We start from the raw sequence: 57671 nt of genomic DNA on the forward strand, positions 1-57671 counted from the left end.
TGCTAGTTATATTGAAATGATTTTCTATAAGGTTTTTCTGAAATTAGGGTTGATTTTTATTAGCAGGATTATTCTTAAACCCATTAGTATAAATGCCGTCCCCTCAATTAAGTGGTTGGACGGCATTCGTAGGATAATGGAATCTTATTTGAAAGTCAGCTGTTAAGGGTATTCATTAGGCGAAGAATTTAATAAATGAACGTTACATACCCATAAACCTTGCATAAAGGCTCTCCCTCGTGATTTTACGTTGGAGGGCCTTTGTAATAGTTATATGATAAAACTGCATACTATAGCATAAACGTGCATTTATAACTGTGAAAACAGCATATTGCGTGATATAATCAGTTAGAGGAGATGTCAAGTATGTTTGCTGAAGAACGTCAAGAGCTAATCCTTTTAAAGTTGAAGTCTCTCGGAAGGGTATTTGCAAAAGAGCTTGCGGAAGAATTTCAGGTTTCCGTTGATACCATCCGCAGAGACCTCACATCAATGGAAGAGAACCGTCTTTTGAAGAGAACACATGGAGGGGCAGTTCCTTTATCCAAGGTTAGAAGATTTCCAATGGATGATTGTATTAGGTATAGTGAGGGAACAGAACACCAAAACGCAGTAGCTAAGCTTGCTATATCTTTTATAGAGCATGGTGACACTATATTTATCGGTGGGGCCAGTATCCACTATGTTTTGTTGAAATATCTCCCAGCCGATCGCAATTATACTGTAATAACGAATTCACTCATTATTGCTGGAAAACTCCAAAATCACAGTAATATCGAAACATATATAGTATGTGGAAAGGTCAAAGGTGAAGAAGGAATCGTCGATCCTTTGGCTACTGAATTTGTGAGAACCTTACGATTAGATACGGCTTTCTTAACTGGTGGAGGAATTTCTGCAATACATGGACTGAGTAGTTCAACTCCCGAAGGAGCTATTTTTCAAAGAACTGTAGCTGAAGTTTCACGTCGAACGGTATGCCTCGCTAATTTTGACAAGGTAGGAACAGAATTCTTTTCAAAGACCATTGATTTGAAGGATTTGGATATTCTTATTACTGACTGGGAATCACCAGATGAGGAAATTGAGAGAATCAAACGGTTAGGTGTTAAGGTCTTAATTGCAAAAGAGAATTAAATTTCAGCAAGTAGTTGAAATATCAACGGTAGTTTTTCTGGCTAACTGCCTATTAAAAACTACTTAAAGTTTCTAAAAGAGGAGTTTAATATGTATAAAATACCTTTTTCACCACCTGATATAAGCGAGGAAGAAATTGCTGCTGTTTCAGAAGTTCTCAGGTCTGGATGGATTACAACAGGACCAAATACTGTTTTATTTGAGCAAGAATTAGCTGATTATTGTGGTACCCAGTACGCCGTTGCCTTAAATAGCGCTACAGCAGGTATGGAACTGATTTTAAAGGTTTTAGATATAGGTGGAGAAGATGAGGTAATAACAACGCCTTACACCTATACTGCAACTTCAAATGTACTGGTTCATCGAGGTGTAAAGCCAACGTTTGTAGATGTTAAGAAAGATAGTTTTCTAATTGACGAAGAAAATATTTATGAGGCCATTACGCCGAAAACGAAAGCTATTATGACGGTTGACATAGCAGGAGTGCCTGTTAACTACGATGCTATAAGAAAAGTCTTACACATTAAAAAACGTGAAGATATTACTTTGATTTCCGATTCCGCACATTCTTTTGGAGCGTCATATAGGGGGCAGAAGGTTGGAGGTCAAATGGATTTCCATGTTTTTTCCTTTCATGCAGTAAAGAACTTTACAACGGCAGAAGGAGGAGCAATTACTTATAATGACAATAGTTTTTGTGGGAAAGATGATTTGTATAAAGAATTTAAGTATACTTCCTTACATGGACAAAATAAGGATGCCCTATCAAAAACGCAAGCAGGAGCATGGAAATACGACATTTTAACTGATGGATTCAAATGTAATATGACCGATATCATGGCAGTAATAGGGCGTGTTCAACTTCGACGATATGAAGAAATGTTGAGAAAAAGAGCAGAACTCCATGAAATATATAGCCAAATACTAGGTGCCAAGGAATGGGCGATCCTACCATTTGAAAAAAACGGTGAATTAGAGACAAACTATCATTTATATACTTTAAGATTGAAGGATTTTAGTGAAGAACAAAGGGATCGTGTAATACAACTGTTGGGTGAAAAAAACATTGCAACAAATGTTCATTTTATGCCGTTACCAATGTTTACGCTATATAGGAACCTCGGTTATAGACTTGAAGATTATCCAAATGCACATGCGCAGTATGTGAATGAAATAACACTGCCTCTTTACTCGAAGTTGTCCGTGGATGAAGCGGAATATGTTGCAAAGGAGCTTATTCATTGTGTTGAAATTCTAGTGGATCAAAAAAATACGCATCGTTCATAATGATAAAAAGTCGCTGTATTATGCAGGGATTAAACTGAAGTCGATCAAGACATGGTTTTGATAGAATTGATTTTGAGCCAGTTACGATTTTATATGGAGGAAATGGTTCAGGAAAATCAACAGCCTTAAATGTGATTGCAGAAAAAATAGGAATCAATCGTTTTTATCCTCCTGAGAGGGTTTTATTATGATGAAATTATTAAAATTGCATATTTTATAACATAGAAAACCACGGCTTTCGCCGTGGTTTTAAACTAAATATACATTTTTAATAGGTCGAGACATTCTAGGATTTGTCGCTTATGCTTTATTCATCTATAATTCCAAAGCCTCTCATGGCGTGGATGATATGCAGCTTCATAGCAGTTTTGGCCCCTTCAGCATCTCGTTTTGATAGAAACTCCATAATCATTCGGTGATCATTCAAAGTATTCTGGACCATTTCTTCATTTGTGTCAGATAAAAGAACTCCCTTGTCAATGGCTTGATACAATATTGGCATCAAGCGATTCATAAATTCATTATGTGTAGCCTTGGCGATAGATTTATGAAATGCTTGTTCAACCTCAGTTCTATCTTCCTTTTTTAGTATTAGTTCTTCCTCAAGTTTACCATAGTACAGAATACGCTCTAGCTCCTTATCCGTTGCCCGTTTTGCAGCATAATAGGCTGATTGAGGCTCAAAGATCAAACGCATTTCATATAAATCCTTCATATTAAGTTGAAAGGTTGAAAGCTCTTTCAAGCCAAGCACTTCGTTTAACTCACGGTTATTCTTGATATAAGTTCCTTTTCCACGTTGAATTTCTAAAACATTATAAGCGACTAAAATACGAATTGCTTCGCGTAATGTAGTACGGCTGACTTGTAATTCCTCAGAAAGTTCGTTTTCGTTAGGGAGCTTATCTCCCAGGGCGTACTTTTTATCTATGGTAATCATTGCAAGGATATTGTCGGCAACATTTTCAGCCAGACTTCTTTTGTCCCTTGTCATGTGCGTCCTCCCTCAAAACAGATTACCCTTATTATACTGTATTGAGGCATCTTTATAAAAGTAAGATGTCAAAACTAGCAAAGCAATTCAAGATCAGATTAACAGGGTGGAGAATGTTGGATGGTTGCATCACTCTGTTCTTGGGGGAATAAGGGGAAAGCGAAATGGGAAAGAAATGGTACAGCATATATCTGACTAAAGGATATTTAGAAATGGAATTAACATCTGGACTGATAATCAACATAGTTTAGCAAATTACGGTTTTGAAAAAGATAGCTTTCCAAGGGGAATGGGACGATGAGTTTTCAGTAATAGACTGGGTCAGAGTGTAGGGTTTAGCGACGCGCTGGGTGTATGGATGGCGTCGAATGGTTATGAAATGAATGGATCTATGAGGGCGATCTATCATAAAGGTCCTTGGTGTGAATCAAACACAGAGAACTATCTTACAGAATTACAGGCTCCAGTAAGTAAGAAAAAATAAGATGACAACTCTTTTCTTACGGAAAAGGAACAGGCAGGTTGTTTTGAAACAACCTGCCTGTTCCTCTGTTTTCATACTAGAATTTTAGGCCATGTTTATTCATGCGATAGAGAAGTGTTGGACGAGAAATACCTAGATATTTAGCAGTCTTTGTCTGGTTATAATTATTCTTTTCTAATGCTTTAATGAAAAGACGTTTCTCTAGCTCTTCTAAAGAGAAACCAGCCTCAGGAAGATTTATAATCGGCTCAGAAGTTTCTTTTAGGTTATCTAATAATTCGCTGGGCAGGTGAACGGGTAGAATTTCATTGTTTTGGCAAACAATCAGCGGTCTTTCAATGGCGTTTTGCAACTCTCTTATGTTGCCTGGCCAGTCGTAACGTGTCAAAATCTTCATAGCGTCGGGGGAGATTTTTTTAGTATGGGAAGGATCAAATTTCTCAAGGAAATGATTAACCAGCAGAGGAATATCTTCTTTCCGTAATCTTAGTGGAGGCATTTTAATTTGCATAACATTTAATCGATAATATAGATCCTCTCTAAAGGTTCCCTTAGAAATGGATGCGGAAAGTTCAGAATTAGTGGTAGCAATGACCCGTACGTCAATCTGGATGGTTTCAGTTCCCCCGACTCTTTCAAAACATCTTTCCTGCAAAACACGCAGTAGCTTTACCTGCATACTTATTGGCATATCACCGATTTCATCTAATAAAATAGTGCCTTTATCAGCCATTTCAAAACGACCCTTTTTTCTATTGGTTGCACCAGTAAAGGCCCCCTTTTCGTGACCAAATAGTTCGCTTTCCAACAGTTGTTCGGGTAGGGCAGCACAGTTCACAGCTACAAAGGGCATATTAGCACGGTTACTGGCCTTATGTATTTCAACAGCGGCAACTTCTTTGCCTGTTCCACTTTCCCCTGTAATCAAAACTGTTGCATTTGTTTTGGCAACCTGTTGAATTAGAAGGATAACCTCTTTAATGGCATCGCTTTGACCAATCATTTTCCCGTATTTCTTGCCTAACTCCTGACGCAAAAAATTTACTTCATTTTCTAAATTGGATAAATGAAGAGCTTGTTTCACTTGCACTTTTAATTCATCAAGTTTAAAGGGCTTAGTAATATAATCGGTCGCTCCAATTTTCATGGCTTCAATCGCAGTTTCAATAGTGCCGTGAGCGGTGATCATAATGACAGGAATCTTGGGATTGATACTTTTTAGCTTCTTTAACACTTCAATGCCATCGATATCAGGCATCTTTAAATCTAATATCACCGTCGAGGGTTCAGTCTCGAGAGCCATTTCAATACCTTGCAGACCTCTCGTTGCAGTAACTACTTGATATCCTTCATGACTTAAAGCCCTCTCTAAGGCCCAACACATTCTCTCTTCATCGTCAATTACCAGTATTCGTGGTATCAAGAGTATCACTCTCCTAGGAAGATTGTGGTGCGACAGGAAGCTCAATTATAAAGGTAGTGCCTTTATTAGGGACACTATTCACTTCGATCATTCCGCCATGCAATTTAATACTTTGATAAGAAATTGATAGCCCAAGACCCGTACCAGCTTCTTTGGTTGTGTAGAAGGGGTCAAATATTCGTATCATTTCATCTTCAGAGATACCTTCTCCGGTATCAGACAAACTGATGATAGCCATTTCCTCAGTTTGCTTTGTGACGATATTTAAATCACCGCCGGTTGGCATTGCTTCAGCAGCGTTTACAATAATATTTACAAATACCTGCTTAAGCTTTTCAGTATCGGCTAGGATCCTAGGAAGTGAATTATCTAGGTGCAGTTGAACTTTTACCTTTTGTTTTCGCAACATCGCAGCTGAAAATGATAGGACTCCCATAATTAGATCATTGATTGAACACTCTTTAATTGATACTTTGGTAGGACGGCCAAAGTCAAGCAGTTCTTGAATCACCATATCCTGTCTGTCCACCTGCTCATCTATGGCCTTCGTATATTCCTCGATACCACTCATTTGAGAGTATTCCTGCTTCATAAGTTCGACTAAGGTTTTAATAATCCCAATCGGGTTACGCAGTTCGTGTGCTACCCCAGTAGCCAAACGACCTAGTGCAATAAGATGTTCAGATTGCCTCAGTTGATCTTCTAAGCGTTCCTTTTCAGTTAGGCTTTTGGCCATTCGGTTAACTGCTTGGGCCACTTGACCCAGCTCACCAGTCATTTCTGGCAATAGGTGGTGGATATCATATTCCATGCGATGTAAGCCTTGCTTCAAGCGGTCCACGCCGGTGGTGATATTTCGAATCGTCCTAAGAGTAGCAAACATAACCAATGCGAGTACGCCCAGGGTGAAATAACGAAGCAATTTTCGATAGAAACTGCTTTGATAAAAGAACGGGTTAAGTCGTTCTCCGGCCCACATTACGGCAACCACTTTCCCTTTTAGTACAACAGGTGCAATGTACTCAACTACTTGGTCATCAAAAGAACCGGATATTCGAAAGAGGGGTTCATTACCCATCTCGGCAGCTACCAGGCCGGACTTAGTATTAGCGAATATCTCTCTCTCCCTCTGGGTTTCTTCTTCCTGCGAGAGATTACGATAGTTATGCAGGAACCCTAGTACAGTAATTTTCTCTGTTTGGGGAACATATAAACCGAAACGAATCCCCGAATTTGATGGTATATAGGGCTCGACAACCCGAGTAAATTCGCTGTGCAGAAGGAGCGATGAGATATCTGGTTCAATCTCTAAAAATTCTAGATTCTTGGAGAGTTCCTGATTGGTGCTTTTAACAAGGGCAGCCAGTCTCTGCTCTTTATCAAAAAAGATAACTTGATCCGTCTGTGAAGCGAAAAAAATATCGTACATTAATGCTAATAATGGTACAAGCATAATAACAGCGAAAATAATAACTAATTGATTCGTTAGACTTTTTCCTTTGGAAGACGATAGTAAATTTTTATGGATCCTCAAATTCACTCTACCTCCAACTATCAGGGGGATCTATGAATTGACTTATATAATACATATGACTGTAGCAAAAGATACATACCACAGTATTCGTGAGAAAACAGCTAAAAAATCTAAGAAATAGGATGATGAAGTAACTAAATAGAGATATCTTGCTTGGACTTAAAGCAGTAAAGTACAGCATTTGCTACACTACTTTTTTTAATGGTCATTATAAATGCTTAAAATAAAGGCTTATGCCTATTGGCACAGTATTTGCTATATAGAGAATTATATCACAAATTAAGGAGGGGAGATATCTTTTAAATACCTTTTTGAGCTAACAAATTAAAGGAGAGATTGGATATGAGTAAAGCATCCAAATCGAGCTTTTTAGAAACTATTATTTTCTTGGGTTTATCCTTTTGCGCTTATTTTGTAATTTTCTTTAATATCGATCAACTAAACCAATTCTACCTGAGTAAAGGAATTATTCCTGCTTTTAGTCTTTTAGGCACAGTAATTTGTATCGCTTTTTTGTATGGGACAGCGGTATCACACGTCTTAAGTATCCTCGGCTTAGATAGCAATCATTAGAAAGGGGGCTTTTAGCGATGGCAGGCGAAGCAATAAGTTTAGTTGGAGAAGTTATGAGATTTATAGATATCACCCCGAAAGTGGGTTTATCTATGGTAGGACTTGGATTTTTGGGGGGTGCATTAAGTGGCTTTCTGGGTAGTGGGGGGGCTTTTGTTATGACTCCGGGCATGATGGCCCTCGGAGTTCCTGGCATCGCAGCAGTGAGCTCAAACCTTGCTCACAAATTTGGTAAGGCAATGGTTGGAGCAAGGAAGCACTCTAAGATGGGAAATGTAGATGTTAAGTTAGGGATCTTTATGGTGGCCTTCCTTTTACTGGGTGTCAGGTTAGCGGTTATTCTGAATGAGTTGATATTTGCCAGTATGGGTAAGGAAGGTTCAAACCTGTATATTAGTGTAGTATTTGTGGTTCTTTTATCCGGACTTTCGATCTTTATTTTAAAGGATATTTCTAAACCGAGCGCTAAGAATGGATTGGGTGAGCCTTCGGGTTTTGCTGCTAAACTTTCGAAAATTAACCTCCCACCCATGATTTACTTTAAAGTTGCAAATGTTCGCGTATCCCTGTGGTTTGTTGCTCTTATCGGTGTGGCAACTGGGTGGCTGGCAGGAACTGTTGGTGTGGGTGGATTTATAGGAGTTCCCGCCATGATATATATCCTGGGTATACCTACGATGGTAGCTGCAGGTACAGAATTATTCTTAGCAATTTTCTCCGGTGCCTCTGGTTCCTTTCAGTATGCCATGAATGGTTTTGTGGATATTCGTTTGGTTTTGCTGCTATACCTTGGTTCACTGTTGGGTCTCCATATTGGGGCTAACGCAACCAAGATGGTTTCTGAATTGCAAATTAAACTAGTAATGGCCGTAGTTATTGGTATGTCAGCATTAAGTAGAGCCTTTGCCATTCCAAAATATTTAGTGGACCTTGAAATGGCTAACCTTTCTCAAGGCGTTGCCAGCATTCTTGATTTGTTAGCTTCAGTTACATTGTTCGGTGGTGCAATAACTGGAGTATTAATGATCATTCGTTATATCATTCGTTTTAAACAGGTCCAAAAGGTCGATTCACAATATGCTCAGCCGAGAGTACATCCAAAACGTGATTCTGCCTGAGGATAGATACCCATAAACTATGGTGAGGTGATAATTATAGTATGAATGGTAATCCATTAAAGGTGCTTCTTTATTTTGATGGTTCTGAGCATTCTTTATCTGCAGCTGTTTATACTGCCAACCTATTTAATAGAATACCTAACATGCATTTAACCATCGTACATGCTCAGGAAAATATCCAAGGCTCTAAACTAGAGAACTCCAATCTGAGGGAAATTTGGTCGACTGATCTTATCTTAGACTGGGAAAAAACCTTATTGGATAAAGTAGAATTTAAGCACAAAAGTCAGTATTCTAAAATAATCGCCAAAACTCATGAGATATTTTTTGAGGCAGGTCAAAACGTTAATCAACAGGTTATTTTTGCCAATTCAAATATTCCCGATACTGTAGAAGCGATTATCAATTTTGCGACTAAAAAGGAATTTGAATTAATCATTATGGGTACGCGAGGGCCAAGTAGTTTGAAAGGTTTAGTATATGGCAGTTTGGCGCATAGTGTGTTAAACAAATCCGATATACCAGTGTTGCTGATCAAGAAACTGCCTCAAGAATTTGTCGATCGGTTTTGCTCATCACCTTCAGGAAAAAATCGTGGTAAAGGACGAAGAAATCATTTGTATTGGGTAAAAACTATATAAGTGAAAGTTGTAAGCTAAAAGTCTAGGAGATAAAAAAACTCCTAGACTTTTAGTTTGACAGTAATAAAAAAGTCTCGGAAAAAAATAAAGGCTTTAGTTTAAAAATCAGCACGTAATTTGTAAGATTAATTTCCGCGCATGATATGTCTAGAGGTAGAGATAAGTTCTTCAATTATGGTAAAGTGATTAAGCTGATAAAGACTTATTAATATATGTGACTCAGGCAGGAAATAGTTGTATAATACCCACTGTAGATAATGTGAAATCATTCTTTGCTTAGATGTTAAAATATGGAGGTAGTACCATATATGACAAATCCTTTGTTCATTCTGGTGGGTACAGTTATTTTTTTAGTTTACGGCGGGCTTAATTTCTATATCGGCCTGCGAGGATGGCAGGCCTTGTTTAGTTATGTGCCATTCTTAAGTTCTAAAGTATATTGGCCTGTCTTTTTACTTCTAGCCTTCTCCTACTTGCTCAGTCGGTTTAGCGAGAAATTCCTTCCGACAATGCTATATGAAGGAATGACCATTGCAGGAGCTTATTGGATAGCCTTTATGTTCTATTTTTTATTAATTATCACATCAATTGACCTTTTGAGATTGTTTGACAGATGGTTGCGTCTAGTACCGCCGGAAATAAAGCGGAGCTTAAACCCTGCTTTGGGATTGAGTGTTTTTATATTAGTCGTTGGTATTGTAAGCTTCGGAGTTTGGAATGCCAGCCATCCCAAGATCAATCATTATGATTTGTCAATTGCTAAACAAGCTGGGTCCTTAGAACAGTTGCGCGTTGTCATGGTTTCAGATATCCATCTAGGAACGATTGTTCATAACGATCAGCTGACAAAACTAGTCAATCAGGTAAATGGGCTAAAACCTGACCTGATTCTGTTTGCAGGGGATGTGTTTGATGAAGATATAGAATCAAAGAATAAACAGCAAATATCAGACACCTTTCGTATGCTAAGAGCATCTTACGGTGCCTTTGCGGTGCTTGGTAACCATGAATATATTGGTGGAAATGCCGACGAAGCTATCAAATATCTAGGTGAAGCAGGGGTTAAGGTATTACGGGATACTTCCCAGGAGATCGCAGGAAGTTTCTATCTTATTGGGCGAGATGATTTATCAGGGGCGCGGTTTAATGGTACTAAAAGGCAAGACTTAGCAACAATAATGCAAGGAGTAAACCATTCGCTTCCCATATTATTAATGGATCACCAACCCTCGCATTTGGAGGAGCCCGTTGAACAAGGAGTGGATCTACAAGTATCTGGGCATACACACAATGGACAAATGTTTCCCATTCAGTTTATTACACAGCGAATTTTTGAACAGGACTGGGGATTACTGCGCAAAGGGGATTTTCAACTCATTGTATCATCAGGTTACGGAACATGGGGTCCGCCGATTCGGATAGGTAATAATCCTGAGATCGTCGATATTACCATTACATTTAACCCATAAATAGGGCAGAACTAATATTCTCTCCTTGCTATATTGGAGTTGGAGCGTTATGTTTCAACTTAGATCTTGAATTAACGAAAGACGAAATCAGGAAAATCACGCATAAGAGCTTTAAATCTCAAACGAGTTGAGAAGTTCTATCAGATCAGTTAAGGAGAAAGGTTTTATTATACAATACTTGACTAAGCCGATCTTTTGTGATATTTTTACGTCTGTTTCGTCTATATATGCTAACAAAACAACTGGCAGGTTTGGGTATGAATTAGAGATTTTTGTTAGAACCTCTATTCCTCCCATATCAGGCAATTCTGAATCCAATAAAACAACTGATGGTATACATTTTTGGATTCTTTCAAGAGCTTCCAAACCGTTGGTAACTGCGTCGACTGAATATCCTTCTTCAGCTAGAACCTCTATTAATAGACGACGGATTCCTTCATTGCCTTCAACAACTAATGCCTTTTTCAAATGCTGTTTCACCCCCCGAAATATGATGATACCAATTTGCGAGACTTGTTAATCTATACAATTGTGGTGCAAATCTTTAGTTATTAAAAGTTACAAAAATCGATTTATGCTTGTACATGCTAATTTACGATGCTGACATGACATACAGTACTTTAATGTAGAATTAATTCTAACACTTTACAGTACCAATGGTCAATGTTAATAATACCGATAGGCGCTTCAAGCCCCGTTCTATATACCCTATAGTGGAATCGAAAGGGGCTATGAAAAATGGCATTTAAATATTTGGGTCATCGAATCAGAGAAGAGAGAACGAAGTATAGACTTACGCAGGAACAACTTGCAGAGATCGCGGAAGTTAATGAGTCATATATAGGTCAAGTAGAGCGGGGAGAGAAGAACCCTAGCCTAGAGACAGTAGTAAGTTTAGCAAAGTCTTTAGGGGTCACGGTTGATTACCTCCTTCAGGAAGAAGTTAACGTTAAACCCAACAGTTTAATAAATGAGCTAATATCCATAACTAAGGATAAAGATTCTGATGAGATTAGGCTGATGGTAAACATCTGTAGAATGATCAGCGAGTACACAAACAAAATTACGAATAATACACGTATATAAATACTCAACGGAATGCTGGTGAGTCAAGTGAGATAATGGAAGCTCTGGGAGAAATATTATTCTTCTAGAGCTTTTATGTATGCAAAGTGCTCATTAAATACTCAAATTTAGCGTTGACGGAAGGGGAGATTAATGATAATATAAATCACACAAGCTAATGATACTGATTATCAATTGCAAATATCTGCAGTTCGGAGTGAGAAAGATGCCTTTAACAATGCTATCCCCAGGTAAAGAGGCTGTAGTTGAAGCATGTAGAGCTAAAGAAACAACGAAAAAGTTTCTGGAGGGTCTAGGGATCATTCCTGGAGTTTCGATATCGGTTATTTCCGAATTTAGTGGGAATTTAATTGTAGCAATTAAAGGGTCGAGATTGGCCTTGAATCGGGGAGTTGCGCAGCAAGTAATGGTACAAGCATGATATTATGGGAGGTGAGTGATTTGGAAAGGACTCTTAAAGAACTAAAGACGGGGGAAAAAGGGGTAATTATTAAAGTTTTAGGTGAAAAAGGTGCAGTCAAAAAAAGATTAATGGATATGGGTATGACCAGTGGGGCAGAGGTGTTGGTCAGAAAGGCAGCTCCGTTAGGAGACCCTATAGAAATAAACATTCGCGGGTATGAGCTAACACTCAGGAAGGCTGAAGCGCAAAACATTATTATAAAATAAAGGTTGCTCCGAGGTGGAAGGAGCTTTTTTTAGAACATATATTGAGAATGGTTATCAATTTCGGGGGTGAGAGTTTGTGCCTTTGAAGTTTGCCTTGGTGGGAAATCCAAACTGCGGGAAAACCACCCTGTTTAACGAAATCACAGGCAGTACGCAGTATGTTGGAAACTGGCCGGGAGTAACTATAGAGAAAAGAGAGGGGAAAGCTAAGAAGATACAGGAAGATGTACTTATCATCGATCTTCCGGGAATCTATTCTTTATCCCCTTATTCGATGGAAGAAATTATTGCCAGAGACTACATCATCAATGAAATGCCGGATGTAGTGATTAATATTGTTGATGGTACTAACATAGAAAGAAATTTCTACTTGACAATCCAATTAATTGAGTTGGGAGTTAACGTTGTTGTTGCCCTGAACATGATGGATGCAGTGGAAGCAAAGGGAGATAAAATTGATCTAAAAATCCTTGAAGGATCTCTCAAAGTCCCAGTCGTACCGATTACTGCCAGTAAAGGCAAGGGCGTTACAGAACTCTTGGAAAAAGCTCTAAATGTAGCGCAAACAGCCGCTGCGGCTGGCGGCTCGCCACTGCTTCAGGAAATACATAATGAAAGCATAGTGGCAAGTATCGAAGAAATTGAAAACCGCATTATTCCCACGCTAGAGAGCAAGGTCCAAAATCCGCGCTGGACGTCGTTAAAGTTATTAGAGGGCGATGAAAAGGTTCAGGAAGCTTTAAAGGTGTCTGTTGAATCGTTGAATCAGATAAAGGTATATCAGGAAGATCTGGAAAAGAAGTTTGACATGGATATCGAGACGATTGTTGCTGATAGCAGGTATCGCTTTACAACTGATGTGACACGTAAAGCTGTAAAGAAGAAAGCTCAAGCCTCCGACTTAACGATTTCCGATAAAATTGACAAAGTGGTAACTAATAGGGTTTTGGCAATCCCGTTGTTCTTAGCTATGATGTTTGGGATTTTTTCAGTAACCTTTGGTACAGTCGGTTCTTCCACCATCGACTTTGTAGACGGATTAGTGAACGATACAATTGCGACGTTTGTCTTAAGCTTGCTTGAGGGAGCAGGAGCAGCAGTTTGGTTGCAGGATCTTATTGTAGGCGGGATTATTGGTGGTTTGGGCAGTATGCTGGTATTTGTTCCTCAAATCATGATCTTGTTCTTCTTTCTAGCCATTCTTGAAGATACTGGGTATATGGCAAGAGCTGCGTTTGTTATGGATCGACTCCTTCGAAAACTAGGCTTGAGCGGGAAATCATTTATTCCTATGCTGATTGGTTTTGGGTGTACTGTTCCAGCGGTAATGAGTACGAGAACCTTGGAAAATGAGAAGGATCGTCGATTAACGATAATGCTTGTTCCGTTTATGTCTTGTGGCGCCAGGCTTCCCGTTTATGCTCTGTATACAGCAGCTTTCTTTGCAAACAATCAAACTATGGTAGTCTTCTCACTTTATTTGTTGGGTATAGCAGTTGCAGTCTTATCAGGAGTTTTTCTCAAAAAAACCATTCTAAAAGGTGAAGTAGCCCCTTTTGTGATGGAATTGCCTCCATACAGAATTCCTACATTCAAAGGCTTGATGATTCATATGTGGGATCGTGGTAAAGGTTTTGTCAAAAAAGCAGGGACGATAATTTTTGCAGCAGCAGTGGTAATCTGGTTTTTACAATACTTTAACTTTTCGTTCCAAGCAGTTTCTGAACCAGCTGACAGTATTCTTGGTGCTATAGGAAACGCTATTGCTCCTGTCTTTGCCCCGCTAGGTTTTGGAGACTGGCAATCTGCGGTAGCCTTACTTACAGGTTTTATTGCCAAAGAAGCGGTTGTATCCACTATGGGTATCTTGCATGGTGTAGCAGAAGCAACTGAAAGCTCCACAGACTTAATAACTGCTCTCCGGACAGTATTTACTCCCTTAACAGCCTATGCCTTTATGGCGTTCTCACTGCTTTACCTTCCGTGCATGGCAGCTTTTGCAACGATTAAACGTGAGATGAATTCCTGGAAATGGACGTTGATCACTGTAGGATATTCAACAGGTATAGCTTGGGTAGTGGCATTTCTTATCTTCCAGGGCGGAAAAATGATGGGTTTTAATTAAGGGTTTTAATTAATCAAAAGTGAAATGGGTGGTTTAGATGATCAATTGGATTATTGGCGGGATCATTTTTGGAGCGACTGTATTAATCATTGTTCGGTCAATTAGTCGCATGAAAAAAGGAGAAAGCGGCTGTTGTGGTTGTACTCAAAGCAAGTGTAATTGTGCTGTGAAATAGAACAACAGAAAACAATGCCGGCGTGAGTAATAAATATAATTCGTAGGAGGCGGTAAGATAATGAGTATCGTGCTAGTTGGTGGTCATGACAGAATGCATAGTGAATATATGGGCATATGCTCCAAGCGTGGACATGATGTAAAAGTCTATACCCAGATGCCTACTAAGTTTGATAAGGTGATCGGATCGCCTGACGGAATTGTTTTATTCACATCGACAGTCTCTCATAAAATGATTCACACTGCAGTAAAAGAAGCAAAAAGAAAGAAAATACCGGTATTCAGAAGCCATAGCAGCAGTGGCGCTTCATTAGACAGACTGCTGGATGAACTTGAAGAAAAGATCATTTAAAGAATTCGGGACATAAGTTGATATAGACGATCTCAGGTGGAGGAAACGTCAATGTTTCAATACATTCAAAGACTCTTACGACCTCAACACTTCCACGATATTATTGAGTGTCTGGCAGCTGCTCTGGAAGCTAAAGATTTGTACACTAGCGGTCATTCTTCCAGGGTGGGGGATATGTCTTATGATTTGGGGCGAGCTCTGGGTCTGAAAGGCTCAGAATTAGAAAATATTCATATTGCAGCACACCTTCATGACATAGGTAAGATGGGTATTTCTGAGAACATTTTAAACAAAAGAGGCAAACTTCTTCCTCATGAATGGGCTCAAATACAAACACATCCAGAGATAGGTTATAAAATTTTAGCCAAATCGAAAGGGCTTAAGCAAATTGCTGAAATTGTTCTGCACCACCATGAACGATGGGATGGGAAAGGCTATCCTGGTGGTTTACGTGAGAACAGAATCCCTTTGGGCTCAAGAATAATAGGAGTGGCAGATGCTATCGATGCCATCACCTCGATACGGCCTTATCGGAAGGCCTTGTCTTGGGAAGAATGCTGGGAGGAGGTACTCTTAAACAAAGGCATACAATTTGACCCAGTGGCGGTTGAAGCTTCGGAAAGACTGTGGAAAAAATGGAGAGACAGATGCCTTGAGTTACATAAGGATGATGTAGAGGTTAAGATTAACGTCGTTTAGTTTTAAGCCCTGGAGATATTTAAATCAGAGAGCATTTGGATGTGCGTTACTCAGATATGTAACTCAAGTTGTGTAAATATATAGTTTGAAGACTTTTTTAGCTGATACTTGAACTATAAACATATAATGAGGGAAGGGGCCGTTTAATAACGTTCCCCTTCCCTCATTAATTTTGCGCTTTGTTTATTTGAGTGCTTCCCCGATGGTCCGACCAAATTCCTGACACTTAATGAGAGCATCATCATCTGGGCTCCAGGTTACTCTCAGCCCTTCGTTAAGCAGCTCAAATTTGGCGTGTTCTAATTCAGTATAAATAAGCTTAGTATTTTCACCGCTCCAACCATAACTGCCAAAAGCAGCACCTTTTTTATTTTTGAACGCTAATCCTTTGATCATTTCCAGGATTCCAGCGACGGCAAATGATATTCCTTTATTAATGGTTGGTGAACCGATAAGGATCGCCTTGGATTTAAAGACTTCTGTAATAATATCATTTTTATCGGCATGAGTGGAATTACAATTAAACAATTTAACCGTAACATCTTTATCACTGAGTTTGATTCCAGCTGCTATTTCTTCGGCCATCTTTCGGGTACTGTTCCACATGGTATCGTAGATGATAGATATTTGATTTTCTTGGTAATCCTTAGCCCATCCCATATATTTATCGACAATTTGCAAGGGATTATCACGCCAAATGAGGCCATGACTTGGGCAGATCATATCAACAGGCAGGTTAAAGCTTAAGATTTCAGTAATTTTATTTTCAACGAATTTACTGAACGGAGTTAAAATATTGGCATAATATTTTAGGGCTTCGTAATATAATTCTGCCTGATCGACTAAGTCATTGAACATATGCTCAGACGCTAAATGCTGACCAAAACCGTCATTGCTGAAAAGAATATTATCTCCGGTCAAGTAGGTAAACATAGTATCAGGCCAATGGAGCATTCTTGCCTCAATGAAAATAAACTCTTTTGAGCCAAGGCTTAGTTTATCACCAGTTTTAACGGGTACGAAATTCCAATCTTGATGATACTGACCTTTTAAGGATTTGATGGCATTGGCGGTACAGTAAATGGGGGTATCAGGGATTTCCCTCATTAATTCTGGTAAAGCCCCACTGTGATCGGGTTCCCCGTGATTGGCAATGATAAAATCGATCTTATTTAAATCAACTTCTTTCTTTAAATTAGCAACAAACTCTTTAGCAAAGGGTGTCCAAACACAGTCAATCAAGGCTATCTTTTCGTCTTGGATAAGGTAAGAATTATAGCTGGAACCACGGTTTGTAGAGAGTTCATCACCATGAAACTTTTTTAATTCCCAATCAATTTTACCTACCCATTTTACACTCTTGTTAATTTCAAAACTCATAACATACCTCCTGAATTTTATTTAGTATAAGTTTATACATGTTTTAGGTTAACGTTGGTGTTAGCTAATTTGAAACGGTTACGACCATCCTGTTTTACTTGATAGAGAACGGTATCCGAGGCCTTAATTAATGTTTTCGGTAGATTTGTAGGATTAGCATGTCCAATAGATACCCCTAGACTAATCGTGACTTTTGGAATGATTAAGGAAAGACAATGTGGTATTTCTATTGAGGGAGTCCTTTAAGGATGTCGCTACTTCCTTAAGGCATTTTATCCCTTGTAAGTAACCGTAAGTATTATTATACGCCATATAGAAGTCGCTGTCACACAATATGAGTACTATAGCTTCACGATCGCGTCCCGCAAGTAACCATAGCTGTTCGAGAAACTGATCAAAATAACCGCGATTAGCTATACCTATTAATCACCGACGGAGTAGAGAAAACTAAGTTCTTGATTCGTTTTCTAATTGAGACCTCTCTTTGAGTAGAGTCTTTGCTAACGGGCAGAAAATATACAAGCATAGAAAAGTGAGGGTAAGACCATCGTTGACTTCCACTTACATTTACAAGTAGAGCACTATCCTTATGAGTCAAGTTAATAGGTGCATTGTAATGAAAGTAGCAGGGTCAATAAGTCAATCTAACCTAAGGAAACATACAATGCGTGTAGCTTAGATAGCGTTCATAGATAAATAAATATAGGGTGTATAAATATAGTTGTCATATACTTATTATCTTCTACGTTCTTCACGATAATCCTGTATAAATAAAGTAATTAATTTGCAAAGACTATAAAGTGAAAAACAGTCTAAGAAAGGCTGAATTCACGACTGACCGTAGTTGTTAACAACTAGAGAAAAGCCTTTACTTGATGTTAAACCAAGCAAAGGCTTTAAAACTTAGGACAATTTTACTGTTTAAAGGCTAGTTTGTGTACGATATTTTCATAGCCATGACCGATTTGGGAATTATCAAAGGCAGCAATTGCAAAGGAGTAGGTTTTAGCGAGATCATCGAACTGAATATCTTTATCAGACGTAGTTTTTAATTTGCGGGAAATCTCTAGGGTCCATACACCGTTTTCCCATTTGCCTTTAGCTTTGATGTCAGCAGGATCTCCGGTAATTTGTTTAGCGATCGGACCAGGTATGAAGTCTCCCTCTTTCATTGTCTTTATATAGTCTGCTGTGAAGGGCTTAGTCTTATCGAGACCGTCAACAATTACATAGGGATTTCCGTTTACTGGTGCTCCATCAAAAACTAATTTGGGTGCTGATTTGTCAGCAGTCACATTATCTTCATACTCTTTTGCACCGGGGTCAGCGTGGCGACCTGCACCACTCTTTGTGGCATCGTTAGGATCGTATTTAACGCTATCCATGAACTGGTCATGCATCAGACCTGGTTTGTCGGGACCAAACAAGGAGTTCTGGCGAACATATTTCCAGTGCCACATATCCAATAATTCATTCTCAGCGTTTGTCCAGTGTTTTGTTACCGATTTTCCTTCTTTATCAGTAGCAACGTGACAGGTTACGGCGCAACCGGCCGTATTAAAATCTTTTGTAGAGTCATTGATGTTCCAGTTAATGGCGAGTTTATCCTCGTAGAATTCATTGTAAGGTTTTTTAACCAATTTGCCACCTTCAAGAATCCAGGGGCCACGTGCTTTGGAATCAGTAGGATCTTTGTATTGAAGCAAGAAGTAAACATTCTCAGCATCATAAGCTGATTTCATGGAGACTTCGGTGTTGCCATTGTCGAACTTTCCTCCTGTACCCCCTTGCAGAGCACCGGCGTTCGATAGAGTCAATTTCATCTCTGGTGCATTAGTCCAGAAATCTTCTGAGGATTTGCCATCTACTGTTGGGGCAGCTGTTGTTTTTACGGCTGTTAAAGTATTTGCGTCAGTCACGGGAGCGGGAGCGGGAGTTGGTGTTGTATCGGGTTTAGTACCAGCACCAGCACACCCTGTTACCACCGCCATCGAGAGGACCATTAGTCCAATGATTTTTACTAGATGCTTTTTCATAGTTTTCCCCTTCCTTATTGTTGTGTTGTTTTACTATGACCCACATTCTGATGACAAGTCAGACACGAAGTATTATTCTGCAAAATCTCTGTATGCGGAAACATTGGCGCAAATTCTCCAGAAGGCAGTAGAAGATTCTTCGCTTTCGGGAACTCACTACTGCCAGTATGGCAGGAAATACAAGCTGCAGGGTTGATCTTCGCCTCTATTTTGTCAGGAATCTGGTTAGTAACTTGTAGATATACTTCATTTAATCCAGCAACTTTGCGCTTAACATACCCAGTTGTACCAGGATCAGCATGGCATTTTAAGCAAGTGACATCTTTGTGTGGTCCTGCTGACCAAGCGACTACAGACGGCTTAATTTGATGACAACTTGCACAAAAATTTGGTTGAGAGGTGTAATGCATACCAATCACTATAGAAATCCCTAGAAGTACGATAGCGAGCGATGCAATAATAATAATTTTTTTGGTCTTATTGCTCGGGCCGCTCAACTCTCGATCAAGCATGTTTCCAGTTTCATTGTCGGTGGCCAAATTTGTTTCAGCTCCTACTTAACAGCAACAACCTAAATAGAGTAGAGATTGTCGCATGATTTATGGTTCCCATATTGATTGGATTATATAATGAGAATGAAAAAAAAATTAGGGTCAAATGTACTGGTGTTCACTAGTACATTTGACCCCCTCATTTTGAAAAAGGACTTAATGATTTAGTCCTTTTTCAAAGACATAATTGGCGAGTTGGACACGACTTGTCAAGTCCAACTTATTCAAGATACTGCTTACATAATTACGAACGGTGTATTCACTAAGGAAAAGATCTTCAGCAATTTTCTTGTTGCTTTTACCTTTAGATACCTCAATGAGTATCTCGCGTTCTTTATTGGTTAAGTTTATTAATTTATTAGCATCAGTTGAATGTGTCAGTGCGCGATTCATTAGCCTCAAGGTTTGCTTGGGATCAAAAAGGATTTCGCCCTCGACAACTTTGCGAATAGCATCTCGTAAAGCCTGACGACCAATCTCTTTGAGGACATACCCGGAAGCGCCAGCTTTGATTGATTGTAAGACGGCCTCTTCATCCCTATAAGATGTGAGCATTAGAACGCGAACCGTGGGTTGACGTAAAAGAATTTGACGACAAGCCTCTACTCCACTGCCATCGGGTAAACGAACATCCATTAGAATGACATCTGGGCTCGTTTGCAGAGACTTCTCTACGGCCTCTGCTACACTACCTGACTCGGATATAACCTCGAACTCTGAATCCTCAAGTAAGGCCGTCAAACCCATTCTAACCACATCGTGGTCATCAACAATCATTACTTTATGCTTTTTCAGCATTATGACCACTCCTCTCTAATTGAACCATGACTTGAGTACCTTGGTCATTAGTAGTAATTTCGAGTTTGGAATTTAGCAGCTTTGATCGCTGGTGCATACTATCAATTCCATAGCCATGTAACCCAGAGATCGAAGATAGTTGGTTAGCATTTTTTTTCTCGAATCCTATTCCTCTGCCATTATCCTTAATGGTCAACCTGTAGAGCTGTTCATCTCCACATATCTCAACAGAGATAATAGATCCTCCTGAATGTCGAGCTGCGTTGGCTAATGCTTCTTGCATTATAAAAAAAGTATGATCTACTGCATTTGGAATAAAGATAAACCAGATTGGGATATTGATGGAAACCTCAAGCGTTATGTTTGGAAATCCTTCACGATATTCATTTAACATCTGATGAAATCGGTGTTCAACGGCTGCTTGTCCATAATCATCTGATTTAAGTCCATGGATGTATCGTCTTAACGATTTAATTGTTTCGTTATAACGGTCAATAACTTTGGTTATTAACTCTTTGCTCCGGACGGGATCATGATCAATGAGTTCAGAGGCTCGATCTAAGAGCATCCCTGATCCATAAAGAGCTTGAATCGCCCCATCGTGGATATCATTAGCAATTCTTTGACGTTCTGTGCAAAGAGTTTCTAGTTTTTCAATTTTTTCAATATTTTTTTCATACTCCAAACGGAAAACAGAGAGAATTCGCAGAACATACCAACTTAAAAACATACTCGATACTGCGCGAACGACCTGAACTGGGATATGGAACAGCTGAAAGAAGGTCTCGTTATTTAAGATTCGACTGGGAAAGACATCTCCTGCTGGAACGATTAATCCTCCTAAGACACTGTATATTAGCAGTGTGATTGAAGCATTTCGAAGATTGTGACTGATTTTATTTCCCCAAACCTTGAGTTCTTGCCTGCGACGCCAAAGTCCTAGTCCGGACAAGATGGCCCCTGGAAAGCCTAGTAAATATCGTGCCCAAATCTCACTCTTAACGTACCAAAGAGTTAAAGCGTGTTTATCAAAGAAAAAAATAAAGTTTACGTACCACACAAAGAAGATTGCAGCAGGTATAAATAAATAAATCTTTTTATCAAAATACTGCGCCAGTCCAAATGCAAGAAGAAAAGCAAACGAAAGGGCCATGAAAGCAAGATGAACCATCATTAAGATTAAGAGATACTCTTCTTGACCCGCTGTTTGAATTGGCACAAAAAGATAACCCCATTCTGACACCGCATGGGTAAAACCAAAAACAGCCAACAACCATAGTGTTTTGGCCAACTTTAACTGGCTTGGCTGAATAATTTGCATGGATATGGCTAGTCCCATTGTGAAAAAGGCTAAACCATAAACGAAATAGAGAACTTCATGTTGAATAACGACGTTCAGCCACCTTCCCCAAAATTGCAATATGATTTATTTTAACGAGCTTGAAAATAGTTTTTTAAATCATTAGTAGTATAAATCTATAGTAAATAAAGTACAACTCAAGCTTATGCTAAGACTTGGGGCAAGCCTTAGTTGTATTATCAATGGATAATTGTCGTTAAGGTAAGTTTGGACGTTTTAAATAGAATTCTTTTAAGCTTGTGAAACAAGGAATGGCTAAGGGCGGATTACGGGTAACCAATATTGACTAACCCAAAAAAGAATGATAAATTGATATCAAGTATTGATATCGATATTTGATATTGAAATTAGGTATAAGTGGTGATGAAAGTGGAAAAGCAAATCTATCGAAAACTGTTTTTGGGGTTTATTCAAATTCACATCTTGCATCATGCTCAAAAAGAGGCTATTTTTGGTTCTTGGATGTTAGAAGAACTTCAAGAGCATGGATATCATTTGAGCGCTGGGACTCTGTATCCTCTTCTTCACGCCATGGAATCTGCTGATTTGCTAGAAAAAGAAGATAAGAACATAGCGGGGAAAATTCGAAAGTACTACAAAAGTACAGAGAAAGGAAGCATGGTATTACAGGAAGCAAAAAAGAAAGCTTATGAACTTTTTAAAGAAATAAAAGACGAATAATAACAACAGGGAAGTGGTAGTAAATGTTTACACTGCGAAGTGTTAAATATAAAGATATTTTAGATATAGACGAACTGGATATTCCTGAGCAGAGGATTACCTGCATCGTGGGGGAAAGCGGAAGCGGAAAAACTACGCTCTTAAGGCTATTAAACCATATAATCAGTCCTGATGAAGGAGAAATCTGGTTTCAGAACACACCTTTATCCCAGTGGAATCCAGTTGAATTAAGACGGAAAGTCATGATGCTTTCGCAGTCTCCGGCAATATTTGAAGGAACGGTAAGAGATAACTTACTGATTGGATTTAAATTTGGCGAAAAGCCTCCAGTAGATGAAAATCAACTGCAGGATACTTTGAAAATCGTTCGATTAAATAAAGATCTGTTACTTGACGCCAATTCCTTATCTGGCGGGGAGAAACAACGTTTAGCTATGGCAAGAATACTATTGCTGAAACCAGAAGTTTTTCTTCTGGATGAACCCTCTTCTGCTCTAGATGAAGAGACGACTCAATTTATAATGGAACAATTGGTCCACCATGTCAATCAGTTAAAGAAAACTATGATTATGATCACCCACTCTAAAGCTGTGGTTGAAGCCTTTGCCGAGAAGGTTGTTGAAATCAAAAAAGGCAAAGTTCTTATAACAAAGGAGGTCGGGCCATGCAAGGGAGCATCGACTTGTCGATTTGGCAATTAACTGCGGCCTATATTTTCATTCTTATACTCATTCTTATTGTTAGAATCAAAGGGATTCCGAGAGAGAAAGAAATCCTGATTTCTTCCCTGCGGATGACGATTCAATTGGTACTCGTCGGTTATATACTTGCTTATGTATTCGAACACAGCCATCCCTTTTATGCCCTAGTGATTGTCGCCATCATGCTCATCTTCGCCATCCATAACATCTTTAACCGGACAAAATCGCAGTTGTCACCTGAGATAAAAAAGATCGTTGCTCTTTCTATGACCTTAGGCATCCTTGCAAGTCTAATTTATTTCGTTCTTGTCGTGTTGCAGGTGTCCCTGGTATGAACCTAGATATGTCATTCCGATTGCAGGCATGATTATAGGCAATTCGATGACGGGGATCTCCCTGGGCGTTAAAACCCTTGTGGAAGGAATGACGACAAATAAACAACTAGTGGAAGCTGCCCTGATTCTTGGCGCGACACCAAAAATGGCCTCTAAACAGATTGTAAACAATGCGTTTGACGCCGCTATGCTACCAACGATTAATTCTATGGTCGGAATGGGTATTGTCTTTTTACCGGGCATGATGACCGGTCAAATTCTTGGCGGGGCTTCGCCTGTCGTAGCAATTGAGTATCAAATCGCGGTAATGCTCGGTATTGTTGGCAGTGTTGCGTTAACTGTACTTCTATTTGTACAGTTTGGCTATAAAACATTTTTCAACTCCCGCAGTCAAATGAAAGTTTAAGGAGAAGATACTTTACCAATTGTCTAATTCGCGGAAGATAATTACAAAAATGTATAGTCCATTATACAAAGTTAAAAAACGGGTAGGCAATTCATAAAACTATGATTACCTACCCGTTTTTTTAGTATCGCCATATACCAAAATTAAAGCTATTTTGCTAGGTCTGGTAAGAGTTTCTTGATTAATTCGATAACGGTCGGATTTTTAATTTCAATAGGTTTCGTTGCTGCGTCATCTTGAAGATCTTCATATTTTATTGCCCCAAAGCTGTGATCCTTAGTGAAGTGTTCATTGGGATCGGTTGGGTTCTTCCACATGAGTTTTTCAAGATCAAAGGTTTTTCCAGCGTGACATTTAACGCAGATATCAGTTGGTTTGTCAGCAACTAGGAGGGCTCCACTAGCATTGGCTTTATGGGCGCTATGACAAGTAAGACATTGATTTAATTGTGAACTCTGAGCGTGTTTGCTGGCAAAGAAGTTGCGGGTGCCATAGTGGTTGGTTGCTGTGAAGTTACCCTGAGCGTCTTTAGTCGGATCGCTCTTATGACAATCTAAGCATGAGTTTTTGGCGGTTTCGAGGCTCATAGTTCCCTTCTTGTCAGTGGCGCTCGCATGGTTTCCGGCAGGACCATGACACGATTCGCAGGATATACCAACAGTAGGTGAAGCCTTTTCGATTCCTGGAGCATGGCATTTGCCACAAGTGAATTTTTCTGCGGTCCAGTCAGGCTTACCATCTTTATCGATATCATTTTGTTTGGGAGCCTCTACTGTCCATTTGTCGTCTGCTTTTTTAAGCGCACCGACACGATAAATTTTTTCTTTAAAACCTGCCGCAGCAGGAATCTCAGCAATAATATAATCGTCCATCATGACCCCGTAGACCTTGGCTTGCGATAAATCGAGTGTTGTGGACGTTGGTTTTTCAGTGTTGGCCGCATCAAAAATAGTAACTGAAGTTAAAGGCTTGTCCAAAGGATAATCGGAAAGTGGCTTAAACGCAGAAAAATGTTTTGTATGAGTTACATTATTAAATGTATCCGTGTGGCAGGCTTGGCATGCTTCGTTACCGATATAAGCTATCTGGGCTGTTTCGGTTAGTTGAGGTCCTGTTGGCTGAGGAGTAGGGGTTTCCTGTACCTTGTTGCATCCCATGGCTAATGCTGTTAAGAATGTAAAAGAAATAATCGAGACTAAGAAAGATTTTTTCCAGTTCATTGGGTCGTTCCTCCTTTAAAACTATTAAAATCTTGTTTTATTGTGTTGACCAAAATAGGTCTGGATAACTTTCATGGCTTCTTGTAAAAGTTTAGATTAAGCCTTAAAAATTGTGTTCTTAGTTTGCTTATAAATTAATGGGAAAATGCTTAAATTTTAAAAATATATAATTGAAATTTATGGAAATAGACTTTTTATTAAAGGATTTTGTAGAATGGGTAAGTGGAAGTCTATTTGGAAGAGGCCCTGCGTGTGCTTGGGGAGGCGATTGCCCCATGTCATCAGGCTGCTTTAAAGGCAACCCAAGCAATGAATGCTGGTCGATAAAGTGAGCGGGTCTTTGTAATTTTTATATAAGACCAGTCTCTTTTCTAACCCTAATTCCATTAATTTATTAGGTTCTTTCACTAAGAAGCTCAAAGATTCATTTTTTTCAATCAAAATACTTTAAATTAAAGGTTTTTCAATTTTATACGCGAATTAACTTTGGATAATTACAATTTGATCTAACAAGCAAGGTATTGAAGTCGGAAAGAGGTGATTTGCGTGCGTTCGCTCAAACAGCAGATCCTAATATTGTTGTTGGGTTCGCTCGTTTTGCTGGCGGCTAGCTTCCTCGTGGTCCTGGGTTTATACATGAAAGATCGGGCCGTGGCCGCAGCTATTATCAAAGTGAAAGCAGATTTAGCAACATGTGAGGAAATTATTGATAAGACATATCCCGGCGCGTGGTCAGAACAAGAAGGAAATCTATATAAAGGGCAGACCAAAATTAGTCTTAATAATGACTTAGTTGATTATTTGTCCAGTCTAACGGGGGATACTGTGACTGTATTTCTTGGAGACACCCGGGTCGCTACCACGATACGCGGTTCAAACGGCGAACGGGCGATTGGTACCAAGGTTTCTGATAATATAATTCAGACAGTACTGAAAGATGGTCAGACTTATGTAGGAGAAGCCAATGTAGTTGGACAGTGGCATCAAACAGGTTATGTTCCATTGCGTGCCGAAAACGGTAAGATTATTGGGATTTTTTACGTCGGAATTTCCCATGCCTATGAACAGGAAATAATTACTCGATCTTTGATCACTATGGCCGAACTGGGATTAGTCCTAACGGTCTTGATAGCTCTTCTGACATGGTTTTTCCTTAAGAAAGTTATCATTTCTCCTTTGCACAATATCATGTTAGAAACACGGGACGTAGCAACCGGACACCTCACCGAAAAGGTGAAAATTTCTGGAGCAAAGGAAATCGGAGAGCTGGAGGATGCTTTTAACCAAATGGTAGAGCAGATCCAATCGCTAACAGAGGAAATTAATCGAGTGACCAGCAACAATCCATTGCATGGAACTGAAGTCAAACAGACGTTTACACCTGGGTATATGCCAATGCCAAGCTTAAATCTCGTAGGGAATATTGGAGAAGCAGAGTTGCCTAAGGGTTTACATCAAGCTACTCTTGGTCAAATAGTTCAATTTTTACAGGTAAATCGCCGTCCTCTCTCTGCAGAAGAAGTTGCGGAAGGGGTGAAATTAACTAGGGTCACTGTACGCCGCTACCTTGAATTTTTAGAACATAGCGGGGCATTAAAATCAGAACAGAAATATGGCACAGTTGGTCGTCCCGTCAAGCTATTTATACCGCTGTAAAACAAACGTCTCCTAATGGGGCCGTTTTTTATCGCAATACTCTTTTGCTTTTTTCAAAGACTCTACTTTTTATAAGGTAGAGTTTTTTTGTACTAGTCTTAAAGTATAACTTTACGTTTCATACTTACTGGAAGGTCCCTTTCGCCATCACGACATCTTGCCATCTATGGCGGTGTAACTAACCTCGAACATCCATGTTCGAGTCATGGCTACACTTGGCCATCCATGGCCAGCGCATAAGTGTAACTATGGCGACCGCTGTCTGACGGCTTAGCGCTAGCCCGGTTTTCTGTTATTACTTCAGTGGTTTGGTTTATTCGCAGTGAAGTTTCCTTTCGGAATAAAATGACTTTTAACGAAATTAGTCCTTTGGCAGAAGAGTAGAATTAAGGGCCGGAAGGCCTTAATCTGAGTAGTCCCGGTGTTCAGATTTAGAAGAACCTTCACTGTTTTCCTAATTAACTAAATCTTCTTTATAAACAAAACCTTTATTTAATGTCCATAAACACGACAGGCAGTGAGAATAAGGCTAAACTAATCATATAAACATAATCTTGATTCAGGCGTGGGGTTTTCCTTACCAGGAATACACCGGATACTTCTAGCTGTGTTAAAGCGGTGACTAAACCATCCATGGCTGAGGGAAATGTTATCCAGGAGCTTAGTGCCATTTATTTCACCGCTCATTCTAGCGGAGGTATCAGTGGCAGTTAGCTATCGGATAAACCATTGCCAACCATCAAATCATTGGCTGAATATGCAGAATAAAGAATTAAAGAGAGGTGAAAAACGGAAGCAACAAATGTTTTAATAAAGGAGGATTTTCATGTGTGATTCTGCTTCGCCCAATCAGTTTGCCCAAAAGCTTGATAGCTATATTGACAGTCTGACCCACAAGAAGGAAAACCTAATTGGGGTCTTGCATTATGCTCAAGAAATATATGGATATCTACCCGATAATGTACAGTGGCATATCGCTCAGAGACTGGATATACCTTCCGCTACAGTCTACGGTGTAGTAAGCTTTTACTCATTTTTCACTATGATACCCAGGGGAGAACACGTTGTTAATGTTTGTACTGGTACCGCCTGTTTCGTTCGAGGGGCTGAAAAATTAAAAGAAGAACTTGAAAATCAGCTCAAAATTAAAGCAGGTGAAACTACTCCGGATAATCTCTTTACCTTAGAAACACTGCGTTGCGTCGGAGCCTGCGGCCTCGCCCCCGTCATGATTGTCGATGGCGAAGTGCATGGACGCATGCACGAAGCACAAGACATTAATGAGGTTTTGGCAAAGTACCGCCCGGAGAGTTAAGCGCACTTTCGATTTATTAGTTGGAAAGACCAAAGTATTTGAAAATGTGTCAGAAGGAACGTTTTGTCCACACAAGTGTATACAATATCCAGAATTTTGAATTACGAACATGGAGTCTCTACCAAAGAAGCGTCACCGAAGGAAGGGAAATGCCATATGAAACTCAAAAATACCGATGCCTTGAATGAATTACAAGCTCAAAGTCTCAAACTCCTTGAATCACGGCAAGTTATCGACTCTGTTGGCACTAAAAACGCCCAAGGATTAGTAAGGCACGTTATGGTCTGTGGAGGACCCGGTTGCCACTCCTCAGGCAGTCCTAGAATTGCCGAACGTCTCGAAGAGGAACTAAACAAACGGGGATTGACTGAACAGATAAAAGTCTTCCAACCAGGTTGTTTTGGTTTTTGTGAAAAGGGTCCCATGATTGAAATCTTCCCTGATAATGTAACTTATTGTGAAGTTTCGGAAGAAGACGTTACAACCATCGTCGAAGAACACTTCATACAAGGTAACCTGGTGGAACACCTTGTTTTTATGGATCCGAATACCAAAGAACGTTTTGCTACGAACATTCCTTTTTACGATGGACAACTTCGCATTGCCCTGCGTAACGTGGGTTATATCGCACCAGAAAACATTCTTGAGTATATTGCTGCAGACGGCTATCAAGCCTTAGCAAAAGTTCTTTTCACAATGAAGCCTTTTGAAGTTATTGATGTACTTAAACAAAGCGGACTGCGGGGACGTGGCGGCGCAGGTTTTCCAACGGGTACTAAATGGGAATTCACGCGTAAGAGCGAAGCTGATCAACGATATATCATTTGCAATGCCGACGAAGGGGATCCGGGTGCTTTTATGGACCGCTCTGTCTTGGAAGGGGATCCTCATAGCGTTTTGGAGGCTATGCTTATCGCGGGCTCCGCGATTGGAGCTTCCGAAGGATTCATATATGTCCGGGCAGAATACCCTGCTGCGATTCATCGTTTAAAAATTGCCATTGCACAAGCGCGAGAATACGGCTTACTTGGGAAGGGAATTTTGGGCAGCGATTTTTGCTTTGACATTGAACTAAAACTCGGAGCTGGAGCCTTTGTCTGTGGTGAAGAAACGGCATTGATCCATTCCATCGAAGGGGCCCGAGGGGAACCTTCTGTCAAACCTCCGTTCCCGGCCCAGAAGGGTTTGTGGGGTAAACCAACCTGTGTTAACAATGTGGAAACCTTAGCCAATATTCCCCCAATTATTTTAAAGGGAGCCGAGTGGTTTTCAGCAATAGGCACAGAAAAAAGCAAAGGTACGAAAGTATTTGCGTTAGCGGGCAAAGTGAATAATGTAGGACTTGTGGAAGTCCCCATGGGGACCACACTCCGTCAAATTATTTTTGACATCGGCGGAGGCATTAAGCAACGTAAAACGTTTAAAGCCGCCCAAACGGGAGGCCCTTCCGGAGGGTGTATTCCGACCAAGTATTTGGATTCGCCCATTGATTATGAATCTTTAACCGCTATCGGCTCTATGATGGGCTCTGGAGGGCTCATCGTTTTAGATGAAGATGATTGCATGGTCAATATCGCTAAGTTCTTCCAGGAATTTACGATGGATGAATCCTGTGGTCGCTGTACCGCCTGCAGGGTGGGGACCAAACGCCTTTATGAAATATTGACCAAAATCACGGAAGGCAAAGCGTCATTAGAAGATTTAGATAATTTGGAGAGACTGTGTCATATTATTAAAGACACCGCACTTTGCGGATTAGGGCAAAGCGCACCCAACCCTATTCTTTCAACCTTAAAGTATTTCCGAGAAGAATATATTGCCCATGTTGTTGACAAGACCTGTCCAGCGGGCGTTTGTAAGCACTTATTGAAATATGAAATCACAGATAAGTGCGTAGGGTGTACCCTTTGCGTCAAGAAATGTCCTATGCATTGCATTACTGGGACAGTTAAGAAGCGCCATATTATCGACCAAGAACGTTGCCTAAAATGTGGGGCATGCATGGATCAATGCCGCGTCGTCGGCGCTATTATTTGCCATTAAGTTATCCCTGAAGGAGGACTCCATATGGATATACAGCTAACCATTAACGACATATCGCTAAAAGTACCGGAAGGAATGTCTATCTTAGATGCTGCACGAACCATAAACATAGATATTCCAACCTTATGTTACTTGAAACTAAACGAAATGCATTACAATAACAACATTGCTTCCTGTCGAGTGTGTGTGGTTGAAATCGAAGGTCGACGTAATTTGGCTTCCTCCTGTTCAACCCCAGTATCAAGCGGCATGGTTGTTAGAACTGATTCGCTGCGTGCTATCCAGGCTAGACGTGCCATGGTTGAACTGCTCCTTTCTGACCACCCTAAATCATGCCTAACCTGTGCAAAGAACCAAGACTGTGATCTCCAATCCTTAGCCTCGGAATTAGGAGTACGCCATATCTCCTATGAAGGGGAAGAATCTGAGTTTGAAATTGATAAGTCCAGTTCTTCTATTGTTCGAGATCCTAACAAATGTATTCGTTGCCGCCGTTGCGAAACAATGTGCAACGAGGTGCAGACGGTGGGCGTTTACTCTGCGGTGGGACGCGGTTTTGAAACGGTTGTTAAAACAGCCTTTGATTTACCTCTTAGCCAAACCGCCTGTACGTTCTGCGGACAATGTATCGCGGTATGTCCAACTGGCGCATTAACAGAGTTAGATCAGGTCGACAAAGTATGGAAAGCGCTAAACGATCCCGATCAATTTGTTGTAGTACAAACAGCTCCCGCCGTACGTGTCGCACTTGGAGAGGGATTCGGTTTAGAACCTGGGACGATTGTGACAGGCAAAATGGTTGCTGCTCTTCGCAGGCTTGGTTTTGACCGCGTCTTTGATACAGATTTTGCTGCTGACTTGACGATTATGGAGGAGGCAACAGAGCTTGTTCACCGTATACAACATGGTGGACGTCTGCCCCTGCTCACAAGTTGTTGTCCTGCCTGGGTCAAATTCTTTGAACATCAATTCCCAGATCTCTTGGACATTCCTTCAACTTGCAAATCTCCCCATGAAATGTTAGGGGTCCTGATTAAAAGCTATTATGCGAGAACCTTAGGGATTGACCCTAAATCCATAACCGTTGTATCCGTCATGCCTTGCGTTGCTAAAAAATACGAAGCGGCCCGTCCTGAACTCTCACAAGGGGCAGAAACTGCAGATGTGGACATTGTCATCACAACACGTGAACTTATACGCATGATTCGGGAAGCCAGCATTCATTTTGATCACCTTAAAGAGCAAGAGTTTGATCATCCTTTAGGGGAATCAACCGGTGCTTCCGTGATTTTCGGAGCAACAGGCGGAGTACTTGAAGCTGCCCTGAGAACAGCTTATGAGGTACTTACTGGTGAAACTCTGGAGAAAGTGGAGTTTGAGGTTCTCCGAGGAATGGATGGACTTAAGGAAGCGGTTATCCCCATCTCTGGAAGGGATTATCGAGCCGCGGTTATTCACGGTTTAGGTAATGCTCGTACTGTCCTTGAGAAAATACGTGCAGGGGAAAGCAATTATGACGTCATTGAAATCATGGCTTGCCCTGGAGGATGTATCGGGGGAGGCGGACAACCTTATCATCATGGAAATCTAGAAATTCTTTCGGAAAGAGCTCAAGGTTTGTACCGTGAAGACCGCGCTAAGCCCCTGCGCAAATCTCACGAGAATCCGGCCATCATAGGTCTGTATAAGGATTACTTGGGTGAACCATACGGAGAAAGAGCGCATAAATTGCTGCATACCAGCTATGTGGCACGTAAGAAGATTTAGAGACCAGATGGATGCCTTCACTTCTAGTGTATTTTAGGTGAACTATCAGAGTTATAATACTTGCTGCCACTGATAACTTAATATAGAATTGACTTATCCGTTGTGTTGGAGGTTTCCGGCAGAGTGGATCTATTGGACTATTACCTGATTGCAAGGACTTATTCTGAGCAAAAGGAGAAGGGTTAAAACGCTAATTAGCCTTCTTACGTTTGTAGGAGGCTTTTTTTTATACTAGTCGGAAAGTAAAGCTAAGCTCGAAGGTCTTTGTTCGAGTCGTTGCCAGCGTATAAATGCAATAGGCCCGCCGCGCGCCAGCGGCTTAACGACAGTTGAGTTTTTTTATTTGGAGGAATGAAAGATGGATAAGAGAATAGGGGTTATTGGCATAGTTATTGAAGAATTTGAAAGTGCCAATAAAGTTAATGATACTTTGCACGATTTAGCGAGCATTATTATCGGAAGAATGGGAATCCCTCGACCAGAAAAGGGCATATCTATTATCTCCTTGATCGTGGAGGGAACTTCTGACGAAATTAGTGCAATGACGGGGAAATTAGGAAAAATTCAAGGGGTTAATGTTAAATCTGCTTTAACGAAGAAATTGGAGGAATAAAATCTATGTACAATTGTAAGTCGAAAAATGCAACGGAGTTTATTGATGATGGTGAAATTCTGGCCACTCTTTCCTATGCCCAGGAAAACAAAAGAAATCGTGAACTGATTGACAGCCTGATAGAACGTGCTAAAGACTGTAAGGGCTTAACCCATCGAGAGGCTGCTGTTCTACTGGAATGTGATCTGGAAGATGAAAATGAAAAAATGTTCAAACTGGCAAAGGAGATCAAGCAAAAGCTTTATGGCAACCGTATTGTCATGTTTGCGCCACTATATCTTTCAAACTACTGCGTAAACGGCTGCGTGTACTGTCCCTATCACAATAAAAATAAAACCATATCTCGTAAGAAGCTTTCGCAGGAGGATATTGTGCGAGAGGTTATCGCCTTGCAGGATATGGGACACAAGCGCTTGGCATTAGAAACAGGAGAAGACCCTGTGAACAATCCGATCGAATATGTTCTGGAAAGTATGAAGACTATTTATAGCATTCAGCATAAAAACGGAGCTATCCGCCGCGTCAATGTTAATATTGCTGCAACAACCGTGGAAAATTATCGGAAGCTCAAGGAAGCGGAAATTGGAACTTACATACTTTTTCAGGAAACCTATCACAAAAAAAGCTATGAGGAGCTGCATCCCACAGGACCAAAACACGACTACGCCTATCATACTGAAGCGATGGATCGTGCCATGGAGGGCGGTATTGACGATGTGGGGATCGGGGTTTTGTTCGGCTTAAATATGTACCGCTATGACTTCGTAGGTTTGCTCATGCATGCTGAGCATTTAGAGGCGGCAATGGGTGTGGGACCACATACCATCAGCGTTCCACGCATCCGCCCCGCCGATGATATTGACCCCAATAGTTTTTCGGATGCAATATCCGATGATATTTTTGCAAAAATTGTGGCTGTTATTCGTATTGCCGCCCCTTATACGGGGATGATTATTTCCACACGTGAATCTAAAACAACCCGCGAGCGTGTGTTAGAATTGGGCATATCTCAGATAAGCGGAGGCTCAAGCACCAGTGTTGGCGGATATGTTGAGCCGGAAGCACAGGATGATAACTCCGCTCAATTCGAAGTAAACGATACCCGCACCTTGGATGAGATTATAAACTGGCTCTTGGGACTCGGCTTTATTCCAAGCTTCTGCACCGCCTGTTATCGCGAAGGGCGTACAGGTGATCGTTTTATGAAACTTGTAAAGGCCGGGCAGATTGCAAACTGCTGTCAGCCGAATGCTTTGATGACACTTAAAGAATATCTAGAGGATTATGCTTCACCGGATACCAAGAAAAAGGGTGAGGTGGTAATTAAAAACGAGATTCCCTTCATACCAAATGAAAAGGTTCGGGCAATTGCCATAGAGCATTTGAACGAAATTAAGGAAGGAAAGCGAGATTTCCGTTTCTAGCAACCTACTTTCTAATTATCCAATCGCAGGGAACAATTGGATATTACATTGGAAAAGATTATAAGAATAAATGTGTGGGGGAAATTTCTGGAGGTATAAAGTGAACTGTAGAATGGAAAAGGACAGTATCGGAGAAGAGGAGATTCCGGAAAATAACTATTATGGAATTAACACAAAAAGAGCCCAAGAAAACTTCGCTTTAGGGTCCAAAAACGTCAATCTTAAGCTTATCTATGAAATGGCCTTGATTAAAAAGGCGGCAGCCATGGTCAATAAAGAGTTAAAGCAATTGTCTGAGGATAAAGCAAATGCAATAATTCAAGCAAGTGAGGAAGTTATTAAAGGGAGATTTGACCAGGAATTTATCGTAAGTGCTTTTCAAGGGGGAGCCGGGACATCCACAAATATGAATCTTAATGAGGTTATTGCCAACAGGGCAATTGAGATATTAGGGGGAACAAAAGGCGACTACGATGTTGCACATCCTATAAATGATGTTAACATGTCACAATCAACCAATGATGTTTATCCGACAGCACTGAGAATCACAGCTATTCACATGCTCAGAAAACTAAGCAATTCCCTGGCGAAGCTTCAAGAAGCTCTGCAGGGGAAGGAAAACGACTTTAGTGATGTGATTAAACTTGGCAGGACAGAGCTAATGGATGCGTTGCCCATGATGCTCGGCCAAGAATTTGGGGCATATGCTAAGGCAATAGAAAGAGACCGTTGGAGAGTTTACAAGGTAGAAGAACGATTGAGACAGATTAATCTGGGTGGCACTGCCATCGGTACGGGAGTCAATGCCTCTAATAAGTATATTTTTATGATTACGGATACCATTCAGGAGTTAACAGGATTAGGTCTAGCCAGGTCCGACTATCCCATGGATGTAACTCAAAATAATGATGTATTTGTAGAAGTTTCAGGGCTTTTAAAAGCTTGCAGCACGAACCTTTTGAAAATATCTAACGATTTAAGATTATTATCTTCTGGCCCAAGGGGCGGGTTCGGTGAAATAGAACTCCCGCAGATGCAGGTTGGTTCGACTCTTATGCCAGGAAAGGTCAATCCGGTCATACCTGAGATGATCGGTCAATTGGCTATGAGAGTTATGGCCAATGACTATGCTATTACGATGGCTGCCTCGTCAGGACAGCTCGAACTCAATGCCTTTATGCCCCTAATCGCGGAAAGTTTGCTGGAATCACTAGAGCTTCTAAATAATGGAATCATTATCTTTAGAGAAAAGTGTATTGAGGGAATCATCCCTAATAAAGATAAATGTCAAGCAACTCTTGAAAAGTCGGCAGTATTAGCTGCTGCTTTAGTTCATCATATTGGCTATGATCAAGCTGCCCATATAGCCAGAAGAGCTCTACGAGAGGATAAGACAATCAGAGAGGTCTTGAAGGAAGACGATGTATTGTCGGATTGTAGGATTAATGAGATCTTAAATCCGTTTGAAGTAACCAAACCAGGAATACCAGGAAGTATTGGAATGCCCGAAGTATCGGAAATACTCAGGAGGGATTTACATGAGCTTAAATGAAACGCCCAGAGGGGTTAGAGTACATTTAGCGTTATTTGGGAAGAGAAATGCAGGAAAATCCAGCGTGATTAATGCCATTACAGGGCAGGAAACAGCCATAGTGTCGAAAGTAAAAGGTACAACGACTGACCCAGTGTTTAAATCGATGGAGATATTGCCCATAGGACCGTGTGTGATCATAGATACAGCTGGAATAGACGATATCGGAGAATTAGGAGAGCTCAGGCTAAAGAAGACTCTAGAAGTACTCGATATTACTGATGTGGCACTGCTTATTGTAGATATCCAGGCGGGAATCAGTGATAATGATCGGTTTATTATAGATACTTTTAAGAAAAAGAAGAAACCGCTGATCGTGGCTTTAAATAAATCGGATACGATTGAAAACGAAAATAAAAATGAAGCTCAAGAAAGAATCGCGAGTCTTCTTCAAGATGAACTAAGCACTCCGGTCGTTGCCGTCTCAGCTCTTAAGAAACTTGGAATAAAAGAATTAAAAAATGCTATAATCTCAGTTATTCCTGAGGATGAGGATAAGTTTAAAATTGTGGGGGATTTAATTAACCCAGGTGATTTTGTGGTGCTTGTTACTCCCATTGATAAAGCAGCTCCTAAGGGAAGGCTAATTCTTCCTCAGCAACAGACGATTAGAGACATACTGGAAAGTGATGCTATGGCGATTGTAACTAAGGAATATGAATTAAGAGAAACCTTAAATCATTTGGCAAAAAAACCAAAGCTGGTGATCACTGATTCCCAAGCCTTTTTAAAGGTTGCTGCCGATACCCCTAAGGATATTTTAATGACATCCTTTTCAATCCTCTTTGCCAGACAAAAGGGAGATTTAACAGAATTTATCAAAGGTGTCAAGGCTATTGAAACGCTTAAGGATGGAGACAAGGTTTTAATAGCAGAAGGGTGTACACATCATAGGCAATCAGACGATATCGGCAGTGTGAAGATACCCCGATGGATACGTCAGAGAACAGGTAGGCAGATAGAGTTTGAATACTCTTCAGGAGCTACTTTTACGGAAGATGTCAAGAAATATGCCCTTATCGTCCATTGCGGAGCTTGTATGATGAATAGAACTGGAATGCTCAGCAGAGTTGAACAGGCAAAAAGTCTCAATGTGCCCATAGTGAACTTCGGCATTCTCATCGCCTATGTTCAGGGACTACTTACAAGAGCGCTTGAACCTTTCCCACTAGCAAAGATGACCTTAGAAGGAGAACTATGATATACAACAATGATCAACTGGGTGAGGGGCGATTTTGTGAGTAATATGCATTATTTATTAGAGAGAGTCTATCAAACGAACGACCTCTCGAAAGAGGAAATCACGTACCTCTTAGAAAACCTAACTCAGGTGGATAAAGAGGTCCTCTATAATTATGCCCTTAAGACGAAACAGAAATATTATGGAAATAAAGTTTACTTAAGAGGACTAATCGAGTTTTCGAATATCTGTAAGCAGGATTGCTTTTACTGTGGAATTCGGGCTTCCAATGTGAAGGTGAAACGCTATCGGTTAACCCCGGAAGAAATCCTAGCTTGCTGCGATCAGGCGTATGAATTAGGCTATCAGACATTTGTCTTGCAAAGTGGTGAAGACCTCTGGTATACGGATGAGATTCTCGTTAATTTGATTCAGAAAATCAAAAAACGTTATCCTGAGGTAGCCATTACGTTATCGATCGGTGAACGAAGAGTTGAAACCTATCAAAACCTCTTTACCTGCGGTGCCGATCGCTTTTTAATGCGCCATGAAACTGCTTCGAAAGAACTGTATGAAACATTACATCCGACGATGCGCTTTGAGGAACGTCGGGCCTGTTTGAACGCATTGAAGGGGATTGGCTACCAAGTGGGAGCCGGGTTTATGGTGGGGCTTCCTGGACAAACGTTTGCTGATTTGGCAGAGGACTTGCGATATTTAATGGAACTCCGTCCAGACATGATCGGAATCGGACCGTTTATTCCTCACAGTGAGACGCCTTTAGCTAAAGAGAAGGGAGGAACAATAAAAGATACATTAGTGATGGTGGCCATGGCGCGGCTACTTGTTCCGGAAAGTCTTATTCCGGCCACGACGGCACTTGGGACTCTGCATCCACAAGGCAGGGAGCTTGCCTTGAAAGCGGGCGCTAATGTGGTTATGCCGATTATTACGCCAACCTCAGTTAGAAAACAATACGCTCTTTACGAAAATAAGATTTGTGGGGATGATCATCCGGAAGATTGCCGATATTGCATAGAGCGCAGAATTCAGTCTGCGGGCTTTGAAGTGGATCTGGGTAGAGGGGATAGTCGGCAGTTTGTAGCTTGCAATAGTTAGTTTTGTAGAAATCAACAAAAAAAGATCGTTAGATTTGTAATTTATTACAAATCTAACGATCTTTTTGTTTTATACCATCATGTAAGCAGTCTTTTTAAACGGCAACATCATAAGCGAAATGTTAATGGTCAGGAAGATATCCTATGTCCTTCAGAAAAAACTATATCGTGAATGAAAAACCCGATACCTTAGTGGCGCTAGGCGGTTTATAGAAAACAGAGGGGCGTGTCAAGCGAAGGCTCGGAGCCGGGGCAGTAAGCCTTAACAGCTTGTTATCTGGAATGTCCTTTAGTTCTTTGAGCCTAAGCGCACCAGTTAGGCAGGCTTGAACACAAAAAGGAGGCATTCCACGATCTAAACGTTCATAGCAGAGCTGGCATTTACACGCCTTGTTCGTCTGCGGATTAATTTGGGGGGCTCCAAATGGGCATGAGGCTACACAGGACTTACAGCCTGTACACTTTTCGGAAAGATGTAAAACTATACCATCGCGGCGTTTCGCATAGGCCCCAGACGGACAGACCCGTAAACATTCAGGATTGCCACAATGATTGCAGGCCGTGGATAAATAAAACATCTCAATATGATCCTTTGAAAATTTCTCTACCTTACGAATCTGACGCCTTACAAGTGAGGGTGCCAATTGATTTCGATTTTGGCAAGCTTTGGCACAGGCTCCGCAACCAAGGCAGCGATTAACGTCAAGGACGAAACCTAATTGTTTGACCATATACCCTCCATTTTAACTATAGTTTTCGCAGATTCACAAAGGTTTCATTTAACGCAAACCCTGGGGCACCAAGAATGAGTTGCCCCATATCAGTTAAAGGTGTTCCTATTAAGCAATTAAGTGGTGAACTGCCTTCGACTTGTTCCTGAAAAATAATGACGGTATCAGGAGAAATGCCTAATAAAGGTTGTATGACCACTTCTAATAGGCCGGATTTATTCCAAATTTGAGCCCGGTCCCCGACTGCTAAGTTATGACGCTGGGCAAGTTCTGGTGCAAGATGCAAGACATAATCAGGATTATCTGCCCCTGAGGCATAAACCTGAGAATTTATAGTAGAGTAGTGATGCGGAGTCAGAAGGCGTAATGGTGCATCAATCGAAGGATTAAGAGGGGGAACAAAGATTGGAAGGGGAGAAAGACGGGCGTTAGATGCTTGGGACGAGAAGAATTCATAGCGTCCGGAAGGAGTTGCAAAGATCCGATTTTCCCAAGCGGTACTAGGAAAGTTGGCGCGCACCGGAGCATTAAGAATTTCTTCCGGTTTTTTTAAACCCAGAATATCTAACATTTGGGGGCCGAGTTCACGTAAAAGGGTTTCTACTTCATCACCGGATGTAGGAAATATGCAACTTCCGGGTTCAAGTTCATTTAATTTGGCTGAAACATCCCAGGCGATCTGTATGTCTGAGCGAGACTCACCGATCGGAAGAATCGCAGGTTCGTTGACCCCCACCCAATAATGCCAATAACCGGCGTTTAAATCCCAATGTTCATAATGCGTCGTGATTGGAAGAAAAAGATCGGCCGCTTCAGAGGATTTGGAATGAAAGAGGTCGTTCACGACTATCAAATCCAGTTGATTGATCAGTTTCTTCCATTGTTGCAGATTACCATCCTGAGATAGTGGGTTTCTTCCAGAAATCCAGAGCATTTTGACGGGGGGATCGGTACAGTTGAGAGCTTCCTCCGAAAAACGATTTATATTTAGGAGTCGATCCGTCTGTTTTTGATTCTGAGTTAGGCTTGAGGGATGATCTGTGTTGGAGGAAATATTGAATGGATGGGCTGGATTTTGTATTGCTCCGGAAAAACGCCAGGTTTGGAATTGAGCGTATTGAACACCACCGCCTTGTTCACCAAGGTGTCCGGCAAGTGAACCTAAGGCATCAATAGCGCGCAGGGTTTGTCCTCCGTTGGTATATCGCTGTAAGCCAAAGCCTGCCCAGATGCAGGCAGGGTGAGTCTTACCATATTCGAGTGCAAGCTCTCGAATAGTTGATATAGAAACTCCTGTGATTTCTGAACAGTTATCAAGGGAGATCTCATTTTCAAGATAGTACAAAAATTCTTCGTGTCCCAACGTATAGCAGCTAAGATTGGGATCGATAAGGTTTTCTTCAAGAAGAACCTTGGCAAACCCTAAAGCTAGAAGTCCATCGGTTCCCGGGCGAACCTGTACATACTGATGGGCTCGGGCGGCTGTGGCACTAAAATGGGTATCGAAACAAACTACCTTTGCTCCGCGATCGATGGCGTCAAAAATAATCGGCATCTGGTGCACAGCTGTCCAAGCGGGGTTTACTCCCCAGAGCCATATTAGGTTAGCTTTAGCCATATCCAAAGGATCCGAACAGAAGAAGGTCCCAAAGTCATAGGTTTGCGCCTCCACCCCCGCCGACCAACACGGAGACCCTATCGCTCTCGTGGTTGCTCCGATGCCCGTGAAGAGACCTTCCATGGCATTGTGTAAAACGCCAAAGTTCCCAGAGTACTTATTCAGAGCGAGGGGTAATGAGCTTTCATAGGTCTTTTTAAGAGCAAGAATTTTCTCGGATATTAGGGTTAATGCCTCATCCCAAGAAATTCGCTCCCAAAAACCGCTATAACGACCTCGCTGGCGCATGGGGTAACGGATGCGCTGAGGACTGTAAACTTTTTTGACATCATCAAGGGCTTTCGGACAGAGTTTGCCCAAGGTGTAGTCGTGATCGGGGTTGCCTTCAACAGAAATAAGGACTCCCTTGTGGGTCGTGCTAATAATGCTGCACGTATCATAGCAGTTTCGAGGGCAGATATTATGATGAAATTCCATTGGTTACCCCCCTTATCTGTGCATGGCTTTGGAGAATTATTCGTTAAAGTTTACCGAAAAACCTTTAAGTATGTGTGAAGGAGTATAAATTTGCGCATCATGTAAAGAAAACTTGGCTAGCGCCCGAAGACACTGTCTTCGCACGTGTTAGCATAGCGGAGAAGACTTCAGTCGCCGGCGATCGCCTTAGTTGCACTTATGCTTAGCGCCAAGCCTTCAGGCGATGGCCATGACTCGAACAGGACGTTCGAGATTAGAGCGCAGGCCATGGACGGCCAAGTGTCCCTGTAGCCAAGGATGGAGAGAAGGGACCTTCAGAAAGTATGCAACGAAAAGTCTTTCTGATTAGTAGAAAAAGCCCTAACGTTTGCGATTCGTCTTGCAAACGTTTAGGGCTTTCAATACGAAGAAGCTCTCTTTAGAACAAGGCAGTGATCTGAATGCCTGTTGCACTAAGGTAGAAAAGTGCTCGACCTAAGACTTCCCCTAAACCTGCTAATAGAGTAAGGGTTAAAATAAGATTGGTTTTGGCGACTTGGGAATTTTTAAGTAGGTTAACTAGAAGAAGGAGTGGAGCAAACCAACCCAAAAGTGCACGGGCCCAAAATAGAGGGCTACTCAAAAGAAAGTTTAAGGAGGCGGCTCCTTCCATGCTCGCGCTCAGCATAGAAGCATAAATAACATAGAAGAGCAGGCTGGCGATTGTACACCCGAGTGACCATTGAAGCAGGAGCTTCTTTTGGGCGGGGTGGAGCAATTTCCTTCCTAATACTAAAGTTACTAGTGCGCCTAGCAATCCTGTGGTGAGTAAAAAGAAGAGAACGGGACCAACGTTATTCCAAGCAGGAACTCGGGGGAGAACATAAATCATGGCGCTACTGGCAATACCTAATAGACCCAGCACAGAAGTGATACCCAATCCGAGGGAACGGTTACCTGATTGTTGTCCCCCAGCCGCAATTTCAGCAGTCGTGATGGTTGCAGCACCTGCTCCAATGGCGCGGCTGCTTGTTTGTCGTCTCGACATCCCAAAAAGGTTAATCCACGCTAAAAATGTGAGGAGGAACAAGAGGATTTCACGGCTTAACCAAGAGGAACCAAGGTGGGCTAAGGCGCGGTAGGCTGCTTCCGGATGCCCCAGGTGAAAAAGTGAAGCCAAAAGAGCGAGTATCAAGAGGCCCCCAGAAACATAGACGCCCTTTTTGAACAATTGGGTATCCAGATGATCACGATCACGGTCGAGCCACCAGAGCATAACGATTATCCCGATCGCGATTTGTCCAAGAACGGTAAATAGAATTAAGGGCCATTCCCAGTCTCCCATATGCTAATCCCTCCTAATTTGTTTGCCTTGTTTCGGTCCGATGAAACGAATCGACGGCGTTGTAAGTTTCGGGCTGGGCAGCCCAGGTAAGGTCTTGAGTACCCCGGTTTTCTGGTCGAGGGTATCATTGATTTCCACTAGTTCCAGGGCGCCCGGAATGCAGGCGGCGACACAAGCCGGTTGTTCTCCGTTATCAATTCGCTGGTAACATAAATTGCATTTCTCGACCTTCTTTTTGGCAGGATTAATTTGGGGACGATCATAGGGACAGGCCATGGTACATAAGCGACAGCCAATACAGCGATTAGGATCATGGACAACAATACCATCGTCGCGTTTAGTGTAGGCCTCTACCGGGCAGACCCTGAGACATTCTGGATTAGCACAGTGGTTACAGGCCATCGAGAAAAACATTCGGGTTGGAAGAGAAAAATCTTCTTCATGGAGTTGGAAAACCTTGCGCCACTGGGGGGTTGCGTCAATTTGATATTCGTTTTTGCAGGCCATTTCACACCCCCGACAGCCCACACATTTCTCTGAGTTGTGTAAAAAGCCAAGCTGTTTACTCAAAGGGATTCCTCCTTATGCTTTTTCTATCATTACGAAATTATCATGAAAGGCTAACCCGTCGTTGCCGGTCGCTTGTTTGCCCATATCGCTAGGGATAGCTTTTAAGGTGTAATTCACATTGAAGTTAGAGTTTTTATACCAAGACTCATAGGAGACGATGACATTGAGGGAGGTTGTCCGGGTCAGGTGGGCTTTGACAGTGATTGATCCTAGGTCATTGTAGACTTTAACCATATTTCCTTCAGCAATACCGTATTTGGCGGCGAGAACAGGGTGAATTTCCACCTTGGGCTCAGGGTTTGCGGTCATCATCCAATCTAAGTTTTGAAACTGGGAGTGTAAAGCATGCTGCGGATGGGGTGTCATAAAGCGGATCGGGTATTTCTCAGGGGTCTTCATTTCTTCAACCCAGATTGGCAGCGCAGGCAGTCCGTTCTTCTCGGCGAGTTCACAGTGAATTTCAATCTTCTTAGAAGGTGTGCGGAATTTTCCATCGGACCAGGAAGCGGCAGGCATATTTGCCTTGCGAGGTCCATCGATGAGTTCTTTATAATCTTCAATGCCAAGCATTTGGTGAATCCCGGGGTTGAATTCTTTGGCTAACCATTCCTCCGGTGTTCCTGAAGTCGGGAAGGTACAGGAACCAGGTTCCAGGGCATTCAGTTTTTTAGAAAGTTCTATGGCAATTTCAACATCACTTTTTGACTCGTACAAGGGGTCAATAGCACGTTCGTTAATGCCGATCCAGTAGTGCCAATAGCTGGCCATGACATCCCAGTCCTCAAAATGGGTAGTTGCTGGCAAGACAATATCGGACATCTCGACGGTTTTGTTAAAAAACGAGTCTACAGTAACAACAAATTCCATGGAGGCGAACATTTTCTCAATGGCATTAGTGTCGGGATCTTGGGCACCGGGATTTCGGCACGCCAGCCAGAGCATTTTTACTGGAGGGTCGCTTTGAGCGGAGACATCGTGAGCAAAGTTGTTCATGTTGATGGCACGATCCCCCTCTTTGCCATCCGGTCCAATAAACCCTTTAGACCCTTTGGGAGCAGCGTTGACCATCGCATTATAGTTGAAGCCCCAGGTTTCTAAGTGACCGTAGTTAACTCCCCCTCCAGATTTTCCGACATTGCCGGTCATGACCCCTAGGGCATCGATGATCCGCACGTTCTGACCGCCGTTAGTGTGACGCTGCATGCCGTAACCAACCCACATACTGGCTGGTTTTGCAGTGGCGTACTCTCGGGCAATTTCCATGATGATATCTTTGGGTACGCCTGTTTTTTCAGATGCCCAGTCCAAGGTGACCTCTTTTTTGATATAGTCCACCCATTCATCAAACCCAATACTGTTGGCGCGGGCATACTCCCAATCGACCCAATTATTATCAATGATATAACGCGCCATGCCTAAAGCGAGAGCTCCATCAGTGCTGGGATTAACTTGGATATAGAGATCAGCTTTTGAAGCAGTTGACGTTAAGATTGGATCTATCACCACGAGTTTAGCCCCGCGTTCCCGGGCTTTGTTGATGAAGGGGAAGCTGTGAATCGCTGTCCAGGCGGCATTTTGTCCCCAGAGAATAAGATACTTGGCATTAACCATGTCTTCGGGGTCGTTGCTGTAAAGTGTACCAAAATCATAGGTTTGGGCATCAATTCCAGCGGGCCAGCAGGGTGTGCCTACGGCACGGGTTGTATAGCCGATGCTGGACATAGTACCCTCAATGCCATAATGAACAATACCAAAATTACCGGAGTACTTGTCTAAGCAGATTGGAAGTGTCGATCCGTACCGTTGCTTCAAATCTAGAATTTTCTTGGCAATTGTATCCATTGCTTCATCCCAACTAATGCGGGTCCAGTTTCCGGAACCACGAGGAGTTTGCTTCATGGGATATTTAATGCGATCCGGGCTATAGACTCGGCGTGGATAAGCGTACCCTTTTAGGCAAAGCTTTCCGTTGGTATAACCATGTTTAGGGTCTCCTTCAACTTTTTTGAGGATTCCGTCTTGGACATAGGTGATCATCCCACACGTATCGTAACAGTTACGGGGACAGACATTGCGGAAGGTTTTCATTGCCTCTGAGGGCTGATCTGCTGCAGAGGCAGAGGGAGAACCTGTTAACAAATTAAAGTTGAAAAGAGTTATGCTAGAGGCAGCAGCTACTGCTCCCCCGAGAAATTTGCGGCGCGAAAGTTTCATAATGGGCCTCCTTCGTGTTTAATGGGGTATGAAGAGTTAAGAGCGTAGAGAGAACGTTACTTAAGGAAGAGAAGACAGGATGTTTAGCTGACTGAGAAATGGTGTGAGCAAATGTTCCTAACCAGAGGCCTAGGTGTTGATTCCAAAACTCACGGTATAGTGTCTTATAGAGTTGAATTTTAGCGTTGTTTTTGGTAGCTTCTGCCTCGATAATTCGGTTTAAGAGGTAAGCGGCAAATTCCAGCTCAATGGAGATAAAATCATCCGGTTCATGCCTTTGCCCTACAGCTTGCAAGTTTTCTCGCCTGTAGATTTCGCGGACAGCTAAGGTTTGTTCTCTCATCAATAAATGGTCGGGGGACAGATACACAGATTCATAGGGGGGGGCAACGGGAGCAGCTGGGCCGACGAAGAGGCGGTTAAACTCGTAGCACATAACGAGATATTCGTCGTCATCCGCTTCAGAGTATTGAGCCAAAACTTTGTTGGTTAGATGCAGCTTCTCGACTTTATAGTGGTCAGCGATAGCAGAGCAGGATTTAACGAGTGGAATTAAGGTTTGAGGTAGTCTTTCTCCTCCTTGTGCGAAGAGTTGGCTAAGCGCGAGTAGAAGCTCGCCCTGAATTTTAAAAACTTGAGGAGGGCAGTCCTCGCAAGATTTCATAAATAGTAGTCCTCCTTTCTTTTTATAGCTATGATTCTTGTACCTATACTCACTTTATCCAACGGCTAACCGCCACTAAGACTACTGCTTCTTAGGTGAGATTAAGTAGCGCTATGCCTTTGGACAAGTTCAACTAAACTTCGGATGGAGTAAAATCCGCCTGAAGTTAGTTTTCTTGATACGCTATTGTTCGGCCTTTTCAGTTTTGTTCCTTTAGAGTGGAAAACGAAATAAGGGGGCGTTCGTTGTAAAAAAAAACAAAAGCCCCTCTCCGCTAGGGGAGAAGGGGGGAATTCAATTATAAATTCTATAGGGATCTTTTTGATAAAGCAGTTGTTGTTAAAAAAGGTGTCCACAATTTTATCCGTTATCTACGAGTTAAAAATACTATCCTGAACAAAGAACAAACGACTAAAAAGCCCTTCTCCACAAGGAGAGGGTAGTGAACTCGTTCAGCTAAAGCTGAACATCGAGACTATCGTTACCGAAGTAGAATAAGGAACACCCACTTGAAGTGGGTGTCTCGGAATTGATAAATATATAAGATTAGATAATCGAACCCCAACTAGTCTGGCCATAATGATTTTAACTTTCCAATCTTAAGCGCCAGAAAAAGATTTACTTGGTTCTCCAGAGAAGAAAGATCACGGTCTAGGATTTCCGAGGCCTTTTTAAGTCGGTAGCGGAGAGTATTGGGATGGAGATAAAGCTTCTCACCAGCATCGTTCAAGTCTGTGTTGCAGGAGAAATAGGCTAAAAGAGTTTCTTCGAGATCAAGATTGCTATCTTTATCAAATTTAAGCAGAGGGCCTAGAACTTCTGAACGGTAGTCTTCAAGTTCCTGGCGATCTAAGCGGTGTAATAAACGCATAATTCCAAGGCCGTGAAAAGAGATTAAGCGATCTGTGTTATCGAAAAGTTTCCCTAATTCGAGAGCTGTTCTTGCTTCTTGTAAGCTCCGGTGCAGATAGCGCGCAGAGTTATATAGATTGCCAAGACCGTATTGGAACGGTTGTGTTCCAGGGATTGATTTCATTTTTAAGATAGGTTCAAGAAGCTCGTGCGCTTTGCCATGCCATTCTGATTGTGGAAGCATTTCCTGGAGCGGAAAGAGTAAAACAACCTGGCCATTGCGCTCGAGACAAATTGTTTTGGGTTGGCGTTTTTGCAAAAGGGTGCACATTTCTGTCACTAATTCTTCGAAACGTTCGCGGTCGGCTGAATCGGGGTCATAATTAGGTATTTCGCCAACAATAACAAAGTGAGGTCTGGCGAAATTCCATCCCCACAATTTACCCCGCGAAATGATAACTTCAAGAGAATCGAAATTATTGTAAAGTAAATCAAATAGAAAATCCCTATGGTGTTGGCGTTCACTTTCTTGGATGCTCTGCGTTTTTATAAGTTCAAGCAAGATTAGAGTAGCAGTTTTGTGAAGAAAAAATTGTTCAATACTACCTATATCTTCTATATTTGCCGCGAGTCCCAAGAAACCCAAGACTCCTTTTGACCCTGATAGCGGACACCAGGTTAGGGGAATAGTTTGGTAGCCTTTCTCGGTCCATTGCCCAGTATTCAGTGGAGCAGATAACGAGGAGATGTTTGGTAAGGTGTTGCTGATCTCTGGGGGTTTGAAAGAGATGGGGGCCATTGGTAGTGATTTCCCCCCGGCCCATCCTATAACTTCGAGTTGCTTGTTCAAAAGGAAGATATCACACCCGAAAACTTCCAGTAAGCTGTTTATAAATGAAAATCCATCTCCGTTTGTCAAGTGTTTAGCGATCATCTGTGAGTAGCGTTCGCTAGCTGTAAGGATACGACCAAGTTCGCGCTCTAGCCAGTCCGTTGCTTTTTTACAAAACAATGGCCAGGGAGAAGGGGCTCTTTGTTCAAAAAGTAAGGTGGTTTTTTCGTTACCGATGACCAGAGTCATAGAGGTAATGAGGTTATCAGAAGGCTCTAAAGTTACCATTTCACCGGAAAATGGTAAGGTGAAGGTTTTGATTCCTGTGAAGTGGATCGTTTGAATGGACAACTGGGAAACACTTTGGACTAAGTCGTTATTGAAGCGGAGAGCCTGTAATGATAAAGCGTCTTGGAGGCGGCCGATCGTGATTGCTTGGGGTAAATTCAGGTTATCCATTATTCCACCTCGCCTTATAAATAGGTTAAGATTTGGACAAACATGTTATATATTTGAGTAACAACTTTTTAGACGATCGAAACTATTTAAGGGACCTTGGGAAGAATCTTCTTTAAGATCACAAAATTCAGTCGGAATTCACAATCGATTCCAAAAGGGGCCGTAAAAAAACGTTAAGATGTTTTGTTACAGCCCCAATTTTACGATATTAAGGTAAAATGAATCTCGCAGTTCTTTCTTCAAAGTAATAAAGTCAGGGTCGTCCGGGCAACGTGGATAAGGAAAGGGAATGGGGATGATTTTCTTAATTCTTCCTGGCGAGGAATGCATGACAATAATTCTCTGACCAAGGATTAGGGCCTCGTCGATATCATGAGTGACATGGATACAAGTTTTATGAGTAGACTGCCATAAGCTTAGAAAATCAGTCTGTAGCTTAGTTCGCGTTTGTGCGTCAAGAGCAGCAAAAGGTTCATCCAGTAATAAAATCAAGGGGTCGGCTGCTAAGGCGCGGGCAATAGCAGCTCTTTGAGCCATCCCGCCAGATAGTTGGCTTGGCCAAGCTTTAGCGAACTTAGCTAACCCGACTATTTCGAGTAATTCTTGGACAATAGTTTGGAGAAGTTTTTTTCCATACCGTCCCTTAATTCCAAACTCAACGTTCTCCTCAACGGTTAACCATGGGAAAAGGCGTGGTTCTTGAAAAATCATTCCTCTTTCTGGTCCAGAGGCATCTATTGCCTGCCCATTAAGTAGTATTTGGCCGGATTCTTGCTTTTCTAAACCAGCAATAATTCTAAGTAAGGTTGTCTTTCCGCACCCGCTAGGGCCTAGTAAGCAAATTAACTCTCCTGAAGCAACCTCAAAGTTAATATTCTCAAGAGCTTTAACTTGTCCATTAACTATGTTGAAGTATTTTGTTATAGTTTGGATTTCTAGGAAATTTGCCATTTCGGTACCTCTTTAGTATCAACCTTTGCTTGCCAAGGTAAGAATTTTTTTTCTAAACGGCGAAAAACAAAATCTAAGGAAAGGCCGATAAGGCCGATAACCAACACCCCGACAAGCATTAAGTCGGGTTGAGCCATTTCACGGCCTTCCTGAATCAGATAGCCAATACCCTTCGAAGCCCCGAGTAATTCTGCTGCTACTAAGGAACGCCAACAATAGCTAAGACCAAGTCTCATACCAATGAAGACAGAGGGGGCAGCGGATGGAAGATAGACTCGGCTCATCAGACCCCAGCGAGAAAGACCATAAGTGTAAGCCACTTCTTTGAGCTTGGAATCCGTACTAGCAATGCCATGTAACGTGTTGAGAAATATGGGGAAGAAGGCAGAGTAAACAATAATAGCAATCTTAGATGCTTCGTCAATACCCAACCAGAGGATGAACATAGGAATCCAAGCAATAGCCGGTATTTGTTGAAAAAAACTCAAGGTGGGAGATAAAAAACCACGGACGCCCGGCAACAGGCCGAGTAAGAAACCTAAAGGAAGAGCCAGACAAAGGGCAAGGCTGAACCCGCAGACAACGCGGTACAGGCTGGCTCCTATATGCTTAATCAGCAGTCCATTACCTGCAACAGTTAAAAGACGATCCCAAATCAGCGAGGGCGGAGGAACTAGATAGAGATTTAACCAGCCCATGCTACCGAGAATTTCCCAAAGAACAAAGATGCATAAAGGAATAGCTAATCCCTGAAACAGTTTTATTAGAATCTGTTTGTAAGTGGGTTTATCAAACGCTCCCGTCAAAGTTATTGGCTTTTCTTGTTCATTATTTGCGGAAGCCTTCATAATAATCCTCCATAAATTACATTGTGGGCAGGTAACTTGGATCCACCAAATCTTCCACGAGCTTATTAATGTCAACGTCAGGTCTGATCATACCTTCTTTTTGTAAGAAGGAGGCGGATTTTAGCAAGTCTGCCTTAACTTCTTCAAGGCTCATGTCAAAGGTGAATACGGGGTAAAGGCTCTTTACTCCTTTTATATCCAGTTGATTTTGCTTCGCAGTCATTGATAAAGCTTCTTCGTGGTTTGCTTCACTCCAGTCGATTGAAGCCTTATGAACTTTTAAGTAGCGTTTTACTAATTCGGGCTGAGCCTGGGCAAATTCGCTGCGAACGGCAATCACGGTTAAACCAGATATTAGACCTTCGGCTGAACGCAATTTCTTAACTTTGTCTGTAGCAACAGCTTTAGAAAGCAGAGGTTCAGGGAGTATCGTAGCATCCACATGTCCTGCGGCAATAGCCGCGGACGCAGCAGTAGAATCCATATTTACTAGTTCCAGGTCCTGGGTCGTCAGATTTACTTCCGATAGGGCCCGGATTAACATTTCATGCAACATGGTTCCTTTTTGCAAGGCGATTTTTTTTCCTTTGAGGTCTGCAACTGTGTTAATAGATCCGTCAGGTTTCACAACCAGACTGATTCCTTTGGGAAAACGTGAATAGGAGGATATGATTTTAATATCATTTCCATTAGCTTTCGCTAAGACAGCCGAAACGTAGTTAAGACTATTGGAAAAATCAAGGGATTTTCCAGCTAGGGCTTCAAGTTGGTTGCTGGGAACTGATATATCATGCCACTTGAATTCTATGCCATCTTTTGAAAATTCATCTTCAAACATCTTTTTTTGCTGGGCTATCACTGAAGGGATGTTAATAGGTCGGGAGACATACGACGCGTTTATCGCCTTGGGTTTTTCAGGTGATGCTTGGTTAGCGGTTTTTTGAGGTGCACATCCAATTAGAACAAGCGTGCATAACATGAAAACGAATAATAGCTTGGGGCGAAACATAATAAATCACAATCCTTTGTTTTAGTTTAGCAGAAACTTAAAATATTTTTTCACTAATAGTTTAACATAACCAGGTCATGTGAACCACTCCCGTTGGGATGGAACCGATAGTCTCAATAATGTCAACCAATTAATACACGTATTCATTGGTTGACATTCCCTAAAGTAAGGATACTAACTCAAGTCGACGTGTTCTCATGTGGTATATGTAAATAAATGTATACATTTAATTGGATAGGTATTTCTTGGATTCTATTTAGGCAAGAGGGCCGTAACCCTTGGCATTAAAGAGGCGGAACATTCGCTTTATTAATCGAGGCTACTGGCACATTAATTGCATGATAATTCAATATATTCAGAATATAGTTGGAAAACATTTGTTTAGGGCGGCAGAAGAAGGAGGAGGAAGCAAAACTATAAGAAGGAAAGGAGGTTAACAACAGTTATGTCAGGACTTACACTAGTTTATACCGGAAATGGTAAAGGTAAGACCACCGCGTCTTTAGGATTGAGTATGAGAGCCCTTGGACATAACCAAAACGTGGGCTTTCTTCAATTTATGAAGGGAAGTAAGGATTACGGTGAGGTAAAGTTTGCCACTATGCTGCGTAATTTTACATTGGTTCAATCGGGCCAGGAATCCTTTGTCTCCTACAAGTTTCCAGATCCAATTGATATTAAGATGGCGCAGGAGGGTCTTGAGCTAGCACGTAAATGGTTTGAAGAGGATACATTTGACCTTGTTGTTCTTGACGAACTACTTGTCGCTGTTGCCTTTAAGTTAGTATCTGTTGCTCAAGTCATAGATTTAGTCAAGCAAAAGCCGCCGCGTCTTAATTTGGTAATGACCGGGCGTTATGCAGCACCAGAAATAATTGAAATTGCTGACACTGTAACTGAGATGACTGAGCTTCGACATGCTTACCAACGAGGGGTCCAGGCAAAGGAAGGGATGGAATTTTGAACAAAGAAGTACTGGATCAATGGATAGCACGATCGTTTGAACGAGATAGAAGAGCAACCGCTAAACTCATTTCTTGGGTCGAAGATGACATAGAGCGAGCGCATATCATGCGTTCTGTATTAAAAGAAACCGGACGAAAAATGGTAGTAGGAATAACCGGTCCGCCGGGAGCAGGAAAAAGCTCGTTGGTTGAGGCTTTGACAAAACTTTACCGCGCTAGGGACGAAAGGGTAGGGATCGTAGCGGTAGATCCTAGCAGCCCCTATACTGGCGGGGCTATTTTGGGCGACAGGATTCGAATGCAGGCTCATGGAACCGATCGCGACGTATTTATCCGCAGCATGGGGACCAGGGGGCATTTAGGGGGGGTTACGCGTTCAACCTCCGATGTATTACGTATTTTGGAAGGTGGAGGGTATGGGCGACTTCTTTTAGAAACAGTTGGGGTCGGTCAATCTGAACTGGAAATTATGCAAATGGCAGATACTGTCGTGGTTGTACTTAATCCTGGAACTGGGGATGGAATTCAGGCTATCAAAGCAGGAATTATGGAAGTAGCGGATGTCTTTGTCGTGAATAAAGCCGATTTACCTGGGGCCGAACGAATGAAGAATGACATAGAGATGATGTTAAACTTAAATGGAGATACAAGGCCTTGGCGCCCACCCGTCGTTCTCACCAGTGTTATTACGGAAACTGGAGTAGAGAGCTTGTACGAAAAGATTGAAGCACATCAGTGTTACATGCTGGAAACCGGGCAAAGAGATGAGCGCCGCAAGGAACGTCTGCGTCAGGAAGTTTGGCGTCATTGGGAAGACAAAATGCGTGCAGTGTATGAAACAGTTTGGGAAGAAGCTCGAGAAGAAAGGGTAATATTGCATCAGGATGATCCTTACCAATTAGCTCAGATGTTATGGGAAGAGCGTTTTAAAGGGGGATAAATGGAATGAGTGAAAACTTCTTGCGTTGGAAAGCGAAATATGACGCTCAGAGGGAGCGAAAGAGTCCGTTTTTTACAGTTTCTAGCGTTCCAATTGATCCGCTTTACGGACCCGGAAATGCTGCGGAGATTGATTACGAACGTGACTTGGGTAATCCGGGCGAGTATCCTTATACCCGCGGGGTCCGGCCAAATATGTACCGTGGGCGACTCTGGACTATGCGAATGTTTGCAGGATTTGCCACAGCTGTAGAATCGAATGAACGATATAAGTATCTGCTAAGCCAAGGGCAAACTGGCTTAAGTGTAGCTTTTGATATGCCGACGATCATGGGGTACGATTCGGACCATCCACGTGCTTACGGAGAGGTCGGTCGGGTCGGAGTTGCCATAGATTCCCTACAGGATATGGAAACCCTGTTTCAGGATATTTCACTTGATAAAGTAAGTACATCCATGACTATTAATGCGCCGGCTTCCATCATTTGGGCAATGTATGTTGTGGCTGCGGAGAAACAAGGTATCCCCGCCCATAAGTTAACAGGTACAATTCAAAATGATATTTTAAAGGAATATATTGCCCAAAAGTCTTGGATTTTCCCGCCAGATCCCTCTATGCGTCTTATTACTGATATTTTTGGGTTTGCTAAGGAAAATGTTCCAAAGTGGAATACCATTAGTATCAGCGGCTATCACATTCGGGAGGCGGGAGCAACAGCACTGCAAGAATTGGCGTTCACCCTTGCTGATGGATTTGCTTATGTTGAGGCAGGCATTAAAGCTGGTTTGGATGTGGATGACTTTGCTCCGCGTTTATCCTTCTTCTTTAATTCCCATACGGATTTCTTCGAAGAGATTGCGAAATATCGAGCGGCGCGTCGGATCTGGGCACGCCACATGAAAGAGAAATATGGGGCTAAAAAGGAAGAAAGTCTGCTCATGCGGTTCCATACCCAAACTGCCGGGTGTTCCCTGACAGGATCACAGCCAGAAAACAACATTGTGCGAACCGCCTATCAGGCAATGGCTGCCGTCCTAGGGGGAACTCAGTCATTGCATACTAATTCTATGGATGAAGTCTTAGCATTGCCCTCGGAAAAGGCGGTTCAGATAGCACTTCGAACTCAGCAAGTTTTGGCCTATGAAACAGGTGTTGTGAATACTATTGATCCATTGGCAGGTTCTTATTTCGTGGAGACCTTTACCAATCAAATGGAAGAAGGCGCAGAAGAGTATTTCCGTAAAATCGACGAGCTAGGCGGGGTTTTGGGCGCCATTCAAGAGAATTTCTTTCAGCAGGAAATTGCAGATGCAGCTTACCGCTATCAACAAGAGATTGAAAGCAAAGACCGAATTATTGTTGGTATTAATGATTTTGTTAACGAGGAAAAGGAAAAGATCGATTTATTAAAGATTGACCCTGAAGTCGAGCGAGCCCAAGTAAACAGAGTTAAAGCTTTAAAACAAAGCAGGGATAACATCAGGGTACAGGCGACACTGGACGATTTGAAGGTTGCCGCTCAAGGAAGCGATAATCTCATTCCCAAGATTATGGACGCAGTTCGGGCCTATGCTACTGAGGGAGAGATGATAGCAGTCCTCAAGGAAATCTTTGGGGAGTATCGGGAACAAGCCGTATTTTAGTACAGTGTGGGAGGGAACGTTATGAATAAGACTCGAATACGTGTCCTAGTGGGTAAGCCTGGATTGGACGGCCATGACCGGGGTGCCAAAGTTATCGCCCGCATGTTGCGTGATGCTGGAATGGAAGTCATCTACTCTGGATTGCATCAAACCCCAGAACAAATAGTGGAAGCAGCGATTCAGGAAGATGTCGACTTGATTGGAGTCAGTGTTTTATCGGGAGCACACATGACGATCTTTCCAAGAATCAAGGAATTACTGAAAGAGCAGAATGCCGAGGATATTCTACTTATGGGCGGGGGGACGATTCCTGAGGAGGACATTGTTTCCCTGATAGAGGCGGGACATGCTGAGGCCTTATTTACACCAGGTGCAACCTCGACTGAAATTGTGAGTTGGATTAAGAGTAAATTAGAGTCTATTAAAGAGGACGTTGTTTGAGAGGTCTGAGATTGAATTAAGATGTGGACAAATCAATTGAAATGCTGTAGATAAGCTTATAGGATTCTTTAGACGCACGTTAATCTAATGTGCGTTTTTTTATGTGTGCGGAGGTTTATGCTGATAACTTCAAGATAACAAAAGATGTGATGGGGTAAGTTAAATAAAGTAAATAATTATAATTGACAAAAATTCAAAAATAGGTAGAATAAACGTAAGTGAGTAATCACTCATTAACATTTACCCAAATCTTAGTTTTCGGAGGTCTTATGAAATCAAAGCAAGAAACTGAACAACCGGAAATCCGTAGAAAGAAAACGGCAGAAGAGCGGCGTCAAGATATCCTTGAAGCAGCTCTCAATATCTTCACTGAAAAGGGCTATAACGGCTCAACAACTGCGGAAATTGCCCGAGCGGCAGGTGTTGCTGAAGGGACGATTTTTCGTCATTTTGCCACCAAGAAGGAATTACTGATTGCTGTTCTGAGTCCTAAAATCCTTGAAGGGATTATCTCTCTAGATAAGAAACACAAAGATCCTGTAGAATTTTTCCGGTGTTTCATGAAGAATCGCTTGGAGCTTATTAAAGAAAATGACGCTCTTGTTCGCTTTATGTTTGCTGAAGCACAGTACCATGACGAAGTTAGAGAAGCTCTCTCAAAAGGGATTCTAGGACAGGGTATAAATATCGTTCAGCCTTGGTTTGAAAAAGGTGTTAAACAAGGGGTTTTTAAACCCGTCCCATTCCCCTCTGTGATGCGAACTTTTATGGGGATGGTTTTATTTTACGGGGTATTCAATCATGTTTTTCCAGGTTTATCCCCGAAAAATACAATAGAAGAGGCAACAGATCAAATGCTGGAGATTTTTTTACATGGGTTGATAGTTAAGGAAGCTAAAACTTAAGGACTGAGGATAAGAAAGAGGAACACCAATGGTTTAAGTTCAAGGAGCGGAGGAGAGAAAATATGAGAAAAAAAGCTGTTGTCGTAGTCGTTATTCTAGTTCTTATTGCACTGTCGATCTTGGGAGAGCGCTTTTTAGACCGCTCAGTAGAATCAAACATTTATTCAGGTACGATTGAAGGAACTGAACTTCCGGTGCAACCAGAGCTGGGTGGCAAGATAACAGAGTTATTTGTGAGTGAAGGCCAGACTATTAATTCGGGGGATATCATTGCTAAACTTGACGACAGTCAGGCTAAGATTTCCTTGGATATCGCGAAGAGCCAACAGGCTCAGGCGCAGGCTAAGCTCAACGATCTTTTGGGAGGAGCGCGGGCGGAGGAAATCCGTCGGCTCGAGCACCTGGTAAGCCAGGCGAAGGCCAATCTAGCTGCCTTGGAACCAAGTCTTAAATTTGAGGAAGATAATCTGGCGGCTAATCAAAAACTTTATGAGAGTGGCGCCATTAGTAAACAGGTCGTGGATGCTCAGCAAAATAAACTTGATACTTTAAAGGCTCAGTATCAGAGCGCCCAAGCAAGCATCGATGCCACTCAGGCCAGTCTCGATCAAGCTCTCGCTGGTTATACACAGCCGACCATTCAGGCTCAGAGAGCAGCTGTTGATATTGCGGCTCAGTCAGTTAAAACGGCAGAATTGGGTTTAAACAAACTTACTATTAAGAGTCTAGCCGATGGTCAGGTTCTCTATCAGAATGCTGAGATAGGTCAAGTAGTCAATCCTGGCACAACTCTGGTAACGATACTGGATCCCAATGATTTGTGGATCAAAATATATATCCCGGGAGCCAAGCTCGGTCAGATACAAATGGGCGGGACGGTTTCTATTTTAGCGGATGCCTACCCTGATAAGACATTCAAAGGACAAATCCAATATATCAGTAATCAAGCAGAATTCACTCCAAAAAATGTGCAAACAAAGGAAGAGCGGACGACGACAGTTTATGCTGTCAAAATAACCATTATAGAAGGTAAAGAACAGTTGAAAGCAGGCATGCCAGCAGATGTAACCCTGGAGTAAAGGAGTGAGACAGAATGAATTTAGCAATTGACTGCCAGGGTTTAGTAAAACGGTTTGGCACGTATACAGCGGTTCAAGGGGTGAGCTTCCAACTTCCTGCAGGAGCAATAATGGGTTTCGTCGGGCCGAACGGCGCTGGAAAGACAACGCTTATTCGGATGCTATGCGGAGTTTTAGTGCCCACAGAGGGTCGAGCTACGGTGCTGGGCTTTGACGTCTTGACTCAACCAGAGGAAATCAAACAGCGTATTGGCTATATGTCCCAAAAATTTAGTCTTTACGACGATCTGACCGTGAGAGAAAATCTTGATTTCTATGCAGGGGTTTACAGCTTGCACGGAAAAATGGCTAAGGAACAGAAAACTCGGGTCATTGAACGGATTGGTTTAGTTGAGAGAACCAGCCAATTAGTCTCTTCTCTCTCGGGTGGTTGGAAACAAAGAGTGGCCTTGGCTTGTGCTTTATTGCATAGTCCCCAACTGCTCATTCTTGATGAACCGACCGCTGGGGTAGATCCGGTTTCAAGGCGAATTTTCTTGGATTTGATTCATCAGTTAGCGAAAGAGGGAATAACGATTCTAGTCAGCACTCACTATATGGATGAAGCTGCAACTTGCGATTACTTGGGTTTTGTCTTTTATGGGCACTTAATCGCCTTTGGTTCCCCTGATGAAATGAAAGAGAAAGAGGATAAAGATAATTTAGATGATCTCTTCATCTATTATGTTGAAAACGAAGCCTCTGATGATCCTCGTAATCTCGCCCTTAAGAAAGGAGGGCGAGGCTAGTGGGAAGATTTTCTTGGGTGCGGTTTTTTGCAGTACTAAGAAAGGAATTCCTTCATATTCGACGAGACCGTGCTAGCTTAATAATGGCTATTGCCATGCCAATAGGAATGCTCCTCCTGTTTGGTTATGCCGTCAATACGGATGTCGACCATCTGTCTACCGTGGTTTGGGATCAATCTCAGACTGCAGACAGCAGAGAGTTTATTACCTCAATACGTAACACTCAATATTTAGACCCCGATGCTTATGTCCAAGGATATGAGCAGATCGAAGGTTCTCTGGATAGCGGTAAGGCACGGGTGGCGGTTATAATCCCGCCTAATTTTGGCAAAGAATTACAAAAGGATAACGGACAGGCTGATGTACAGATTTTAGTGGACGGCTCTGATCCCACCATTGCTCGGGCGGCTATGTCTGCGGT

52 protein-coding genes and 3 pseudogenes (1 of these 55 running past the window's edge) are annotated in these 57671 nt (G+C 41.9%); 34 read left to right on the forward strand and 21 right to left on the reverse strand.

Features of this window, described 5'->3' with window-relative positions; all coding sequences use genetic code 11:
* The first annotated feature begins 366 nt into the window (after positions 1–366).
* From M8E35_RS04005 to M8E35_RS04015, 3 genes and pseudogenes are all read left to right on the forward strand, one after another.
* A complete protein-coding gene (locus tag M8E35_RS04005; RefSeq protein WP_252467483.1) occupies positions 367–1137 on the forward strand; it encodes a DeoR/GlpR family DNA-binding transcription regulator in 771 nt (256 codons plus the stop codon).
* A 90-nt stretch (positions 1138–1227) separates the two neighbouring features.
* Positions 1228–2424 (forward strand): DegT/DnrJ/EryC1/StrS family aminotransferase, encoded by a 1197-nt coding sequence (locus tag M8E35_RS04010; protein ID WP_252467484.1) that lies wholly within the window; start codon positions 1228–1230, stop codon positions 2422–2424.
* A 44-nt stretch (positions 2425–2468) separates the two neighbouring features.
* A pseudogene (locus tag M8E35_RS04015) lies at positions 2469–2585 on the forward strand (AAA family ATPase); the annotation flags it as partial.
* Between the two features lie 146 nt (positions 2586–2731).
* Here the strand turns inward: M8E35_RS04015 and M8E35_RS04020 are convergent.
* The 3 genes from M8E35_RS04020 to M8E35_RS04030 all read right to left on the reverse strand — a co-directional run bounded on the left by M8E35_RS04020 (position 2732) and on the right by M8E35_RS04030 (position 6859).
* Positions 2732–3418 (reverse strand): FadR/GntR family transcriptional regulator, encoded by a 687-nt coding sequence (locus M8E35_RS04020; RefSeq protein WP_229250917.1) that lies wholly within the window; start codon positions 3416–3418, stop codon positions 2732–2734.
* A 560-nt stretch (positions 3419–3978) separates the two neighbouring features.
* A complete protein-coding gene (locus tag M8E35_RS04025) occupies positions 3979–5325 on the reverse strand; it encodes a sigma-54-dependent transcriptional regulator (protein WP_252467485.1) in 1347 nt (448 codons plus the stop codon).
* A gap of 13 nt (positions 5326–5338) precedes the next feature.
* Positions 5339–6859: an ATP-binding protein gene (locus M8E35_RS04030; protein WP_252467486.1), complete on the reverse strand. Its 1521-nt coding sequence runs from the start codon at positions 6857–6859 to the stop codon at positions 5339–5341.
* A 342-nt stretch (positions 6860–7201) separates the two neighbouring features.
* On the opposite strand from M8E35_RS04030, the gene M8E35_RS04035 reads away from it, so the two are divergent.
* From M8E35_RS04035 to M8E35_RS04050, 4 genes are all read left to right on the forward strand, one after another.
* Positions 7202–7432, forward strand: coding sequence for a hypothetical protein (locus M8E35_RS04035; RefSeq protein WP_252467487.1), 231 nt, complete (start codon positions 7202–7204; stop codon positions 7430–7432).
* A 17-nt stretch (positions 7433–7449) separates the two neighbouring features.
* Positions 7450–8550 carry a sulfite exporter TauE/SafE family protein gene (locus M8E35_RS04040; protein WP_252467488.1) on the forward strand — a complete coding sequence of 367 codons (1101 nt, stop codon included), beginning with the start codon at positions 7450–7452 and terminating at the stop codon, positions 8548–8550.
* Between the two features lie 41 nt (positions 8551–8591).
* The gene (locus M8E35_RS04045) at positions 8592–9191 is read left to right on the forward strand and encodes a universal stress protein (protein WP_252467489.1); all 600 of its coding nucleotides are present in this window, start codon (positions 8592–8594) and stop codon (positions 9189–9191) included.
* Between the two features lie 308 nt (positions 9192–9499).
* On the forward strand, positions 9500–10660 hold the full coding sequence (locus tag M8E35_RS04050) for a metallophosphoesterase (RefSeq protein ID WP_252467490.1): 1161 nt from the start codon (positions 9500–9502) through the stop codon (positions 10658–10660).
* A gap of 111 nt (positions 10661–10771) precedes the next feature.
* Here M8E35_RS04050 and M8E35_RS04055 read toward each other — a convergent pair whose 3' ends face one another.
* Positions 10772–11128, reverse strand: a complete 357-nt coding sequence (locus tag M8E35_RS04055; RefSeq protein ID WP_252467491.1) for a response regulator — start codon at positions 11126–11128, stop codon at positions 10772–10774.
* Positions 11129–11398: 270 nt separating this feature from the next.
* Here M8E35_RS04055 and M8E35_RS04060 point away from each other — a divergent pair, with 270 nt between their 5' ends.
* From M8E35_RS04060 to M8E35_RS04090, 7 genes are all read left to right on the forward strand, one after another.
* Complete coding sequence (locus tag M8E35_RS04060; RefSeq protein WP_252467492.1) at positions 11399–11746, forward strand: helix-turn-helix domain-containing protein; 348 nt, start codon at positions 11399–11401, stop codon at positions 11744–11746.
* Between the two features lie 205 nt (positions 11747–11951).
* A complete protein-coding gene (locus M8E35_RS04065) occupies positions 11952–12167 on the forward strand; it encodes a FeoA family protein (protein ID WP_229248752.1) in 216 nt (71 codons plus the stop codon).
* Positions 12164–12415, forward strand: a complete 252-nt coding sequence (locus tag M8E35_RS04070; protein WP_252467493.1) for a FeoA family protein — start codon at positions 12164–12166, stop codon at positions 12413–12415. The genes M8E35_RS04065 and M8E35_RS04070 overlap by 4 nt, the downstream gene beginning before the upstream one ends.
* Before the next feature lie 76 nt (positions 12416–12491).
* Positions 12492–14540 (forward strand): ferrous iron transport protein B, encoded by a 2049-nt coding sequence (feoB, locus tag M8E35_RS04075; RefSeq protein WP_252467494.1) that lies wholly within the window; start codon positions 12492–12494, stop codon positions 14538–14540.
* A 37-nt stretch (positions 14541–14577) separates the two neighbouring features.
* Positions 14578–14715, forward strand: coding sequence for a FeoB-associated Cys-rich membrane protein (locus M8E35_RS04080; protein ID WP_252467495.1), 138 nt, complete (start codon positions 14578–14580; stop codon positions 14713–14715).
* Positions 14716–14775: 60 nt separating this feature from the next.
* Positions 14776–15066 carry a DUF2325 domain-containing protein gene (locus M8E35_RS04085; RefSeq protein ID WP_252467496.1) on the forward strand — a complete coding sequence of 97 codons (291 nt, stop codon included), beginning with the start codon at positions 14776–14778 and terminating at the stop codon, positions 15064–15066.
* Positions 15067–15117: 51 nt separating this feature from the next.
* Complete coding sequence (locus tag M8E35_RS04090; protein WP_252467497.1) at positions 15118–15765, forward strand: HD-GYP domain-containing protein; 648 nt, start codon at positions 15118–15120, stop codon at positions 15763–15765.
* A gap of 183 nt (positions 15766–15948) precedes the next feature.
* Here M8E35_RS04090 and M8E35_RS04095 read toward each other — a convergent pair whose 3' ends face one another.
* The 6 genes and pseudogenes from M8E35_RS04095 to M8E35_RS04120 form a co-directional block, all read right to left on the reverse strand.
* Positions 15949–17145 carry an anaerobic nitric oxide reductase flavorubredoxin gene (locus tag M8E35_RS04095; protein ID WP_252467498.1) on the reverse strand — a complete coding sequence of 399 codons (1197 nt, stop codon included), beginning with the start codon at positions 17143–17145 and terminating at the stop codon, positions 15949–15951.
* Positions 17146–17177: 32 nt separating this feature from the next.
* Positions 17178–17568: pseudogene (locus M8E35_RS04100) on the reverse strand (diguanylate cyclase domain-containing protein).
* A 491-nt stretch (positions 17569–18059) separates the two neighbouring features.
* Positions 18060–19181, reverse strand: a complete 1122-nt coding sequence (locus tag M8E35_RS04105; RefSeq protein WP_252467500.1) for an ethylbenzene dehydrogenase-related protein — start codon at positions 19179–19181, stop codon at positions 18060–18062.
* 14 nt (positions 19182–19195) lie between these two features.
* A complete protein-coding gene (locus tag M8E35_RS04110) occupies positions 19196–19720 on the reverse strand; it encodes a cytochrome c3 family protein (RefSeq protein ID WP_252467502.1) in 525 nt (174 codons plus the stop codon).
* Positions 19721–19888: 168 nt separating this feature from the next.
* Positions 19889–20530, reverse strand: a complete 642-nt coding sequence (locus tag M8E35_RS04115) for a response regulator transcription factor (protein WP_252467503.1) — start codon at positions 20528–20530, stop codon at positions 19889–19891.
* Positions 20514–21851 carry a sensor histidine kinase gene (locus M8E35_RS04120; protein WP_252467504.1) on the reverse strand — a complete coding sequence of 446 codons (1338 nt, stop codon included), beginning with the start codon at positions 21849–21851 and terminating at the stop codon, positions 20514–20516. Before M8E35_RS04120 ends, M8E35_RS04115 begins: the two co-directional genes overlap by 17 nt.
* 408 nt (positions 21852–22259) lie before the next feature.
* On the opposite strand from M8E35_RS04120, the gene M8E35_RS04125 reads away from it, so the two are divergent.
* The 3 genes and pseudogenes from M8E35_RS04125 to M8E35_RS04135 all read left to right on the forward strand — a co-directional run bounded on the left by M8E35_RS04125 (position 22260) and on the right by M8E35_RS04135 (position 24013).
* A complete protein-coding gene (locus tag M8E35_RS04125) occupies positions 22260–22571 on the forward strand; it encodes a PadR family transcriptional regulator (protein WP_252467505.1) in 312 nt (103 codons plus the stop codon).
* A 23-nt stretch (positions 22572–22594) separates the two neighbouring features.
* Positions 22595–23272, forward strand: coding sequence for an ABC transporter ATP-binding protein (locus M8E35_RS04130; protein ID WP_252467506.1), 678 nt, complete (start codon positions 22595–22597; stop codon positions 23270–23272).
* Positions 23236–24013: pseudogene (locus M8E35_RS04135) on the forward strand (ABC transporter permease). Before M8E35_RS04130 ends, M8E35_RS04135 begins: the two are co-directional and overlap by 37 nt.
* A gap of 149 nt (positions 24014–24162) precedes the next feature.
* Here the strand turns inward: M8E35_RS04135 and M8E35_RS04140 are convergent.
* Positions 24163–25233, reverse strand: coding sequence for a cytochrome c3 family protein (locus tag M8E35_RS04140; RefSeq protein ID WP_252467507.1), 1071 nt, complete (start codon positions 25231–25233; stop codon positions 24163–24165).
* A gap of 546 nt (positions 25234–25779) precedes the next feature.
* Here M8E35_RS04140 and M8E35_RS04145 point away from each other — a divergent pair.
* The 9 genes from M8E35_RS04145 (at position 25780) to hydE (ending at position 37941) form a co-directional block, all read left to right on the forward strand.
* Entirely contained in the window at positions 25780–26889 is a 1110-nt protein-coding gene (locus M8E35_RS04145) for a cache domain-containing protein (protein ID WP_252467508.1), read from the forward strand.
* A gap of 826 nt (positions 26890–27715) precedes the next feature.
* Positions 27716–28204, forward strand: a complete 489-nt coding sequence (locus tag M8E35_RS04150) for an NADH-quinone oxidoreductase subunit NuoE family protein (RefSeq protein WP_073029779.1) — start codon at positions 27716–27718, stop codon at positions 28202–28204.
* Between the two features lie 156 nt (positions 28205–28360).
* Positions 28361–30247, forward strand: coding sequence for an NADH-quinone oxidoreductase subunit NuoF (locus tag M8E35_RS04155; protein WP_289710674.1), 1887 nt, complete (start codon positions 28361–28363; stop codon positions 30245–30247).
* Between the two features lie 24 nt (positions 30248–30271).
* Positions 30272–32014 (forward strand): NADH-dependent [FeFe] hydrogenase, group A6, encoded by a 1743-nt coding sequence (locus tag M8E35_RS04160; RefSeq protein ID WP_252467509.1) that lies wholly within the window; start codon positions 30272–30274, stop codon positions 32012–32014.
* 358 nt (positions 32015–32372) lie between these two features.
* Positions 32373–32627 (forward strand): TM1266 family iron-only hydrogenase system putative regulator, encoded by a 255-nt coding sequence (locus M8E35_RS04165; RefSeq protein WP_252467510.1) that lies wholly within the window; start codon positions 32373–32375, stop codon positions 32625–32627.
* A gap of 5 nt (positions 32628–32632) precedes the next feature.
* Positions 32633–34051 carry a [FeFe] hydrogenase H-cluster radical SAM maturase HydG gene (hydG, locus tag M8E35_RS04170; RefSeq protein WP_252467511.1) on the forward strand — a complete coding sequence of 473 codons (1419 nt, stop codon included), beginning with the start codon at positions 32633–32635 and terminating at the stop codon, positions 34049–34051.
* A 100-nt stretch (positions 34052–34151) separates the two neighbouring features.
* Positions 34152–35603, forward strand: coding sequence for an aspartate ammonia-lyase (locus M8E35_RS04175; RefSeq protein ID WP_252467512.1), 1452 nt, complete (start codon positions 34152–34154; stop codon positions 35601–35603).
* Positions 35590–36843 carry a [FeFe] hydrogenase H-cluster maturation GTPase HydF gene (hydF, locus tag M8E35_RS04180; protein ID WP_252467514.1) on the forward strand — a complete coding sequence of 418 codons (1254 nt, stop codon included), beginning with the start codon at positions 35590–35592 and terminating at the stop codon, positions 36841–36843. The genes M8E35_RS04175 and hydF overlap by 14 nt, the downstream gene beginning before the upstream one ends.
* 45 nt (positions 36844–36888) lie before the next feature.
* Complete coding sequence (gene hydE, locus M8E35_RS04185; protein WP_252467825.1) at positions 36889–37941, forward strand: [FeFe] hydrogenase H-cluster radical SAM maturase HydE; 1053 nt, start codon at positions 36889–36891, stop codon at positions 37939–37941.
* Between the two features lie 160 nt (positions 37942–38101).
* Here hydE and M8E35_RS04190 read toward each other — a convergent pair whose 3' ends face one another.
* From M8E35_RS04190 to M8E35_RS04235, 10 genes are all read right to left on the reverse strand, one after another.
* Complete coding sequence (locus M8E35_RS04190; RefSeq protein ID WP_252467516.1) at positions 38102–38671, reverse strand: 4Fe-4S dicluster domain-containing protein; 570 nt, start codon at positions 38669–38671, stop codon at positions 38102–38104.
* A gap of 16 nt (positions 38672–38687) precedes the next feature.
* The gene (locus tag M8E35_RS04195; protein WP_252467518.1) at positions 38688–40766 is read right to left on the reverse strand and encodes a molybdopterin-dependent oxidoreductase; all 2079 of its coding nucleotides are present in this window, start codon (positions 40764–40766) and stop codon (positions 38688–38690) included.
* A 418-nt stretch (positions 40767–41184) separates the two neighbouring features.
* Positions 41185–42090 carry a dimethyl sulfoxide reductase anchor subunit family protein gene (locus M8E35_RS04200; RefSeq protein WP_252467519.1) on the reverse strand — a complete coding sequence of 302 codons (906 nt, stop codon included), beginning with the start codon at positions 42088–42090 and terminating at the stop codon, positions 41185–41187.
* A gap of 3 nt (positions 42091–42093) precedes the next feature.
* Positions 42094–42660: a 4Fe-4S dicluster domain-containing protein gene (locus M8E35_RS04205; protein WP_252467520.1), complete on the reverse strand. Its 567-nt coding sequence runs from the start codon at positions 42658–42660 to the stop codon at positions 42094–42096.
* 12 nt (positions 42661–42672) lie between these two features.
* Entirely contained in the window at positions 42673–44874 is a 2202-nt protein-coding gene (locus tag M8E35_RS04210; protein WP_252467521.1) for a molybdopterin-dependent oxidoreductase, read from the reverse strand.
* Positions 44822–45538 (reverse strand): TorD/DmsD family molecular chaperone, encoded by a 717-nt coding sequence (locus M8E35_RS04215; protein WP_252467522.1) that lies wholly within the window; start codon positions 45536–45538, stop codon positions 44822–44824. The genes M8E35_RS04210 and M8E35_RS04215 overlap by 53 nt, the downstream gene beginning before the upstream one ends.
* 565 nt (positions 45539–46103) lie before the next feature.
* Complete coding sequence (locus M8E35_RS04220; RefSeq protein ID WP_252467523.1) at positions 46104–47681, reverse strand: PucR family transcriptional regulator; 1578 nt, start codon at positions 47679–47681, stop codon at positions 46104–46106.
* A 186-nt stretch (positions 47682–47867) separates the two neighbouring features.
* Positions 47868–48632, reverse strand: a complete 765-nt coding sequence (locus M8E35_RS04225; protein WP_252467524.1) for an ABC transporter ATP-binding protein — start codon at positions 48630–48632, stop codon at positions 47868–47870.
* The gene (locus M8E35_RS04230; RefSeq protein WP_252467525.1) at positions 48617–49480 is read right to left on the reverse strand and encodes an ABC transporter permease; all 864 of its coding nucleotides are present in this window, start codon (positions 49478–49480) and stop codon (positions 48617–48619) included. The genes M8E35_RS04225 and M8E35_RS04230 overlap by 16 nt, the downstream gene beginning before the upstream one ends.
* A gap of 16 nt (positions 49481–49496) precedes the next feature.
* Positions 49497–50489, reverse strand: coding sequence for an ABC transporter substrate-binding protein (locus M8E35_RS04235; RefSeq protein ID WP_252467526.1), 993 nt, complete (start codon positions 50487–50489; stop codon positions 49497–49499).
* Between the two features lie 445 nt (positions 50490–50934).
* Here M8E35_RS04235 and M8E35_RS04240 point away from each other — a divergent pair, with 445 nt between their 5' ends.
* The 8 genes from M8E35_RS04240 to M8E35_RS04275 form a co-directional block, all read left to right on the forward strand.
* A complete protein-coding gene (locus M8E35_RS04240; RefSeq protein ID WP_252467527.1) occupies positions 50935–51453 on the forward strand; it encodes a cob(I)yrinic acid a,c-diamide adenosyltransferase in 519 nt (172 codons plus the stop codon).
* Positions 51450–52394, forward strand: coding sequence for a methylmalonyl Co-A mutase-associated GTPase MeaB (gene meaB, locus M8E35_RS04245; protein WP_252467528.1), 945 nt, complete (start codon positions 51450–51452; stop codon positions 52392–52394). Before M8E35_RS04240 ends, meaB begins: the two co-directional genes overlap by 4 nt.
* Positions 52395–52399: 5 nt before the next feature.
* On the forward strand, positions 52400–54037 hold the full coding sequence (locus M8E35_RS04250) for an acyl-CoA mutase large subunit family protein (protein WP_252467530.1): 1638 nt from the start codon (positions 52400–52402) through the stop codon (positions 54035–54037).
* Between the two features lie 21 nt (positions 54038–54058).
* Complete coding sequence (locus M8E35_RS04255; protein WP_252467532.1) at positions 54059–54478, forward strand: cobalamin B12-binding domain-containing protein; 420 nt, start codon at positions 54059–54061, stop codon at positions 54476–54478.
* Positions 54479–54747: 269 nt separating this feature from the next.
* Positions 54748–55383, forward strand: a complete 636-nt coding sequence (locus tag M8E35_RS04260; protein ID WP_252467534.1) for a TetR/AcrR family transcriptional regulator — start codon at positions 54748–54750, stop codon at positions 55381–55383.
* A 62-nt stretch (positions 55384–55445) separates the two neighbouring features.
* On the forward strand, positions 55446–56462 hold the full coding sequence (locus M8E35_RS04265; protein ID WP_252467536.1) for an HlyD family secretion protein: 1017 nt from the start codon (positions 55446–55448) through the stop codon (positions 56460–56462).
* Positions 56463–56476: 14 nt separating this feature from the next.
* On the forward strand, positions 56477–57250 hold the full coding sequence (locus M8E35_RS04270; protein ID WP_252467537.1) for an ABC transporter ATP-binding protein: 774 nt from the start codon (positions 56477–56479) through the stop codon (positions 57248–57250).
* On the forward strand, positions 57250–57671 hold the beginning of the coding sequence (locus M8E35_RS04275) for an ABC transporter permease (RefSeq protein ID WP_252467538.1). It continues 724 nt past the right edge of the window; 422 of the gene's 1146 nt are visible here — the first part of the coding sequence; it begins with the start codon at positions 57250–57252; its stop codon lies off the right edge, out of view. Before M8E35_RS04270 ends, M8E35_RS04275 begins: the two co-directional genes overlap by 1 nt.

It is taken from the genome of Desulfosporosinus nitroreducens (assembly GCF_023897015.1).
Taxonomy (GTDB): domain Bacteria; phylum Bacillota; class Desulfitobacteriia; order Desulfitobacteriales; family Desulfitobacteriaceae; genus Desulfosporosinus; species Desulfosporosinus nitroreducens.

Bases quoted from the DNA above. Each gene is read 5' to 3' on its own strand.
- M8E35_RS04005 (WP_252467483.1), top strand. From the start codon at position 367: ATGTTTGCTGAAGAACGTCAAGAGCTAATCCTTTTAAAGTTGAAGTCT.
- M8E35_RS04010 (WP_252467484.1), top strand. From the start codon at position 1,228: ATGTATAAAATACCTTTTTCACCACCTGATATAAGCGAGGAAGAAATT.
- M8E35_RS04020 (WP_229250917.1), bottom strand. From the start codon at position 3,418: ATGACAAGGGACAAAAGAAGTCTGGCTGAAAATGTTGCCGACAATATC.
- M8E35_RS04035 (WP_252467487.1), top strand. From the start codon at position 7,202: ATGAGTAAAGCATCCAAATCGAGCTTTTTAGAAACTATTATTTTCTTG.
- M8E35_RS04040 (WP_252467488.1), top strand. From the start codon at position 7,450: ATGGCAGGCGAAGCAATAAGTTTAGTTGGAGAAGTTATGAGATTTATA.
- M8E35_RS04045 (WP_252467489.1), top strand. From the start codon at position 8,592: ATGAATGGTAATCCATTAAAGGTGCTTCTTTATTTTGATGGTTCTGAG.
- M8E35_RS04050 (WP_252467490.1), top strand. From the start codon at position 9,500: ATGACAAATCCTTTGTTCATTCTGGTGGGTACAGTTATTTTTTTAGTT.
- M8E35_RS04060 (WP_252467492.1), top strand. From the start codon at position 11,399: ATGGCATTTAAATATTTGGGTCATCGAATCAGAGAAGAGAGAACGAAG.
- M8E35_RS04065 (WP_229248752.1), top strand. From the start codon at position 11,952: ATGCCTTTAACAATGCTATCCCCAGGTAAAGAGGCTGTAGTTGAAGCA.
- M8E35_RS04070 (WP_252467493.1), top strand. From the start codon at position 12,164: ATGATATTATGGGAGGTGAGTGATTTGGAAAGGACTCTTAAAGAACTA.
- M8E35_RS04080 (WP_252467495.1), top strand. From the start codon at position 14,578: ATGATCAATTGGATTATTGGCGGGATCATTTTTGGAGCGACTGTATTA.
- M8E35_RS04085 (WP_252467496.1), top strand. From the start codon at position 14,776: ATGAGTATCGTGCTAGTTGGTGGTCATGACAGAATGCATAGTGAATAT.
- M8E35_RS04090 (WP_252467497.1), top strand. From the start codon at position 15,118: ATGTTTCAATACATTCAAAGACTCTTACGACCTCAACACTTCCACGAT.
- M8E35_RS04095 (WP_252467498.1), bottom strand. From the start codon at position 17,145: ATGAGTTTTGAAATTAACAAGAGTGTAAAATGGGTAGGTAAAATTGAT.
- M8E35_RS04105 (WP_252467500.1), bottom strand. From the start codon at position 19,181: ATGAAAAAGCATCTAGTAAAAATCATTGGACTAATGGTCCTCTCGATG.
- M8E35_RS04115 (WP_252467503.1), bottom strand. From the start codon at position 20,530: ATGCTGAAAAAGCATAAAGTAATGATTGTTGATGACCACGATGTGGTT.
- M8E35_RS04120 (WP_252467504.1), bottom strand. From the start codon at position 21,851: ATGCAAATTATTCAGCCAAGCCAGTTAAAGTTGGCCAAAACACTATGG.
- M8E35_RS04130 (WP_252467506.1), top strand. From the start codon at position 22,595: ATGTTTACACTGCGAAGTGTTAAATATAAAGATATTTTAGATATAGAC.
- M8E35_RS04140 (WP_252467507.1), bottom strand. From the start codon at position 25,233: ATGAACTGGAAAAAATCTTTCTTAGTCTCGATTATTTCTTTTACATTC.
- M8E35_RS04150 (WP_073029779.1), top strand. From the start codon at position 27,716: ATGTGTGATTCTGCTTCGCCCAATCAGTTTGCCCAAAAGCTTGATAGC.
- M8E35_RS04155 (WP_289710674.1), top strand. From the start codon at position 28,361: ATGAAACTCAAAAATACCGATGCCTTGAATGAATTACAAGCTCAAAGT.
- M8E35_RS04160 (WP_252467509.1), top strand. From the start codon at position 30,272: ATGGATATACAGCTAACCATTAACGACATATCGCTAAAAGTACCGGAA.
- M8E35_RS04165 (WP_252467510.1), top strand. From the start codon at position 32,373: ATGGATAAGAGAATAGGGGTTATTGGCATAGTTATTGAAGAATTTGAA.
- hydG (WP_252467511.1), top strand. From the start codon at position 32,633: ATGTACAATTGTAAGTCGAAAAATGCAACGGAGTTTATTGATGATGGT.
- hydF (WP_252467514.1), top strand. From the start codon at position 35,590: ATGAGCTTAAATGAAACGCCCAGAGGGGTTAGAGTACATTTAGCGTTA.
- hydE (WP_252467825.1), top strand. From the start codon at position 36,889: ATGCATTATTTATTAGAGAGAGTCTATCAAACGAACGACCTCTCGAAA.
- M8E35_RS04190 (WP_252467516.1), bottom strand. From the start codon at position 38,671: ATGGTCAAACAATTAGGTTTCGTCCTTGACGTTAATCGCTGCCTTGGT.
- M8E35_RS04195 (WP_252467518.1), bottom strand. From the start codon at position 40,766: ATGGAATTTCATCATAATATCTGCCCTCGAAACTGCTATGATACGTGC.
- M8E35_RS04200 (WP_252467519.1), bottom strand. From the start codon at position 42,090: ATGGGAGACTGGGAATGGCCCTTAATTCTATTTACCGTTCTTGGACAA.
- M8E35_RS04210 (WP_252467521.1), bottom strand. From the start codon at position 44,874: ATGAAACTTTCGCGCCGCAAATTTCTCGGGGGAGCAGTAGCTGCTGCC.
- M8E35_RS04215 (WP_252467522.1), bottom strand. From the start codon at position 45,538: ATGAAATCTTGCGAGGACTGCCCTCCTCAAGTTTTTAAAATTCAGGGC.
- M8E35_RS04220 (WP_252467523.1), bottom strand. From the start codon at position 47,681: ATGGATAACCTGAATTTACCCCAAGCAATCACGATCGGCCGCCTCCAA.
- M8E35_RS04225 (WP_252467524.1), bottom strand. From the start codon at position 48,632: ATGGCAAATTTCCTAGAAATCCAAACTATAACAAAATACTTCAACATA.
- M8E35_RS04230 (WP_252467525.1), bottom strand. From the start codon at position 49,480: ATGAAGGCTTCCGCAAATAATGAACAAGAAAAGCCAATAACTTTGACG.
- M8E35_RS04235 (WP_252467526.1), bottom strand. From the start codon at position 50,489: ATGTTTCGCCCCAAGCTATTATTCGTTTTCATGTTATGCACGCTTGTT.
- M8E35_RS04240 (WP_252467527.1), top strand. From the start codon at position 50,935: ATGTCAGGACTTACACTAGTTTATACCGGAAATGGTAAAGGTAAGACC.
- M8E35_RS04250 (WP_252467530.1), top strand. From the start codon at position 52,400: ATGAGTGAAAACTTCTTGCGTTGGAAAGCGAAATATGACGCTCAGAGG.
- M8E35_RS04255 (WP_252467532.1), top strand. From the start codon at position 54,059: ATGAATAAGACTCGAATACGTGTCCTAGTGGGTAAGCCTGGATTGGAC.
- M8E35_RS04260 (WP_252467534.1), top strand. From the start codon at position 54,748: ATGAAATCAAAGCAAGAAACTGAACAACCGGAAATCCGTAGAAAGAAA.
- M8E35_RS04265 (WP_252467536.1), top strand. From the start codon at position 55,446: ATGAGAAAAAAAGCTGTTGTCGTAGTCGTTATTCTAGTTCTTATTGCA.
- M8E35_RS04270 (WP_252467537.1), top strand. From the start codon at position 56,477: ATGAATTTAGCAATTGACTGCCAGGGTTTAGTAAAACGGTTTGGCACG.